Source organism: Bradyrhizobium tunisiense, assembly GCF_042263385.1.
Lineage (GTDB): Bacteria > Pseudomonadota > Alphaproteobacteria > Rhizobiales > Xanthobacteraceae > Bradyrhizobium > Bradyrhizobium tunisiense.
Genome location: NZ_JBHLEV010000004.1, coordinates 506,837 through 564,507, shown reverse-complemented (window position 1 = coordinate 564,507; position 57,671 = coordinate 506,837). Strand labels below are relative to the sequence as shown.

The window sequence follows — 57,671 nt, the reverse complement described above, 5'->3', positions numbered from 1 at the left end:
ATCTGCGCCCTTCTTGCCGGCATCCGGCACGATGGCATCGAGCAGCGCGCGCAGATCCTTCATATCGATGAGGGTCAGCCCGTTGTCGTCGGCGACACGGAAGGCGACGTTGAGCACGCCTTCCTGCACCTCGTTCAGATCGAGCATGCGTGCGAGCAGAAGCGGCCCCATTTCCGTGACGGTCGCCCGCACCGGATGACCCTGCTCGCCGAACACGTCCCAGAACACCGTCGAGAACTGGTCGGGCTGGAAATTCAGTCCCATCGCGGTGGCGCGCTTGAGGATGAAGTCCGCGGGCACGCCGATCTCGGAGATGCCGGAGAGGTCGCCCTTGATGTCGGCCGCGAAGACCGGAACACCGGCGCGTGCAAATCCTTCCGCCATCACTTGCAAAGTCACCGTCTTGCCGGTTCCGGTTGCGCCCGTGACGAGGCCGTGGCGATTGGCGAGCGCCAGCGTCAGCCAGGCCTGCTCGTCTCCCTTGCCGACGAAGAACTTGTCGTCGGTATCGCCGAGCTTGCTGTCCTGTGCGGTCATTGTTCTCTCTGATCTCTCTGCCGGGTTTCGCGTCTTGAAACTCAAAGGCGGTAGTTCCGTAGTTTAATGCATGTCGCACGTCGATTGAAACCGTTCAACGCGCCCGGCCTGCGACATTGTCGGATAGGTGGACGACATCAGCCGAAAGTAGGCACGAGCCGTTCGCAACGCGGCAATTTTTCGCCTATTCCATCTCCGCTCTTGCAGCGCTGCAACACCTTTCGCGCGTTCGAGATGAATCGCGACGACGACCGCGTTCATCGCTTGTATTTCACATCACACCGGCTCAAGATCATTTTTGAGAGCATACAACCGGCTGAGGGGCGGGCCTTATGGACGAGCTGATCGGGCGGCTGGCGACAAACGCCAGCATAGATGGTGCTGTCGCTGAAAAGACCGTCGGCATCATCCTGGGCTTCCTCCGCAGCGAGGGTCCTTCCGACAGCGTGCAGGCCCTGATCGATCAGATCCCCGGAGCGGAAGCCGCAATCGAGGCCTCCAGGAGCGGCGGCGGACTGTCACGGCTGATGGGCGGCGGCCTGATGGCGGTCGGCACGCGCCTGATGAGCCTGGGACTTGGCATGTCGGAGATTCAAAACATCGCTCGTGAACTTTTCCGCTTCGGTCGAGACAAAATCGGAGCAGATCAGATGGGCAAGATCGTTGCGGGGACGCCGGGCCTCAGCCAGTTCGCCTGAAGCCTTGGCATTTCATATCGAGTATCATGACATATCCGATCTCCGAGATTGAGGGCCTGTCGGTCTTTGCCGCCAACAAGCTGAAGGCGCTGGGCATCCGCACCACCGATGCGCTGCTCGAGGCGGCCGGCACGGTAAAGGGCCGCAAGGCGCTTTCCGCCCAGACCGGCATCAGCGAGCAGTTGCTGCTGGAATGGGCCAACGTCTCCGACTACATGCGCATCCCCGGCATGGGCCGCGCCAAGGTCGGCCTGGTCCGCGCCGCCGGCGTCACCACCGTGCGCGAGCTCGCCTATCGAAATCCGGCCAGGCTCGCCCAGAGCATGCGCGACGCCAACGAGAAGAAGAAGCTGCTCCGCATCCTGCCGTCCGAGAAGTCGGTCGGCGACATCATCGCCAAGGCGAAGAAGCTGCAGCCGAAGATCACGTATTGATACCAGCTTCTCCGTCATCCTGAGGTCCGAGACGTGCGACGCATAGCGTCGCACGGGGAGCCTCGAAGGATGGCCGGCCACCTTCACATCGGTACGGAGAAAGCCGGGCCGTCGCCCTTCGAGGGCCGCTGAAGAAGCGGCCACCTCAGGGTGACGGTTAGAGAGTGGCGTTCATTCAATCCCCTCCCCGCTTGACTCCCCCTCCCCGACCGCGCAAAGCCACGCGCATGAATGCCTCGCCCTCCCCATCCGTCCCGCCGGCCGGCTCGGCCGGGCTTGATCCGCTGCGGACGCTGCTGGAACGGCCCATTCCGGCGGTGATGGGCGTGCTCAATATCACCCCGGACTCCTTCTCCGATGGCGGCGAGTTCATCGCGCCCGAGCAGGCGCTCGCCCGGGCGCGGGCGATGATCGCCGATGGCGTCGACATCATCGATATCGGCGCCGAGTCCACCCGGCCCTACAAGGGCGCGAAGGCCGTCACGGCGGACGACGAGCTCGCCCGGCTGAAGCCGGTGCTGGCGGGCGTGGTCGCCCTCGGCGTGCCGGTCTCGATCGACAGCATGAAGGCGGAGGTGGTGGCCTTCGCGCTCGATCAGGGCGCGGCGATCGCCAACGACGTCTGGGGCCTGCAGCGCGACGCCGCGATGGCGCCCCTGGTGGCCGCGAAAGGCGTTCCGGTCATCGTCATGCACAACCGCGACGACGCCGATCCCGCCATCGACATCATCACGGACATGAAGACGTTCTTCCTGCGTTCGCTGGATATCGCCGCTAAGGCCGGCATCGCGCGCGACAAGATAGTGCTCGACCCCGGCATCGGCTTCGGCAAGACCGCCGAGCAGAGCATGACCGCGCTGGCGCGCTTGCGCGAATTCGAGATGTTCGGCCTGCCGATCCTCGTCGGTGCCTCGCGAAAACGCTTCATCGCCTCGGTGTCGCCGTCCGAGCCGAAGGAGCGGCTCGCCGGTTCGATCGCCGCGCACCTGATCGCCGCGCAGCGCGGCGCAAAGATCATCCGGACCCATGACATCGCCGAGACCCTGCAGGCCCTGCGGGTGGCGAACGCAATCGAGGGCAAGCAATGACCGATACGATCTTCGTCACCGGCCTGTCGATCCACGCCCGCCACGGCGTGATGGACCACGAGACCGAGGTCGGCCAGCGCTTCGTCATCGACCTCGAGCTCTACACCGATTTGTCGGAGCCCTCGCGCAGCGACAGGCTCGCCGACACCGTGTCCTACGCCGACGTCGTGGCGACGACGACGGCGGCGTTCAAGAACACCAATTACAGGCTGCTGGAGCGCGCAGCCGGCGCGGTGGCCGACGCCATCCTCTCGCACTTCCCGCGCATCCGCGCCGTGAAGATCACCGTGCACAAGCCGCATGCGCCGATTGCCGCGATCTTCGACGATGTCGGCATCATGCTGACGCGCTCGCGGCATCCATAAGATGGCAAGCGTGCTGATCGCGCTCGGCGGCAATGTCGGCGATGTCCGCGCGACATTCACCAAGGCGATCGCCCATATTTGCGGCGTGGCGCAGGGTGCGCTGATCGCGCGCTCCTCGGATTACGCGACGCCGCCCTGGGGCGACGAGGATCAGGCCCCCTTCATCAATGCCTGTATCGAGATCGAGACCAGTCTCGATCCGCACGCGCTGCTGTTCGTGCTGCAGAAGGTCGAGCAGAAGTTCGGCCGCACCCGGGACAAGGCGCGGCGTTGGGGACCGCGCACGCTCGATCTCGACATGATCGCCTACGACGATGTCTCCTTGCAGAAGCCCGATCTGACCCTGCCGCATCCGCGCCTGTTCGAGCGCGCCTTCGTGCTGGTGCCGCTGGCCGAAATCGCGCCCGACCGCGTGATCTCCGGCGTCCGTGTGCGCGACGGGCTCGCCAGCGTCTCGACGCAAGGCATTGAGCGGCTTCCGGATACCGGTTAACCAAAAACAACCGTTTGCAGGGACGGTCCGCCGTGGCAATTTCGCCTGCGAATAATGAGACGTTTGGGAGCCCCTCGCCGCATGACCTCCGTGACTGACGACCTGCCGCTGGCGGCGGATTTTCCCCAGGCAACCGTCGAAGACTGGCGCAAGCTGGTCGACGGCGTGCTGAAGGGCGCGCCGTTCGAGAAGCTGGTCGGCAAGACCTATGACGGGCTGAAGATCGAGCCGCTCTATCCGCGCGTGAAAGGCGTTGCCCCGGTGGTGGGGCGGCCGCTAGCGGCGCCCTGGCAGATCATCCAGCGGATCGACCATTCCGATGCGGCGCTCGCGAATGCGCAGGCGTTGCAGGATCTGGAGAACGGCGCGACCGGGCTCGCTCTGGTGTTCGCCGGCGGCAGCAGCGCTCATGGTTTCGGTCTGGAACCGTCGGCCGATGCGGTCGCAAAGGTTTTGAAGGACATCCATCTCGATGCCGGCATCGGCCTCGAGCTCCAGATCGGGCCACAGTCGCGGATGGCGGCGATCCATGTCGCGGAATATGTGAAGAGCCGGGGCCTCGACCCCGCCGCCTGCGACATCCGCTTCGGCCTCGATCCGCTCGCGGCCCTCGCGGTGTGGGGCCACAGCCCCTATACCTGGGAGGAAATCATTCCCGCCGTCGCCGGGGCCATCAAGGGCCTGGCCGGGCTCGGCTTCAAGGGCCCGTTCGTTTCTGCCGACGGCCGCGTGATCCACGATGCCGGTGGCTCCGAGGTGCAGGAGCTTGCCTTCGTGCTCTCCTGCGGCGTTGCTTATCTGCGCGCGATCGAAGGCGCCGGCATTCCTCTGGAACAGGCCCAAGGCATGGTCTATGCGCGGCTCGCCGCGGATGCCGACCAGTTCCTGACCATGGCGAAATTCCGCGCGCTGCGGCTGTTGTGGGCGCGTATCGAGACGGCCTGCGGACTGACGCCAAAGCCGCTGTTCATCGCCGCCGATACCGCCTGGCGCATGCTGACGCAGCGCGACCCCTATGTGAACATGCTGCGGGCGACCATCGCGACGTTTGCCGCCGGGCTCGCCGGCGCCAACGCGATCACCGTGCTGCCGCATACGCTGGCGCTTGGCCTGCCCGATCCGTTCGCGCGCCGCGTTGCGCGCAATACGCAAGCCCTGCTGCTGGAAGAAAGCAACCTCGGCAAGGTCAGCGATCCCGCGGCAGGCAGCGGCGGCATCGAGACGCTGACCGCGCAGCTTTGCGAGGCCGCGTGGGCGCTGTTCCAGGAAAGCGAGACAGCCGGTGGCGCGTTTGGCGCACTTCAGCAAGGCCTGTTCCAGAGCAAGGTCGCGGCTGCGCGGAAGGCGCGTGACGCCAATATCGCAAAGCGCCGCGACGTGCTGACCGGCGCCAGCGAGTTTCCGAACCTGCACGAGAGCGAAACGAACGTGCTCAAGGCGACGCCGGTCGCGCTGGCACCTTATGGCGAGCAGAAATACAAGTTCGACGCGCTGCCGCCGATCCGGCTTGCCCAACCGTTCGAGGCGCTGCGCGACAAATCCGATGCGGCGTTGAAGGCTCGCGGCGCTCGGCCAAAAGTGTTTCTGGCCAATCTCGGCACGCCCGCCGATTTCACGGCGCGTGCGACCTTTGCGAAAAGCTTCTTCGAGGCCGGCGGCATTCAAGCCGTCGACAGCGAGGGCTTTGCCGATCCGGCCAAGCTGGCCGCCGCCTTCAAGGCCTCCGGCGCCGAATTCGCCTGCCTTTGTTCCAGCGACAGGGTCTATGCGGAACACGCCGAAGCCGCGGCGAAGGCCCTGCAAACGGCCGGCGGGCGACATATCTATCTGGCAGGCCGCCCGACAGATGCCGAGGCCGCCCTGCGCGCGGCCGGCGTCACCGGTTTCGTCTTCGCCGGCGGCGATGCGCTTGCGACCCTGCAAGACGCCTATCGACGGATGGAGCAGGCATGACCGATATCAGCAAACCCGTTCTCACCGGCGGTTGCCAATGCGGGGCGGTGCGCTTCGGAGTCACGACGGCGCCGAACAGGGTCTCGATCTGTCACTGCCGGATGTGCCAGAAGGCGGCAGGTGCGCCGTTCGCCTCATTCGCCGACATCAACAAGACCGACTTTGCCTGGACCAGGGGACAGCCGTCGTTCTTCCGCTCCTCCACCATCGCCGAACGAGGCTTCTGCGCCGCCTGCGGCACGCCGCTGAGCTTCGGCCGCATTGACGGCGACCGGATCGAGATCATGACCGGCGCTTTCGACCGTCCCGACCGGGTGATCCCGACGCGGCAGTTCGGCACCGAATCCCGCCTCGGCTGGGTGGTCGGCATCGCCAATCTGCCGAGCCAGACCACGCAACAGAATTACGGACCGGAGAAGATGGCGACCATCGTCAGCCATCAGCATCCGGATCATGATTGAGGATATGGTTGAAGCCATGAGCCGCATTCCCAATTTCGCTGATGTTGCCTTCGAGCGAGCCGCCACCGCCGCACCATCAGGCAGTGCCGAACCGTGGCTGACGCCGGAGGGCATTCTGGTGCAGCCTGCTTATGGCGAGGCTGATCTTGCCGGGCTCGATTTCCTCGAGACCTATCCGGGCATCGCGCCTTACCTGCGCGGCCCCTACCCGACCATGTATGTCAACCAGCCCTGGACGGTCCGGCAATATGCCGGCTTCTCCACGGCGGAGGATTCCAACGCGTTCTACCGCCGCAACCTGGCGGCCGGACAGAAGGGCCTCTCGGTCGCCTTCGATCTCGCCACCCACCGCGGCTATGACTCAGACCATCCGCGTGTCGGCGGCGACGTCGGCATGGCCGGTGTTGCCATCGATTCCATCTACGACATGCGCACGCTTTTCGCGGGCATTCCGCTCGACCAGATGAGCGTGTCGATGACCATGAACGGCGCGGTGCTGCCGATCCTCGCGCTCTACGTCGCTGCCGCCGAGGAACAGGGCGTGCCGCCGGAAAAACTGTCGGGCACCATTCAGAACGACATTCTGAAAGAGTTCATGGTGCGCAACACCTACATCTATCCGCCCGCGCCCTCGATGCGGATCATCTCGGACATCTTTGCGTACACCTCGCAGAAGATGCCGAAATACAATTCGATCTCGATCTCCGGCTACCACATGCAGGAGGCCGGTGCGACGCAGGACCTCGAGCTCGCCTATACGCTCGCCGACGGCGTCGAATATCTGCGCGCCGGCCTTGCCGCAGGCCTCGACGTCGACCGCTTCGCGCCGCGCCTGTCGTTCTTCTGGGCGATCGGCATGAACTTCTTCATGGAAGTCGCCAAGCTGCGCGCCGCGCGCCTGCTGTGGGCGAAGCTGTTGAGGCCGTTCAACCCCAGGGATCCGCGTTCGCTCTCGCTGCGCACGCATTCCCAAACCTCTGGCTGGTCGCTCACGGCGCAGGACGTCTTCAACAACGTGATGCGCACCACCGTCGAGGCGATGGCGGCGACGCAAGGCCATACCCAATCGCTGCACACCAACGCGCTCGACGAAGCGCTGGCGCTGCCGACCGATTTCTCGGCGCGCATCGCCCGCAATACCCAGCTGTTCCTTCAGCAGGAGAGCGGCACCACCCGCATCATCGACCCCTGGGGCGGCTCATATTATGTCGAGCGGCTGACGCGCGACCTCGCGGCCAAGGCGTGGGGCCACATTCAGGAGGTCGAGGAGCTCGGCGGCATGGCCAAGGCGATCGAGGCCGGCCTGCCGAAGCTGCGTATCGAAGAGGCCTCGGCCAAGACGCAGGCCCGCATCGATGCCGGCAAGCAGGCGGTGATCGGCGTCAACAAGTACAAGCCGACCGACGAGGACAAGATCGAAATCCTCAAGGTCGACAACACCAACGTCCGCCGCTTGCAGATCGACAAGCTGACGCGGCTGAAGAGCGAGCGCAACCAGAAGGACGTCGATGCCGCGCTCGCCGCGATCACGCGGTCGGCCGGTGAAGGCAACGGCAATCTGCTGGCGCTCGCCATCGACGCGGCGCGCGCCAAGGCGACCGTCGGCGAAATTTCGGACGCGATGGAGAAGGTGTTCGGCCGTCACCGCGCCGAGATCAAATCCATCACCGGCGTCTACAAGCGGGAGGCGTCCAGCATGGGCAACCAGGTCGAGAAGGTTCAGGCGCTGATCGACGCGTTCGAGGAGGCGGAGGGCCGCCGCCCACGCATCCTGGTCGCCAAGATCGGCCAGGACGGCCACGACCGCGGCCAGAAGGTGATCGCGTCCGCGTTTGCCGATATCGGCTTCGACGTCGACATCGGGCCGCTGTTCGCGACCGCGGATGAGGCCGCGCGGCAGGCGGTCGAGAACGACGTGCACATCCTCGGCGTCTCCTCGCTCGCCGCCGCCCATCTCACCGCCGTGCCGGAGCTGAAGGCCGCGCTGAAGAAGCAGGGCCGCGACGACATCATGATCATCGTCGGCGGCGTGGTGCCGCCGCAGGATTACGACGCGCTCTACGCCGCCGGCGCCGAGGCGATCTTCCCGCCGGGCACGGTGATCGCAGAAGCCGCCGAGGAGCTGATCCGCAAGCTCAACGCGCGGCTGGGGCATAGCGAGGCGGCGGAGTAGCTTCGCCGTCGATCTTCCGATAAGAAGGATCCTGCGTGATGTTTTTCGCGCCAATGTTCATGCGCGCGCTCGCTGTCGTCACGGTTTGTAGCGCGCTGTTCGGTCCCGCCCTCGCCGCCGACCCCAAGCCCGACGCCGTCATCAACAACAAAAGTATCGAGGCGCGCGTGTTCCTCGACGATAGGATCAAGGCTGATGCGGCACTCGCGGCCGATTGCCTGGCCGAGGGCAAGAAATGGCTCGACAAGAACGCGGCCGAAGCTGCCGCCTCACGCAAAGCCGATCCGCAGTTCTTTAAAGAAGGCGGTTGGGATTTTGAGCGCAAATATGAAACGCGCTCCGTCGTCGCCGATCGCTATGTCAGCGTCCTCCGCAACGACTACATGAACACTCGCGGCGCGCATCCCAATTCGGACGTGAACACGATCCTGTGGGACAAGACCGACAACAAGCGCATCTCGATTCGGCCGTTCTTCACCGAGACCGCCGACAACGGCGCGACCATGAAGGCGATGGTGAAGGCCATCATCACCTCGCTGAAAGCCGAGAAGAAGAAGCGCGACGCCAGCGAGACCGCAACCGACGAATGGTTCAAGGAGTCGAAACCGACCCTGCTCAAGATCGGCGCGGTGACGCTCGCGCCGTCAACTGAAGCCGGAAAGAGCTCCGGCCTCACCTTCCACTACCCACCCTACGCCGTCGGTCCCTATGCCGAGGGCGAGTACGTCGCCTTCGTGTCCTGGGAGACGCTGAAGCCTTACCTTACAGCGGAAGGCAACCGCATCTTCGGCGGCGCGCGGCCCAAGGGCGATGCGGACGAGCCGTGAGCGATCGCTAACCGGCCCGAGCCAGCGTCCGCGCAAGCGAATCCGTCCAACTGGGAATCCAGGACGCAAACAACGCTTGCCAGCGATCGGCGTCCGCGGGCTCTGTTTCGAGGTCGACCGACCATTCGATGAGCGTGCGGTCGCCCTCGGTGATCGGGCGCAGATGCATGGTGCCTTGATAACGCGTCGGCGCCGGCATCCGGCTTCCGTCGTCTTCCGGGTACGGTAGCGCTTCAAGACCGGCATAGGTCAGGCTGTGCTGATGGTCCGAGTGATCGACCAGGCTCTGGCGAATCCAATTGCCGAGATAGCAGAAGCGCCTGATGGCGCCGACTTCGTCGCCGCGCTTGTCGTCTTCGATCACGCTCTCGCTGACGCCGTCGATATAAGCGGGATAATTGTTGAAATCGCGGATCAGCGACCAGACTTCGTCCAGCGGGCGGTCCAGCACCGCGCTGTAATAGGCTTGGGTCATGGATGGCTTGCCTTTGGCTTTCGTTGCGCGCTCAGATTGACGGCGCATGCGGGCAAAACCCACCCGATTTCCGACTGCCCATCCGATGGGCATGCCATTTTCACACAGCATGTCGATCTCGTTGGTAGCGCTACCTTGCGGCGGCGCTGCAAAGCCGACTAGAATGCCGCCATTGACAAGAGCGCCCGGCGTCACGGGCGCCGCTGGGAGGCATTCAATGTCCAAGATTTCGCGCCGCACCTTTGCGGCTTCGACGGCCGCAGTCGCCGCATCCGCCGCTTTCGGATTCAAGCCTGCACTCGCACAAGCCTATCCGGCCCGACCGGTCACAGTGATCGTGCCCTGGGGCGCCGGCGGCGGAACCGATGCGACCGCGCGCATCGTCGCGGCGCTGCTGGAAAAGGATCTCGGCCAGCCCTTCAACGTGGTCAACCGCACCGGCGGCTCCGGCGTCGTCGGCCACAGTGCGATCGCAACCGCACAGCCCGACGGCTACACCATCGGCATGCTCACCGTCGAAATCTCGATGATGCACTGGCAGGGCCTCACCGAGCTGACGCCGAAGAGCTACACGCCGCTGGCCCTGATGAACGAGGATCCCCCGGGCATCCAGGTCTCCTCGTCCTCGCCCTACAAGACAGTCAAGGAACTCGCCGACGCGATCAAGGCGGCGCCTCCCGGCAAGTTCAAGGCCTCGGGCACCGGCCAGGGCGGCATCTGGCATCTGGCGCTGGTCGGCTGGATGCAGGCGATGGGCCTGCCCGCCAACCAGGTCGCCTGGGTGCCCTCGAACGGCGCGGCGCCGGCGATGCAGGATCTCGCCGCCGGCGGTCTCGACCTCACTACCTGCTCGGTGCCGGAGGCGCGCGCCATCATCGAGGCGGGCAAGGCCAGGAGCCTCGCCATCATGGCGCCGGCGCGCAACCCGATCTTCAAGGACGTGCCGACGCTGAAGGAGGCGATGGGCATCGACTACGCGACCGGCGCCTGGCGCGGCATCGGCGCACCGAAGAACCTGCCGCCGGAGATCGCAACGAAGCTCACCGCGGCCCTGAAGAAGGTCTACGACTCCGCCGAGTTCAAGGACTTCATGAGCAACCGCGGCTTCGGCACCGTGTGGGGCGATGCGGCCCATTTCGCCGGCTTCATGGACAAGGGAGACGCCCAGATGGGCGAGGCGATGAAGGCGGCGGGCCTGAGCAAGGCGTGATGTTTCACCTCGCTCCGCGCTTGTCCGCCCAGGCCTTGGCGAAGGCGGATGCAGCCAGAGGCGTAATCAAGCTCAGCTTGAATTCCGGGTGAGAGGAGCTCTCCACGAGTCCGCCTCTCACCGCCCCCGCGGAGATTCCCCCTCACCCTGACCCTCTCCCCGCAAGCGGGGCGAGGGAGAAGAACACTGACAGGACTTGCTCTCATGCGTCTTCCCGACTCCGTCACGGGATCGTTTCTCGTCGCGCTCGGTGCGGCGGCTGCCTATGGGGGCTGGATCTTGCCGCCAGTGCCGGGGCAACCGGTCGGCCCCAACGTATTTCCGCTGGTGATCGGCTGCGGCCTTGCATTGTGCGGGCTCGCGATCGTGTTCGGCATCGGCCACTCCTTCGAGGAGGAGGAAGAGCTCGTCCCGTTCGAGAACGGCCAGGCCGCCGCGCCGCCGCCGCAAAGCAAGCTCTACGGCCTGCGTGCGCTGCTGCCGCCGGCGCTGCTGCTGTTCTACGTCTTCGCGGCGGACCGGCTCGGCTTCATCATCACCGCGGCGATCATGGTCTACGTCACCTCGACCGCATTAGGGGCCAGGTGGAAGCTGGCGCTGCCGCTCGCGGCGCTTTCGCCGTTCGCCATCCACCTCATCTTCGGCAAGCTGCTCCGCGTGCCGCTGCCCGCCGGCCTGTTGCCGGCGCCCTGGTGATCCCATGCTGAAAACCCTGATTGATGCTTTCGCGCTGATCTCCACCTGGGAGGTCATCATCTCGATGTTCGCTGCGTCCGTGTATGGCCTCGTGATCGGCTCGCTGCCGGGCCTGTCGGCGACGATGGCGACCGCCCTGCTCGTGCCCGTCACTTTCTACCTGTCCCCGATCGCGGCGATCGCGACCATCGTCGCGGCCTCCTCGATGGCGATCTTCTCCGGTGACATTCCCGGCGCGCTGCTGCGCATTCCCGGCACGCCGGCGTCTGCCGCCTATGCCGACGAGGCCTACGCCATGACGCGCAAGGGTCAGGCCGAGCTCGCGCTCGGTGCCGGCGTGTGGTTCTCCGCAATCGGCGGCATCGCCGGGGTGCTGTCGCTGATGATCCTGGCGCCGCCGCTGGCCGAAATCGCGCTGTCGTTCTCGACCTTCGAATATTTCTGGCTGGCGCTGCTCGGCCTGATGTGCGCCACTTTGGTCGCGCGTTCCTCGCCGGTGAAGGCGATCGCGGGCATGTTCATCGGCCTCCTGGTGGCCTGCATCGGTATCGAGAATCCCGGCGGGGTGCCGCGCTTCACCTTCGGCCTCACCGATCTGTTCGGCGGCATCGAGCCGATTCCGGCGCTGGTCGGCGTGTTCGCGGTGGCGCAGGTGATGCGCGCGATGCTCACGCCCGAGCCGCCGCCGCTGCCGCGGCGCAAATTCGGAAGCATCCTGGCCGGCCAGTGGAAGCTGACCAAGCTGTATCGCTGGCAGATGACGCGCGGGAACATCGTCGGCATCATCATCGGCGTGCTGCCCGGCGCCGGCGCCGACATGGCCGCCTGGGTCTCCTATGCGATGTCGAAACGCTTCTCGAAGGAGCCGGAGAAGTTCGGCACGGGTCACGTCGAGGGCCTGGTCGAGGCCGGCGCCAGCAACAATGCCAGCATTGCCTCCGGCTGGGTGCCTTCGCTGCTGTTCGGCATCCCCGGCGACACCATCGCCGCGATCGCGATCGGCGTGCTCTACATGAAGGGACTCAATCCCGGGCCGACGCTGTTCACCGAAAAGGCGTCGAGCATGTACGCGATCTATCTGATGTTCATCATCGCGAACATCATGATGATTCCGCTCGGCATCGCCATGATCCGCGTCGCGGCCTACATCCTGCTGGCGCCGCGCTCCGCCATCATGCCTATCATCATGCTGTGCTGTGCGGTCGGCTCGTTCGCGATCGGCAACAACATGTTCGGCGTCGTCACCGTCGCCGCCTTCGGCGTGATCGGCTACGTCATGGAAGCGAACGGCTATCCCGTCGCCGCCATGGTGCTCGGCATCGTCATGGGCACCATGGTCGAGCAGGCCTTCGTCACCTCGCTGATCAAGTCCGACGGCAGCATCTTGCCGTTCTTCGAACGCCCGGTCGCCGCGATCCTCGCCGCCATGGCCATCGGCGCCCTGCTGTGGCCGGTGATGGTGTGGGTGTGGCGTAAGGTGAAACAGCCGCAGACGGCGGCGGCAGCATCCCGGTGATATCGGGCGGGCGGGCCTCGCCTGCCTCGCCTCGGCGTTGTAAAGCAGGGCATGATCGAGAAGAAAGCCCCGCCGGACATCAAGACCATCGCCAGGGAGCTGCGCGCCGGTAGCCGCGCCGCCCTTGCGCGCGCCATCACGCTGGTGGAGAGCCGGCGCCCTGACCACCAGGCGCTGGCGCGCGAGCTTGTGCAGATGCTGCTGCCCGACACCGGCAAGGCGTTCCGCGTCGGCATCACGGGATCGCCGGGCGTCGGAAAATCCACCACCATCGATACGCTCGGCACCTATCTCATCGAGCAGGGCCACAAGGTCGCGGTGCTCGCGGTCGATCCGTCCTCGGCGCGCAGCGGCGGCTCGATCCTCGGCGACAAGACGCGGATGGCGCGGCTGTCCGCCTCGGACGATGCGTTCATCCGGCCTTCGCCGTCCTCGGGCACGCTCGGCGGCGTTGCGGCCAAGACGCGCGAGGCCATGCTCTTGTGCGAGGCGGCGGGCTTCGGTGTCGTGCTGGTCGAGACCGTCGGCATCGGCCAGTCCGAGACCGCCGTTTGCGACATGACCGACTTCTTTCTCGCGCTGATGCTGCCGGGCGGCGGCGACGAGTTGCAGGGCATCAAGAAGGGCCTGGTCGAGCTCGCCGACATGATCGCCATCAACAAGGCCGACGGCGACAATCTCAAGCGTGCCAGGATCACGGCGGCCGACTACCGCGGCGCGCTTCATATTCTCAGCCCGCGGTCCGAGCATTGGCATCCGCCGGTCGAGACCTATTCGGCGCTCACCGGCGATGGCATCGCAGAAATCTGGCAGAAAATCCTGGATCATCGCAAGGCGATGAACGCATCCGGCGATTTCGCCGCGCGGCGGCGCGACCAGCAGGTGAAATGGATGTGGTCGATGCTGGAGCAGCGGATGCTGGCGCGGCTGCGCAGCGAGGCCTCGGTGCGGACCAAGGTGAAGAAGATCGAAGCTGAGGTCGCCGAGGGCCATCTCACGCCGGCACTCGCCGCCGAGCGTATCCTGGAGTTGCTGAAATGAGCGAAAGGCTTCGCATTCTCCTCACCGGCTTCGGGCCGTTTCCTGGAGCGCCCTATAATCCGACCAAGCCGCTAGTGACGAGGCTGACGCAATTGCGCCGGCCGGCGCTCGACGATGTCGAGCTCTCGAGCCACATTTTTCCGGTGACTTATGCGGCAGTCGACCGCCAATTGCCCGAGGTGCTTGCAAAGCAGAAGCCGGACGCGCTGTTGATGTTCGGCCTCGCTGCACGCACACCTTACCTGCGCATCGAGACCCGCGCGCGCAATGCCGTCACCATGCTCTGGCCCGATGCCGCCAACACCCGGTCGAGCAAACGTGGCATCGCAGGCCACGCGGACGCGATGAATTTCGGCCCGCACACGGCAAGACTGCTGCGCGCCGCACGCCTCACCGGCATCGATGCACGGCCCTCGCGCGATGCCGGCGCCTATCTCTGCAATTACTTGAGCTGGCGCGCGATCGAGCGCGTCAGGGCCGGCGGGCCGAGGCTCGCCGCGTTCATCCACATTCCGCTGCTCGCGCGCAGCGGCGCGGTACGCCGCAAGGGCGCGCCGCGCATCACGCTGGAGGAGCTTGTGGATGCGGGAGAAGCCATGCTGATGGAGATGGTGGGGCTGGCAAGGAAGACGCGGAACACGCAGGTTTCGTAGGGCGGGCAAAGGCGCGCTTGCGCCGTGCCCACCATCTCGCCCTGATCTGCCGCGAAATCGTGGGCACGCTTGGCTTTGTCTACCCTACGGCATCGTCGCCGCGGTAAACATTTAACCCTACCGCGAACAATCCTCACGGCCCCTGCCGGGCTGCGCTACCTACGTCGCGCGGACGCCCGCGTCCGCCGGAGGACGCGTCATGGACCTCAATCGCCGTCATCTCATCGGGGCTTCGACGGCCGGCATCGCCGGTGCCCTCGCCATGCCCGCCGACGCGGCGCGGGCGGCGCCGCTGACGTCCCTGCTCGGCCGCGACGCCACGCAATACGGCGTGCGGCCAGGGAGCAGCGAAGATCAGACCCGAGCCCTTCAACGCGCCATCGACGAGTCCGCGCGGGCGCAAATGCCGCTCGCCCTGCCGCCCGGCATCTACCGGACCGGCCTGCTGCGACTGCCGAACGGCGCACAACTCATTGGCGTCCGCGGCGCGACCAAGCTCCTCTTCACGGGCGGAGCGTCGGCAATTCAGAGCGACGGTTCCGATGCGATCGGGCTGACCGGCATCACCTTTGACGGCGGCAAGTTTCCGCTGCCAACCCGGCGCGGCCTGATCCACATCCTGGGCGGACGCGACGTCCGCATCACCGATTGCGAGGTCACCGGTTCCGGCGGCAGCGGCATCTGGCTCGAACAGGTGTCGGGCGACATCTCCGGCAATATCCTCACAAGTATCGCGCTGACGGCGGTGGTCTCGTTCGACGCCAAGGGTCTCAGCGTGTGCCGCAACACCATCACCGGCACCAACGACAACGGCATCGAGATCCTGCGCACCGCCATTGGCGACGACGGCACGCTGGTCGCGGATAACCGCATCGAGGACATCAAGGCCGGCCCGGGCGGCTCCGGGCAGTACGGCAATGCCATCAACGCCTTCCGCGCCGGCAACGTGATCGTGCGCGGCAACCGCATCAAGAATTGCGACTATTCGGCCGTGCGCGGCAACTCCGCCTCGAACATCCACATATCAGGCAATAGCGTCAGCGACGTGCGCGAGGTCGCGCTTTATTCCGAGTTCGCGTTCGAGGCCGCGGTGATTGCCAACAACACCGTGGATGGCGCCGCCGTCGGCGTCTCCGTCTGCAATTTCAACGAGGGCGGCCGCATCGCGGTGGTCCAGGGCAACATCATCCGCAATCTGATCCCGAAGCGCCCGATCGGCACCGCGCCGGACGACGACGCCGGCGTCGGCATCTACATCGAGGCTGATTCATCGGTGACCGGCAACGTGATTGAGAATGCGCCGTCCTATGGCATCGTCGCCGGCTGGGGCAAATATCTGCGCGACGTCGCGATCACCGGCAACGTGATTCGCAAGGCCCTCGCGGGTGTCGGCGTCTCCGTGGTGCCGGGAGCCGGCACCGCGCTCGTCAACAACAACATGATCTCGGAGACCCCGCGTGGCGCCGTGGTCGGCCTCGATCACGCGCGCGCGGTGACCTCGGATCTGTCAGCGGACGGCGCGCAGCGGTTTGCGCAGGTGGTGCTCGGCGGGAATGCAGTGCGAAAGTAGGCCTCTCGAGTCGGCGGACGGGCCGTGCATCCTTCGAGGCTCCCGATGGGGCGCGACGCGCCCCATCGCTCGCGCCTCAGGATGACGGGGCAAGAGGTGCAGTTGCATCCCCTTTGCCCATATTCAGAACCTTAGAACGCGTTCCGCAGTAGCGGGTACTTGGCTTCCAGGCCGTCGAGGCTGAGGGTGAATTCGACGACGCGCTCGGGGGCTGCGACGATCTCGGCCGCGGGCGGAGTGAACTGCGGCAGGAGCGCTGCCATTGCAGCAGGCGCGGCGACCGGCGGCCTCACGACTGGCGCGGTGAGTGGCGCCATCGTGGCGGGCGAGGCGAGCGGCGACCTCACGGCAGGTGCGGTGAACGGTGCCTTCGCTGCTGGGGCTCTCAGCGGTGGCATCTCGGCAGGCGCGGTGAACGAGGCCATCGCGGCAGGCGCCGCAAGCGGTGCGGGCGTTGCGAGCGGTGCAATCGGGGTTTCGGCGATCTCGGCCAGAGCGTCCGGCTTCGGATCGAGCCTGACCGGCACCGCGGTCTCGGGGACGATGAGGACGGCCTTCGGCTGCACGGTCTGCGCCGGCTGCTCGCGCGGAAACACGCGGGGCATCGTCGCCGGCGACCAGCCGAATGCAGGCGTCACGCTCGCAGCCGCCTCGGCGACGTCTCCGCCGGTCGCCAGCGCGCGCCAGGTCTCGACTGCACGCTTGGCCTCCTGGATGTTTTCGAGGAATGCGATTTCGGAATGATAACGGCGCCAGCGCCCGGTCTCGAACATTTCGGAGAGATGCTGCAACCGCTGCTCGGCAAGAGCGCACCAGCGTGCCGCGATGTCGCGGCCAACGGCTACGGCGCGAACAGACGCGCCGTTGGATTCTTGGCGATGTGTCATAGTCCAGCCCGTCAGGAGAAAAACACGGACGCGAAGACGCAACGCACACGAATCAATTTAGACGCGACATGAATATTTTGTGGAAAAGTTTTGTCTTGTCCAGCAACGACACCGCGCTCGTCGCCGATCACCGTAGTCGTGCGGAGATTTGCCATGTTTTCGAGTCAAGCTTCACACAAGCATAAGGGGCTTGCGGCGCCCCGAACGACCGATTGCGACGAACACAGGTGCGCCCTTCAACCGCAAGCTGAGTGCGCACGAGGCTTCAAAAAATCGGATGTCCAAAAAGAAAAGACCCGTCCGGGGGGACAACCGGACGGGTCGAGCCATATGGGCGCTTGGGGTGGATGGGCGCTCGCGCCTAATATGACTGATGGGGAGGGATGACCGCTCCCACATAATTTGGTCGTGGCAGCTTGGCTGAACGTTCAACGCGACGTTTGCTTTTTTGACCTCCGGTCCGCGCGCATCTTTGTCGCAGCCGGCATCGCGCCGCCGGCCTATCCGCCTGAGAAATCGTGGATTTATCGGTCAGCGCTCGACAGCGAGGGCTGTTCGATCGCGCGGCTGCCGGGCGCGTCACGGCGCGTCCCGCCATCTTCACGTTTTGTTGTACCGGACGCCGCCGCAACCGGCGTCGCGCTCTCGACGGGAACAGCCATGACCGCAGCGAACGCATCGGTCTGGCCGTCACCGAAAAGCTCGTCACGTCCGGGGGAGCCGAGATCGCGCGCGGTCTTCACCAGCGTCATGCGCAGCGCCTCCGGTTTCAAGGCGTAATTGCGCTCCAGCAGCAACGCCGCGACGCCGGAAACATAGGCGGCCGAGAACGAAGTTCCCGACGTTATCTGGTACTTGCCGTCCGGCGCCGGCAGGAAGATGTCGACCCCGGGCGCCGCGACGGCAATGTAGTTGCCGCGGTTGGACGCGGTGAACAGCCTGTCCTGCTGGTCGGTCGCGCTGACCGCGATAACGTTGGGATTGGCGGCCGGGTAGAGCGGCGGCGATTTCGCGCCGGCATTGCCGGCGGCCGCAATCAGCACGAGGCCGCGCGCGGCGGTCGCCGCGATGGCGCGCTCGATCACCGCGTCCTTCGGACCGGCAAAGCTCATATTGACGATCTGCGCACCGTGCTCGGCGGCGTAATTCAGCGAGCGCAGAATGATGTAGGACGAGCTCTCGGCGCCGCCGTTGGTGCCGCCGAAGGCACGGATCGCGATGATGCGCGCCTCGGGCGCGCTGCCCATCAGCCGGGCATGCGCCACGATCGCACCGGCGATGCCGGTGCCGTGGATGTGCGGTCCCTCGGTGCTGCCGAGCGCGTCGAAATTGTCGGAGACGGAATTGGCAAGCTCGGGATGCTTGGCGTCGATGCCGGAGTCGATCACCGCAACCGTGACGTTGGCACCGTGCGCGAGCGTATGCGCCTGCGGCAGGCGGAGCTTGGCCAATGCATATTGCGCGGGATCGCCCTCGCGCGGGGGCGCCGATTTCTGGTCCTGGAGCACGTAACGGAAGTTTGGCTGGACCGAGCGCACGCTGCCGTCGGCCGCGAATTCGCGCCGCACCGTCTCGTAGGGCCGGCCATCGGCGATGCGGAACAGACCGAACGTGGCCCCGATCAGCGGGAAGCTCTCCGAAGCGATGCGCGTCAAGCCGTGGCGGCGGGCAAGCTCGTCGGCATCGCCGGGCGACAGCGCCCCATCGATCTCCGCCACGAATTCGTTGGCGAAGCTGCGCGAGGCGACCGCAACCGGCGTGTTGTTGCCAGGCGCCTTGCCGGCGGTTTTCTTGCCTGATTTTCCGGTGCCCTGGCCACCTGCGTTCGGCTGCCCCGTGCACTCGCCGTCAGCATCACGGTAGGGTGCGGAGCAGGCCGGATAGAGGTTCGGCGAATAGCGCGCATGGGGTAGCACCGGCGTCGTCGGCCGGATGCGCGACGTCGTGGTGTGGGGAATGGTCGCCATCGTCCGCGGCGCACGGTCGACGCTGACCGCTCGGGCGGCAATGCCGGGGGTGACGCGGGGGGCGATGTTCGGAGAGATGGTCGGCGTTCGCGAGGGCACGCTGATCGTGGGCGTGCGCATGATCGCCTGCGCCTGTGCAACCTGGACGCCGAAACAGGCGGCGATCAGAAGCACGGCGCCGACCGATGAAGCGTAGACCCCGGCGCGCAATCTGCTTTCGGACTTGCCCGTCATCGGTTCAGCGGCGCGCCTAGGGCGCCGCGACGGCGAGGTTGACGAACTTCTCGCGCTGCATCTTGCCGAGCAGCGAAGCGAGCTCGTCCTGGCTCATGGCCCTGTCGAACTGGAGGCGGAACATGCCGCCCTTGGCCCCGTCGACGATCGAGGCGTGGTAGCTGTCGAGCAGCCCGGTGATGTCGGCGATGCGCGCCTCGGGCGTGAAGCGCACCAGCGCGCGCGCCGGCGCAGCTGCACTGCCAAGCTCGCGTGTGATCGGAGCGCTGGTCGAGAGCGAAGCGGTCTGGAAGGTCGCCGGCTGGTTCTTCATCAGCACGGCGCCGATCACACCGGCCTGCAGCACGAGCGCGACGGCGCCAAGGCTCGCCGACCAGGCCAGCGTGCGCGGCGACAGGCTCGCGAAGAAGGTCGAGAGCCGCGCCGACAGCGGCAGCGAACCGCTCGCCCGCGCCGGCTCGGTGTCGATCGCGGCGAACAGCTTCTGCATCGCGCGCGTCGACGGAGCCCCTAAGCTCTCGTTCAGATGAATGGTCTCTTCGTACTCGCCGCGGATCACGGCATATTGCCTGGCAAGCTCGGGATCGCGCGCCAGCGCCTCTTCGACACGGCGCGCATCGCGCGCGTTCAGCGTGCCGGCGGCGTGCCACGGCAGCAGCAGTTCAATTTCACTGGGCTCTTGCTCCAGCATCTTCTTGCTCAAAGCCATCATGGCCAGCCTCGCTCAATGCCGGCTGCCTTCAGCAGTTCGGCCAGTTTCTTGCGCGCGTAGAACAAGCGCGTCTTCACGGTGTTCTCCGGTATCCCGACGATTTCGGCCACCTCTTCCACGGACTTCTCGTGGTAGTAGACGAGATCGACGATTTCCCGATGGTCGGGCGAGAGGCCCGTCAGACACTCCCGCAACGCCTCACTGGTATCCTTTTTCTGCACCACCGTTTCCGGATCGTCGGATGTATCCTCGATCGCGTTGGCGGCCTCTTCGTCGAGCTCGAAATCCTTCCTGCGCCGGAGCGCAGACAGGGCCTTGAATCGGGTGATCGCCAGCAGCCAGGTGGAAACGGCGGATCGACCCTCGAACTTGCCGGCTTGACGCCAGACGTCCAGAAACACCTCGCTGATGAGGTCTTCCGCCGCCTGCTCGTTCCGCACGAGCCTGAGACCGAACCTGTAAACCCTGACATGATGCCGCCCGTACAGCACCTGCATGGCGAGCCGGTCACCCTGAGCGATCCTGGCGATCAGGACCTCGTCCGAAGCCGCCTGTGTCACGCTCAAAGGCCGTCTCGCAAAGTTGGTCGGGTCGATGCAACGGAGGGTTCGACGCGTGGGGCAAAATTGTTCAATTTACCGCAGTCGTACGGATGCCTGTGTGATCCGCCCCACATACGCGCCTTTTTCTTGTCCCACCCGCGGCCGTCGGCCGCCACGATCCAGATCGGTAACATAATACTGAGATACTTCCCTGCGGAATGCCTGTCCGGCACAGGCGGCCCGGCCTTGTCCGGTTCCATAGCAGCCCTGCACGACGTATGTCTCGCCAGGCCGGCCTTTGGCTCGATTGCACAGCAAACGGATGCCTGGTCACCGGTAAATTTCTTCCGCCGGCCTATCACCTTGTTCCGCGCTGCACCGTTCGGATTCGGTTACCGAGGATACCAAACCTAAAGGCTTGCCACGTAGATTTTTACGCTGACATCCACCATTGGCGGGACCATGAGCACGGCCGCGACGTCCTTTCCCGAGAGGAGTGCCGCTGAGGTCGCGGAGCTCGCCCTCACGCCGGAGGCGGCGGCCCCCGACGTCCTGGCGCGCCGGGTCCGCCAACGCCGCCAGATGTATGTCGGCCAGGTGGCGAGCTATTCGCTGGGCGCCTCGGTCCTGCTGCTCTACGCCTATGGCGGGACGGTCTCCATGGCCGTCCCATCGTTGTTCTGGCTCGGCGGCCTCCTGATCATCGGCACCTTCACCGTGCTGTCGGAAGCCGGCTTCGGCGACCGGTTCGAGGATCATTATCTCACCGTCTTCCAGATCTCGGCGCATATGGCGCTCCAACTGGTGTTCCTGCTCGCAGTGCCGACGGTCGGGGTCGCGTTTCTCGCCGTGCTGTTTCTGATCTTCGCGTTTGGCTCGCTGCGGATGACTTCGAACCAGGCGATGGTCACCTGGGGCCTTGCCACCTGCGGGCTTGGCTTGGTCTTCCTGGGCTCGGACCTGCCCATCGGACTGCCGGTTGCGACCCGTCTGGAGCGAGCCGCCTCGATGCTCTGCTTCGTGCTGGTGATCGGCCAGTGCGCCTTCCTCGGCCTGTTCGGCGCCACCCTGCGCAAGATTCTGTACCGGCGCAGCATCGAACTGAAGGCCGCCTATCAGCGCATCGAGGAACTGGCCGAGCTCGACGAACTCACCGGCTCTTACAACCGCCGCTGCATCATGCGCCTTCTCGACGTCGAGATCGAAAAGTCGCGGCAGACGTCGGCGCCTTGCGCGATCGCGCTGATCGATCTCGACTGGTTCAAGCGGATCAACGACGCCCACGGCCATCCCGTCGGTGACGAGGTGCTGCGCACCTTCGCGATCACCATTTTCGCCAATATCCGCCCGGCCGACTGCTTCGGCCGCTACGGCGGAGAGGAATTCCTGCTCCTGCTGCCGGAGACCACGGGCGACGCCGCGCAGCGCATGCTCGAGCGCTTGCGCAGCATCGTCGCCGATCTCGACTGGAGCGCGTTCTCCCCAGGCATGCACGTGACCATTTCAGCGGGCGTCGTGACGCTGCGCGACCTTGATACTGCCGACACATTTCTCGCGCGCGCCGACCGAGCGCTCTATTCTGCCAAGGCGCAAGGGCGCAATCGCATTGCAACGAGCTGACCAATCCATTTCCTCCCGGTGCGGCAGAAGCCGACGCCGGGCCAAACGCTTCAGGACCGCCCAATGAGATCCAAATCCGCGAGATCATCCGAGAATTTGCTCAATGAGTTGCAGGCTGCGCTCTCGCACGGCACCGTCGCGCGCCGGGTCGAGACACTGCGCCGCGTGACCGATCTCTTCGTAGGCAACGCGGTGAATTATTCCGACGACCACATCCGCGTGTTCGACGACGTGTTCCAGTGCCTGATCGAGCAAATCGAGAGTTCGGCCAGGGCGTTGCTCGCCGACCGCCTCGCACCGATCGCGGTCGCGCCGCCGAACATCATCCGCACGCTCGCGCTCGACGAGGTCATCGAGGTCTCCGGCCCCGTGCTGTCGAAATCGGAACGGCTGGACGAGACGACCTTGATCGAGATCGCGCGCACGAGAGGCCAGGCGCATCTCAAGGCGATCTCGCTTCGGCGCGTGCTGTCGGAGGCTCTGACCGACGTGCTGGTGACGCGCGGCAACGGGGATGTGGTGCAGTCAACCGTCAGCAATCCGGGAGCGCGGCTCTCCGAGGGATGCCTCACCGACCTCATCACCCGCGCCGAACGCGACGACGACCTCGCCACCTGCATCGGCCTGCGGCCGGACTTGCCGCGTCATCACTATTTGAACCTGGTCGCCAAGGCGTCCTCGAGCGTGCGGAAAAAACTCGAGGCCGCGCATCCGGAGCTTGTGGAAGAGGTGTCGAGCGTGGTCCAGGAAGTGGCCCAGCGGATTCGCGCCGCCGCCATGACGAGGCAAACCGAGATGGCCCGAGCGCTGGTGAAATCGCTGCACGAAGACGGCCGTCTCAACGAATTGCAGGTCACCACCTTCGCCGAGCAGGGCAAGTTCGACGAAACCAATGCGGGGCTCGCCGCGCTGGCGGGCGTTGCGGTCGAGACTGCCGAGACCATGATGATCGAAAGCCGGACCGAGGGCGTGATGATCCTCGCCAAGGTCGCGGGCATGTCCTGGCCGAGCGTGCGGGCCATCATCGCCATGCGCGAGAAGCTTTCAGGCGGATCGCCGACCGACATGCTGATGCTGCGCGACGCTTACGAGGCGCTCCGCAGCTCGACCGCGCAGCAGGTGCTGCGCTTCCACCGCATGCAGCAGAGCACGATTCCGGCTGCGTGATGGCGGCTCGCTAGTAGCGCAGGACTTTGGATCCCACCACTGCGCCGATCACGGTCACCACCGCGGTCGCGATCGTGTACCAGGTCGCGACGAACAGCGGGGAATCGTCGGTGCAGTGCGAGGCGTAGAGCGTCGCGGCAAGGCCGGCCGATACCAGGCCAGCGAGCGCGCCGGCCAGCGCGGGATGCGAGGGCGCACCGTGGCGCAGGCCAAATAGCGCGCCCGCGAGCAGCGGTAGCGACATCGCGGGGATCGCGACCAGGCACACCCTGGAGTTCTTGCCCATCAAGCGCATCGTCATCGGCATGGCCGGCGCCATCATCGCCTCGCTGCCGATCCCAACCGCAAGCAGCCCGACCGGAAGCAGCAACAGCCAGCCCCAGCCGCGCATCAAGGCTTCGGGACGCGACAGATGCAGGCTGATGATGATCGCAGGGATCGCAAGCGACAGCGTGACCGCGAACTTCATGTCGAAGAACGGGTTGCGCATCGCGCTCATCACGTCGTGACGCACACCGAAGAACGTCGCGAAGATCAGGATCGACAAGGGCGCGGCCACCAGCAGGGCCATGGTCAGCATGGCGCCGACGCGCGGCGCGCGATGGGCGTTGTCGGCCGCGAGCGAGCGAATGAGTTGATCGGTGTCCATGACTAGTGGTCCCGCAGTTTGGCAGTCAGTGCTGCAAGTCCGCGATGCAGTGCGACCCGCACGGCGCCTTCGCTCATCGAAAACTTCGCCGCCGTATCCTTGATCGAGGCGCTCTCGACCGCGATCGACTGCAGCACGTCGCGCTGGCGCTGCGGCAGCGCATTGAGCTGGGCTGCGACCTCGCCCGCGGAGGCCGTCTCCTGCAGTGCCTCGCCCGGCAGCGTCTCGGCAAAATCGTCGATGTTGACGAAGACGCGCCTGCCGCGCCGCCGCAAGGCATCGATCAGCTTGTTGCGGGCGATCGCGAACAGCCAGGGCGCGAAGGGGGCCTCGCTGTCCCAAGTGTGCCGCTTCAGATGCACCGCCAACAGAATCTCCTGCACGATATCCTCGGCCTGGTCCGGAGGTTGCCCGGCCCGCGCCAAGCCGCGCCTCGCCGCGGCGCGCAGCACTGGCGTGACCACCCTCAACAGGCGATGATACGCCGCATCATCTCCTGCCATGGCCGACCGCATCAGGCCGGTCCATTCGTCCTCACGTCCGCGCACGCGCGCCCCTCACCATGCAATTCGGCCGTTCGTTCAATTTGTTACGCGCGATGCCCACGATCACGAATTCGTGATCGCAACCAGGACCCCACGCTCGATACGGCCGGAAACGTCTGCGACGGCTCATAACACCGATCGGCTCGCCCCGCACCCGGCGCCGGCGACATCGCCCGGCTGCCCCGTTTTCGCCCGCTGTGGCCCGAAGATTCCCATTTTCTGCCCCGCTGTCGTCACGCCCCAGGGTCTCTGTTCGTTCCGGGACGGGCGGAATTGGGGAGATCGTCAACATGATCAAAGCCAGCGGGCGCGCGGCCCTGATCCTTGTGGCCGGCATTTTCTTGCTGTGGGGCGGCATGGCACAGGCCGCGCCGGACCAGGCCACAGGCGGCAAATCGGACAGCGCGGGCAAACAGGCTGACGCGGCAAAGCCGACCAAGCACCGGCGCCAGGAGTCGCGCCGCACCAACAGCGGCAAGACGGCACAAAAAACCGACGAAAAAGCCGACAAGAACGACACCTCGGCAAAGGCCGAGGAGCCGAAGGCCGATAACAAGGCCGACAATGACATGCCGGCTTCGAGCCAGATGCCGCCGGCGGTCGCCAATGCCAATGCGCAGCTCGCCGCCGATGCACCGACCGCGGCTGCGGCCTCCGCGATGACGGATCGCGCCAACGACAATGTCCAGGCAGCGGCCGATAATGCCAACGCCGCGGCTGCGGAGGGCCAGGTTGTCGCGCCCGATCAGCTCAACGACATCGATCGCGCCGTGCAACAGGACAGCCCGCCGCCGCAGAAAACGGTGATCGCCGCAACCGAGGCGCAGCCGCGGCCGGCACCGGTGATGGCGAGCAGCCAGCAGAGCTCGGCCTGGGACCAGAGCTCCCTGATCGGCAAGATCTTCATCGGCGTCGGCACGCTGCTGACGCTGGCCTCGGCCGCGCGCATGTTCATGGCCTGATGCCGGTTCCGCCGGGACGCGCGGACCGCGCGTCCTGCGTCCCGGCCCCCTTGAAGCCCACCGCGCCAGCGGGCACATTGCCCGCCCAATCAAAAGCGTGGGTGGAGCATGAGCACGTTCGAACACATCATCGTCGAAAGCAGAGGCGCGGTCGGCATCATCAAGCTGAACCGGCCGAAGATGCTCAACGCGCTCTCCTTCGGCGTCTTCCGCGAAATCGCAGCCGCCGTCGACGATCTCGAGGCCGATGAGGCCATCGGCTGCATCGTCGTGACCGGCAGCGAGAAGGCCTTTGCCGCCGGCGCCGACATCAAGGAGATGCAGCCGAAAGGCTTCATCGACATGTTCTCCGAGGATTTTGCCGCGATCGGCGGCGATCGCGTCGCGCGCTGCCGCAAGCCGACCATCGCGGCGGTCGCGGGTTATGCGCTCGGCGGCGGCTGCGAACTCGCCATGATGTGCGATGTCATCATCGCCGCCGACACCGCAAAGTTCGGCCAGCCCGAGATCACCCTCGGCACCATTCCCGGCATCGGCGGCACCCAGCGCCTGACGCGCGCGATCGGCAAGTCCAAGGCGATGGACCTGTGCCTCACCGGTCGCATGATGGATGCGGCGGAAGCCGAGCGTTCAGGCCTCGTCAGCCGCATCGTACCCGCTGACAAGCTAATGGACGAAGTGATGACGGCGGCCGAGAAGATCGCCGCGATGTCGCGCCCCGCGGTCGCGATGGCCAAGGAAGCGGTGAACCGCGCCTTCGAGACCACGCTCGCCGAGGGCATGAGCGTCGAGCGCAACCTGTTCCACTCGACCTTCGCGCTGGAGGACCGCTCCGAGGGCATGGCGGCGTTCATCGAAAAGCGCAAGCCGGTGAACAAGAACCGGTAAGGCCAGATAGCGGTCAGGCTGGTGTCAGGCTCTGCCGCGTTCCCGCGGCCCCCTGTGACGAAGCTGCAACAAGCACGGATTACATGGGGGTTTTCCCCGCGGCAGTTTGCCTGCGGGACCTCGGCTGGTTAAACAGTTAAGAGGCCACCGTCGGCGGGGGCGGACAGCCGGGTTAAGCGGGATTACATGATTGGACTTACCGCCAGAGCTGGTCGCGTGATGACGCGGCATCAATCGGGCGTGGGTCTTGCGCTTGCGACATGGACCACGCTGGCGCTCTGTTGCGCCCTGCCCTCCGCTGCCTGGGCCGAAGCCTTGCCGGAAGCGCTGGCCAAGGCCTACCAGACCAATCCGCAGCTCAATGCCGAACGCGCGCGACAACGCGCCACGGACGAGAACGTGCCGCAGGCTCTCGCCGGTTACCGGCCGCAGATCGTGGCAAGCCTCAGCGCCGGCCTGCAATCGGTACGCAATCTGCTGCCCGACAACACGGTCCAGACCGGCAACTTGAAGCCATGGATCATCGGCGTCACCGTGACGCAGACCCTATTCAACGGCTTCCGCACCGCCAACAACGTCCGTGCCGCCGAACTGCAGGTCCAGTCGGGCCGCGAGGCGCTGCGCAATGTCGGCCAGGGCGTCCTGCTCGACGCGGTCACCGCCTACACCAACGTGCTCGCCAACCAGTCGCTGGTCGAAGCGCAGCGTTCCAACGTCGCCTTCCTGCGCGAGACGCTTTCGGTCACCCAGCGCCGCCTCAACGCCGGCGACGTCACGCCGACCGACAGTGCGCAGGCCGAAGCGCGCCTCAATCGCGGCCTTGCCGATCTCAACGCCGCCGAGGTCGCGCTCGCCATCAGCCAGGCGACCTATGCGCAGGTGATCGGCAATTCACCGTCCCAGCTTCGGCCCGCCGAGGTCGTCGACCGTTATCTGCCGAAGAACCGCGAAGACGCCATGACGATGGCGATCCGCCAGCATCCGGCGGTGATGGCCGCCAGCTTCGACGTCGATGTCGCCTCCACCAACATCCGCATCGCCGAAGGCGTGCTGCTGCCGAGCGCCACCATCCAGGGCAGCGCGAGCAAGAGCCGCAACAACGACCCGACGCTCGGCACCTTCGCCGAGGACCAGGCCTCGATCGTCGCCAACGTCACCGCGCCGATCTATGACGGCGGCCAGGCCGCCGCGCAGACCCGGCAGGCCAAGGAGATCACGGCGCAGAGCCGGCTCGTGCTCGACCAGGTGCGCAACCAGGCGCGCACGGCGGCAATCAGCGCCTGGGTTGCCAATGAGGGCGCCAAGATCGCCGTCTCGGCCTCCGAGTCCGAGGTGAAGGCCGCGACCGTCGCGCTCCAGGGTGTGCAGCGCGAGGCCGCCGGCGGTCAGCGCACGACGGTGGACGTCTTAAACTCGCAGGCCGATCTGATCCAGGCCAAGGCCCGCCTGATCGGCGCCAACCGCGACCGCGTCATAGCCTCCTACACGCTGCTCAGCGCCGTCGGCCATCTCGACGTCAAGACGCTCAGCCTGAACACGCCGGACTATCTGCCCGAGGTGCATTACCATCAGGTCCGCGACGCCTGGCACGGCCTGCGCACGCCGTCGGGGCAGTAGCTTCAATCATCTGGGCGGAGCCGATGAAAAGCCGCCGCATCCACCTGACCGGCGCTTCGGGCGCCGGCGTCACGACGCTCGGTCGGGCGCTCGCGGGCCGGCTTGCACTGCCGCATCACGACAGCGACGATTATTTCTGGCTGCCGACCGTGCCGCCCTACCAGACGACGCGCCCGCCATCCGAGCGCCTGCGCCTGATGCGCGAGATGTTCCTGCCGCGTCGCGACTGGGTGCTCAGCGGGTCCGTCACCGGCTGGGGCGAGGAGCTTGTCTCCTATTTCGATCTCGTCATCTTCGTGACCACACCGCGCGAGATCCGGATGAAGCGATTGCGTGCCCGCGAGACCACCCATTTTGGCGCCGACGCCGTCGCGCCGGGAGGCTGGCGCCACGATGAGACCGAGTCTTTTCTCGATTGGGCCTCCCACTACGAAGCCGGGGATCGCGAAGGGCGCAATCTCGCCAAGCATGAGGCGTGGCTCGCGAGCCTGTCCTGCCCGGTCGCGCGCGCCGACGGCTCACGCCTGCTTGCGGACCTTGTCGAGCAGCTATGCAACGAGGCACAGCGGCTGCCGGGCTGATGTGATACTCTCGCGGCTCCACTGCAAAACAACAAGAACAGGGAGTGAAACCGTGCTCAACCGACGCAGCGTCCTGCTTGCCTCCCTCGCCGCCGGAGTAGCCATGACGAACAGAGCCCGCGCCCGGGCCGCACAGCCTGCGACGCCGGTCAATTTCGACGTTCCACCGCACGCCTGCGACTGCCACACCCATATCCACGGCGATGTCGAAAAGTTTCCGTTCTTCGCCGGACGCGTCTACACGCCCGAGCCGGCCTCTCCGGAGGAGATGGCCGCTTTGCACAAGGCGCTGCATGTCGAACGCGTGGTGATCGTCACCCCCAGCGTCTGCGGCACCGACAATTCGTCGACCCTGTTCGGCATGAAAGCCCGGGGCGCGACTGCACGCGGTGTCGCCGTGATCGACGACAAGACGCCGGAGAGCGCGCTCGATGCGATGCATCAGGACGGCTTCCGCGGCATCCGCCTCAATCTCGCGACCGGCGGCGTCAGCGATCCCAATGTCGGACGACCGCGTTTCACCGCCGCAACCGAGCGCATGAAGGCGCGCGGCTGGCACGTGCAGCTCTACACCACGCTTGCCATGATCTCGGCGATCAAGGACCTCGTCGAGACCGCGCCGGTGCCCGTCGTGTTCGACCATTTCGGCGGCCTCGAAGCTTCAAAGGGCGTGGAGCAGCCGGGCTTCTCCGATCTCGTCGCCCTGGTGAAGTCCGGCAAGGCCTATGTCAAGATTTCGGGCGCCTACCGGTCGTCGAAGCTCGCGCCGGACTATCAGGACATGGTGCCGTTCGCGCAGGCCCTGATCGCGGCCAACCCGGATCGCATCGTCTGGGGCACCGACTGGCCGCATCCGGATTCGAGCCGCGTCGAGGGACGCAAGGCAACCGACATCGCGCCGCTCTACCAGATCGACGACGGGCGACTGCTCAATCAGCTTCCGGTATGGGCTCCGGATGCGGGTGTGCGCAAGAAGATCCTGGTCGACAATCCGGCGCGGCTCTACGGATTTTGATTCGCGACGTAGCAATCGCGTCATCGCAGCTCATTGCAGGTGGAACTCGACTCCACATCGCGCGGCGGAACCGCCGTAGCGAGAGCACGACATTGCAATGAGCGCAAAGCCGCCGTCGCATCACACGAACGTGTCTGCATTCAAATTCCGTTTTCACCCTTTCGGTTGAGGCGACGATTTCGGTTCGCCGGTACGTACACGCACAGATTCATTTGTTTGTGCGGACGCATGTCTTTATCGCATTATCTTGCCGCGCTCGTCTCCGGCATTGCAATCGGGTTCACCGTCGCCGCTCCCATCGGGCCGATGGGCATGTTGTGCATTCAGCGCACCCTGACATCGGGGATGGCAACAGGGCTCGCAACCGGCTTCGGTGCGGCGACCGTCCATCTCACCTACAGCGCCTTTGCGGTATTGGGACTTGGTTCGCTTGCGCGGCCTTGGGTCGAGGCCAACGCGGCGGGATTCGGAATCGTCTCGGCGCTCACGCTGCTATGGTTCGCGATCCGGACACATCGATGTTCGATCGTGCCCCAGGATGTCGGTGAGATCGACAGAGTACATCTGACGCGTGCCTATCTCAGCGCGGTCGCGCTCGGACTGACCAATCCCCTGACGGTCATCCTGTTCCTGGCGGCGCTGCATGCGTTCTCCACGCAGGCCGCGGCGGCGCCGCTGATCGCAGGCGTCTTCGTGGGCTCGGCAATCTGGTGGATGATGCTCAGCACGATCGTTGCAACCGCGCGGTCGCGGCTCACGCCTCGGATGCTGTCGCTGAGCAGCCGATTCGCCAGCCTGATGTTGCTCGCGCTCGGCACCGCGATGCTGCTGCGGACCGCGCAAAGGATGCTGTAGCGGGCGGCACTCAGCGCACGCGGCGCGAGAAGAATGAAATGAGGACCGGCAAGGTCACGAGGATCACGACGGGCGCCAGCATCATGCCGGTGACGACCACGACCGCGAGCGGCTTCTGGACCTGGGAGCCGATGCCCTCCGACAGCGCCGCCGGCAGAAGGCCGACCCCGGCGACGACGCACGTCATCAGGACCGGACGGAGCTGCAACTCACCGGTACGTACAACCGCACTCATGCGCTCCATACCCTCTTCGATGAGCTGGTTGAACTGCGACAGGATGATGATGCCGTCCATCACGGCGATGCCGAACAGTGCGATGAAGCCGATCGCCGCGGAGACGCTGAACGGGGTGCCCGTGATCAAGAGGCCCAGCACGCCGCCGAAGATCGCCATCGGGATCACGCTCATGGCCAGCAGCGTGTCGGTCAGCGTGCCGAAATTGAACCAGAGCAGCACGCCGATCAGCGCCAGCGAGATCGGCACCACGATCGACAGCCGACGAATCGCATCCTGGAGGTTGCCGAACTCGCCGACCCAGTCCATGTGCGAGCCGGGCGGCAGCTGCACCTGCTCGGCGATCTTCTGCTGCGCCTCGCGGATCGCACTGCCGAGGTCGCGCTCGCGCACCGAAAACTTGATCGGCAGATAGCGCTCCTGCTGCTCGCGATAGATGTAGGCGGCGCCGGAGACGAGACTGATGTCCGCGACCTCGCTCAGGGGAATCTGCGTGACGGTGCCGTTCGGCCCGGGCGCGCCGATCCGCAAATTGTGGATCGCCTCCGCGCTCCTGCGGTATTCCGGCGCGAGGCGAACGATGATCGGGAAGTGGCGGTCGCTGCCCGGCTCATAGAGATCGCCCGCGGTGTCGCCGCCAACCGCGACCTTGATCGTGGCGTTGATGTCGCCCGGCGCAAGGCCATAGCGCGCGGCCCTGGCGCGGTCGATGTCGATCTGGACGGTCGGCTGCCCGAGCGAGGTGAACACGGCAAGGTCGGTGACGCCCTGCACGGTCGACAGCACCTGCTTGATCTTGTTGGCGGTATCGGTCAGGGCCTGAAGATCGCTGCCGAACAGCTTGATCGAATTCTCGCCCTTCACGCCGGAGACGGCCTCGGAGACGTTGTCCTGGAGATATTGCGAGAAGTTGAACTCGACGCCGGGGAAGCGGTCGTCGAGCTGCTTCAGCAGCTCCGCGGTCAGCACTTCCTTGTCGCGCGTACCGGGCCACTGGCCCACGGGCTTCAGCGGCGCGAAGAACTCGGCATTGAAGAAGCCGGCGGCATCCGTACCATCGTCGGGACGGCCGTGCTGCGACACCACGGATTCCACCTCGGGCCGGGCGCCGATCAGCTTGCGCATCTCGTTGACGTAGGAATTGCCCTCCTGGAGCGAGATGGTTGGCGGCAGCGTGGCGCGGATCCAGAGATTGCCCTCTTCCAGCTTCGGCAGGAATTCGAGGCCTAGCAGCCGGGCGAGCGCGACCGTCATCATCACCAGGCCGACCGCGGCGCCGAGAACGATCCCGCGGTTGGCCACCGCCCAATTCAGCACAGGCATGTAGAGCCGGTGCAGGATCAGCATCACCTTGGTCTCCGTCTCATGGACATGCGCCGGCAGGACGATCGCGGACAGCGCCGGGGTTACGGTGAACGTCGCCAGCAGGCCGCCGGCCAGCGCATAGGCATAGGTGCGGGCCATCGGCCCGAAAATGTTGCCCTCGACACCCGACAGCGTGAACAGCGGCAGGAAGGCCGCGATGATGATCGCCGCGGCAAAGAAGATCGAGCGCGAGACGTCGGCAGCCGCGCTGAGGATGGCGTGGCTCTTCATGCCGAACATCGTCTCGGGCGACATATGCCCGGTTTCCGACGGCGGCGTCGTCTGCGTCAGGCGGCGGAAGATCGCTTCCACCATGATGACGGTGGCGTCGACGATCAAGCCGAAATCGATCGCACCGACCGACAGCAGATTGGCCGATTCCCCACGCAGCACCAGGATGATGACGGCAAAGAACAGCGCGAACGGAATGGTCGCGCCGACGATCAGCGCACTGCGCAGATCGCCGAGGAAGATCCACTGCAACAGCACGATCAGCAGAATGCCGACCACCATGTTGTGAAGCACGGTGTGGGTGGTGAGATCGATCAAATCCTTGCGGTCGTAGATTCGCTCGATGCGTACGCCCGGCGGCAGGATGGTCGAATTGTTGATCTGCTGGACGAGTTGCTCGACGCGTTTGATGGTCGGCGTGCTCTGCTCGCCACGTCGCATCAGGACGATGCCCTGCACGATGTCGTCGGCCTCGTCGAGGCCGGCAATGCCGAGACGGGGCCGCTGCCCGACGGTGACAGTGGCGACATCCTTGACCAACACCGGATTGCCGCCTGTCTGCGCCACCATGGTATTGGCGAGATCGTCGATCGAGCGGATCAGGCCGACGCCGCGCACGACGGCCGATTGCTGGCCGATGTCGACGGTGTTGCCGCCGACATTGACGTTGGAATTGCCGACCGCCTGGAGCAATTGCGGCAGCGTCAGACCGTTGGCGACGAGCTTGTTGAAGTCGACCTGAATCTCATAGGTCTTGCTCTTGCCGCCCCACCCGGTGACGTCGATGACCCCGGGCACGGCGCGAAAGCGTCGCTGCAGAATCCAGTCCTGAATGGTCTTGAGATCGAGCACGCTGTAATTCGGCGGCCCCACGAGACGGTAGCGGAAGATCTCGCCGATCGGGCTGAGCGGCGAGATCTGCGGCTGCACGTTGCCGGGCAGCGGTGCGAGCTGCGCCAGGCGGTTCAACACCTGCTGCAGCGCCTCGTCATAGGTATAGGCGAAGGAGAACTGAATCTTGACGTCGGAGAGACCGTAGAGCGAAATGGTGCGGATGGTCGTGATGTTCTTCAGGCCCGCAACCTGGGTCTCGATCGGGATCGTGATATAGCGCTCGATCTCCTCCGCCGACAGCCCCGGGCTCTGCGTCACGATGTCGACCATCGGCGGGGTCGGATCGGGATAAGCCTCGATGTTGAGCCGGTCGAACGCAATCAGGCCGCCGATCAGGACGGCGACGAACATGCCGACCATCAGGAAACGCCGGTTGACGGCAAGAGCGACGAGACGATCCATTCAGGTCTTCAATTTTCTTGGGTCGTCGATCAGCTGCCGGACGCCGCGCGGTCGATGAACAGGCTGCCTTTGGTGACGATCTGCTCGCCGGGCTTCAGATTGCTGGTGACCTCGACGAGATTGCCGTTGATGAGTCCGGTCTTGATCTGTCGCAGCTCGACCGACTTGTCCTCGCGCGCGACCCAGATGCGAACCTTGTCGGCTTCGTAGATCAACGCCTGTTTCGGCACCGCCGGCGCGGCGCGGTCGCCGGCCGAGTAGATCGTGACGTTGGCGAACATCTCCGGCTTGAGCAGGCCGTCCTTGTTGTCGATGGTGGCACGAACCAGCAGGCGGCGGGTGCCGGGATCGATCGCGGCGGCGACGTAGTTGATCCTGGCGGTCAGCGGCCGCCCCGGCAGCGCCATCACGTTCACGGTGATGTCCTGGCCGGTGCACACCGCAGCCGCGTCGGTCTCGCGCACGAAGGCGGTGAGCCAGACGGTGGAGAGGTCGCCGATCACGAAGACCGGATCGCTGGCGCCGGAATTGACGTATTGGCCGGGGCCGATCTTGCGTTGCACGACGGTGCCCGCGATCGGCGAATAGATCGTGATTTCCCGGTTGATGACGCCTTTCTCCTGGAACGCAGAGATGGTCTCGTCGGTGAACCCGAGGATGCGCAGCTTGTTGCGCGCGGCTTCCAGCGCCGTTCCTGAAGAGCGCATGTCGTTTCGCGCCTGGACCTGGGTCGCTTCCGCCTGCTGATAGTCCTTCAGCGGAATGGCATGGCCCTCATAGAGATCCTTGGCGCGCTTGAACTGGATGTCGGCGAGCTCCAGCGCCGACCTCGCCTTGTTCTGCGAGGTCATCGCCACGATGAAATCGTTCTGGGCCTGCACGGTGTCGGCGGCCTCGATCGTGAACAGCGGTTGTCCCTGTTTCAGCATCTCGCCCGGCTTGGCAAGCAGCTTGGTGACTCGCCCTGCATAGGGGGAGAACACCGGCGTCGAACGGTCCTCGTCGACCGCGACCTTGCCTTCGGTGACATACTCGGCCCGGAAGCTCTTGGCCTTGACCGGCTCGATCATCAGCGTCGCCCATTCGGACGGTGTCGGCGTGAAGGTCTGCGCATTCTTGCGCGACTGGCTCGAGATCTCGGAGTGTTTCTTTTGCTTAGGCGCCGAATAGGAGAAGCCGTAGCCCCCGGCACCGGCGAGAGCTAGCAAAACCACGAATGTGACCACCCGTCGTTTTGTAAGAACCTGCGATCGCTTGGTATCTTCAACCACCATGGAGCCCGGTCGTGTCTGCGACGATCTCGGCAAATGATTGCCTCATCGTCGCGCTAATAGTGCCGAATTCTGATCTCAGACAACCTAAAAAGCGCAGAACATCTCGCGGTCGACGTTAAAATCTTGCGGCATGTCAGCTTCGTGTCAGCTTCGCACCGGCCACCGTGCCGGATGGCCGCCGAGCGGCATCGCCGGACGGCGCCATTGCGCCGGCGTTTTCGACAGCAATGCCGAATGACGCACGGCCTTCAACATACCGAAGCCGGATGGCATGCTCTCGATGAACCCAGCATGTACAGCCTCGCCCGTAAGATCCCGGGTGCTCAGTCCGCCGTCGAGCCGGCCGAGATCTCTTAGCCACCGCCCGGTCTGCGCCAGCGACACGCGCACGTGCCAGCTACCACCGTCGTGGGCCTGACGCGCCCTGGCCATCATTGCGCCGAACGCCATCAGATGCGGCGGGGCTTTGCATGGCCGCTTCTCTCCCCTTAGTTTTCAGGACGATCCCACTTTCACAGAAAGGATTGCAATGACCGCCATCGATCCCCTCACTGCGGGCGCCGTGTTCGTCGCAACGGCGGCCACCGACGCGGTCTATGTGATGTTCACCTCGGCCGTGATCGCGCGCAAGCGAATGTCAGCGGCGAACTGGAGCGCGGTCTGGTACATGCTCTCTTCCTACGCCGTGATCAGCTACACCGAGAACGCCTTATACGTCGCCTTCGCCGCGATCGGCTCCTGGGCCGGCGCCTACGCCTCGCTGACCTTCCTGCACCGACCGCCCGGCGGCCCGCCGGTGGGCGCGGCGCCGGAGTGAGGAGGCGGCGGCTCTCTCCACGTCATTGCGGGCACAGCGCAGCAATCCAGGCTGTCTCCGCGGATGCGTTTCTGGCTTGGCTGCGCTCGCAACGACGAATTGGATAGTTCAGCATGTCTGCCGAAGCAGCTACATTCTCGGCACCAACAAGAAGGAGTTAAACAATGGATCTCGGTCTCAATGGAAAGAACGCCATCGTCCTCGGCGGCACACGCGGCATCGGGCGGGCGATTGCGGCAACGTTGGCCGGTGAAGGTACCAATGTCGCGGTGTGTGCGCGCAATGCGGAGCAGGTTGCGGCAACGGTCGCGGAGTTGAAGGCGGGCGGAGTTAACGCCACCGGCAGCCCGGTCGACGTCACCGACGGCGCGGCGCTGAAATCCTGGATCGAGGGCGCAGCGAAGGAACTCGGCGGCATCGACATGCTGTTCTCCAATGCCGGCGCGATGGCGCAGGGCCACGATCCCGCATCGTGGGAGCAGAACTTCCGGCTCGACCTGCTCGGCGCCGTGCATGCGTTCGATGCCGCGCGGCCGTTCCTCGAAGCGAGCGGCGACAGAAGCGGCGATGCCGCCTTCGTCATCATCTCGTCGATCTCGGCAGCGCAGGCGGACACGGCCAGCTCCTACGGTCCGATCAAGGCGGCGCTGATCCACATGGCCAAGGGACTGGCGCGGCAATATGCGAAGAAGAAGATCCGCGTCAACGTGGTGTCGCCCGGCACCGTCTATTTCAAGGGCGGCGTCTGGGAGATGATCGAGAAGAACATGCCCGAACGTTACAAGGACGCGATGAAGCGTAACCCAACCGGCCGCATGGCGACGCCGCAGGAAATCGCGAGCGCGGCGGTGTTCTTGGCGAGCCCTGTGTCGGGGTTCACCACGGGATCGAATCTCGTCGTGGACGGCGCGATCTCGAACCGGGTGAATTTCTAGACACGGCCGGCTCCCGCCAGCTCCCTCATCCTGAGGTGCGAGTGGCGCGACGCAACAGCATGGCGCCGGGAGCCTCGAAGGATGAACGGCCAGGCTGGCAGCCGGGCCGTCGCCCTTCGAGGGCCGCTGAACAAGCGGCCGGGGTGACGGTCAAAGATAGACTGCCGCCACGTCCCTCAATGAAAATCCCGCGACGGCGGCAGGATGCGGACGTTGCGGGGATGGCGGATCTTTTGAGCCGGCATATCCGCGAGCGCGCGCGGGTCTTCGTTGAGCGGCTCGACCACGGTCGCGCCTGCCGGCACCGGGTGATTGCGGCTCAGCGCATCGTTGGCGAGGCCGACCAGATCGTGCGAACGGTCGACCATGCGCTGGGCGATGAGATGGGTCACCTTCTCGGGGCTGCTCTGGATATAGCCTTCGACCAGAATGAGGCGCGCGCCCATCACTTCTTTCCGGTACTGCTCCATGATCTTGGGCCACACCATGACATTGGCGATGCCGGTCTCGTCCTCCAGCGTCATGAACACGACGCCGCTGGCGCTGCCCGGTCGTTGCCGCACCAGAACCACACCGGCACAGCGGACGCGGCGCCGCTCGTTCTCATGGCTGATGGCCTTGCAGGCCACCACCCGCTCGCGCGAAAACATCTCGCGCAAGAATTCCATCGGATGGCCCTTGAGCGATAGCCGGATGGTCTGGTAATCGGCGACCACCTGTTCGGAACGCGGCATCAGCGGCAGCGGCTTTGCATGCTCGTCCGGCTGCTCGCGGGCGGTCGCCGCCTCGAACAGCGGCAGCGGCACGTCGTCGGGCAGCCGCCGCACCTGCCACAGCGCCTCGCGGCGATCGAGCCCGAGTGAGCGGAACGCGTCGGCATCCGCCAGCAGGATCAGCGCGCGCTTGGGCAGGCCGGTATCGCGGGCAAAATCCTCGAGCGAGGTGAAGGGTCGCCGGCTGCGCGCGGCAACGATGCGGTCGGCCCAGTCCAGCACTTTCTCCACATTGTCATTCCGGGGCGACGCGTCAGCGTCGAACTCTGATGCGCAATTGCGCATCTGAGAATCCATTCCTCCAGACGTATGCGGCCCGATGGATTCCGGGCTCGCGCCAAGTGGCGCGCCCCGGAATGACAGCTGAGAGCGCTTCAGTCTCTCCTCATCCTCGTCCAGCCAGTGAAATCCGTCGATCTGACGGAAGCCGAGACGCACCGCGCAATATTTGCCGCTTCCCTCCTCCAGCGTGTTTTGCGCGAAACTATAGGACACGTCGATGTCGCGGACCTCGACACCGTTCTTGCGAGCATCGCCGACGATCTGCGCCGGGGCGTAAAAGCCCATGGGCTGCGAGTTAAGGAGCCCGCAGCAGAATGCGTCGGGGTGATGATATTTCAGCCACGACGAGATGTAGACGAGCTGCGCGAAGCTCGCGGCATGGCTCTCGGGGAAACCATAGGAGCCGAAACCCTTGATCTGGTCGAAGCAGCTTTTGGCAAAGTTGGCATCGTAGCCGCGCGCCACCATGTTGCCGATCAGCTTCTCCTCGTATTGGCCGATGGTGCCGACATTGCGGAAGGTCGCCATCGAACGGCGCAGGCCGTTGGCTTCCTCCGAAGTGAATTTGGCTGCCTCGATCGCGATGCGCATCGCCTGCTCCTGGAACAGAGGCACGCCCTTGGTCTTGTGCAACACTTTGTAGAGCTCGTCCGCAGGGCCATGCTCGGGCGCTGGCGAGGGGTAGGTCACCTTCTCCTCACCGTTCCGCCGCCGCAAGTAGGGGTGCACCATATCGCCCTGGATGGGACCTGGCCGCACGATCGCAACCTCGATGACGAGATCGTAGAAGGTCCGCGGCTTCAGACGCGGCAGCATGTTCATCTGCGCGCGGCTCTCGACCTGGAACACGCCGAGTGACTCTCCATCGCACAGCATGTCATAGACCTCAGGATCGTCCTGCGGAACGCTCGCCAGCACCCAACGCTTACCCTTGTGCTGATCGATCAAGTCGAAACATTTCCTGATGCAGGTCAGCATGCCCAGCGCGAGCACATCGACCTTCATCATGCTGAGCGCATCGACGTCGTCCTTGTCCCATTCGATGAAGGTGCGGTCATCCATCGCAGCGTTGCCGATCGGCACATAGGTGTCGAGCCGGTCCTGCGTCAGCACATAGCCGCCGACATGCTGGGAGAGATGGCGCGGGAAATCGATCAGCTCGGTCGCAAGCTCGACCGCGAGATTGATCATGGGATTTTGCGGATCGAGGCCGGCCTGCCTGACCTGCATGTCGTTGAGGCCCTTGCCCCAGCTGCCCCAGACGGTGTCGGCAAGCGCGGCGGTGACGTCCTCGGTCAGGCCCAGCGCCTTGCCGACGTCGCGAATGGCGCTGCGCGGGCGATAATGGATGACGGTGGCGATGATCGCGGCGCGGTGGCGGCCGTAGCGACGATAGACATATTGCATCACCTCCTCGCGGCGCGAATGTTCGAAATCGACGTCGATGTCGGGCGGCTCCAGCCGCTCCTTGGAGATGAAGCGCTCGAACAACAGATCGACCTTGGTCGGATCGACCGAGGTGATGCCGAGCACGTAGCACACGGCCGAATTCGCCGCCGATCCCCGCCCCTGGCACAGAATGTTCTGGCTGCGCGCATAATGCACGATGTCATGCACGGTGAGGAAATAATGCGCGTATTTCAGCTCGGCGATCAGCGCGAGCTCCTTCTTCAGGGTCGCGCGCAACTTGTCGTCGATCTTACCGCCGAAATATTTGTCGACACCGGCCCAGGTCAGATCCTCCAGATGCCCTTGGGCGGTCTTTCCCGGCGGCACCGGCTCATCAGGATATTGGTATTTGAGCTGGTCGAGCGAGAAATCGATCCTGTCCGCAAAGCGCATGGTCTCCGCGATCGCATCAGGGAAATCGCGGAACAGCCGCGCCATCTCCCGCGGCGTCTTCAAGAACCGCTCGGCATTGGCTTCTAGCTTCCGCCCGACCGCCTCGATCGTGGTCTTTTCCCGGATACAGGTCAGCACGTCCTGAAGAGGACGGCGTGCGGGATCGTGATAAAGCACCTCGTTGGTCGCGAGCAGCGTAACCTTTGCCCTCGTGGCGAGATCATCGAGCCGCGACAGCCGGCGCCGGTCATCGCCGCGATAGACCAGGCTCGCCGCCAGCCACACGCCCTCGGCGCGGCTGTCCCTGAGCTTTGCGAGAACATCCAGCGCCGGAGCCGGCTCGAAGCGATGCGGCAGCGTCAGGACCAGGAGCTGGCCTTCCGAAAACTCCAGCAGATCAGCAAAGGTAAGACGGCATTCCCCCTTCTCGATCCGCGTGATGTCGTCGCCGCGCTTACCCCTGGTAAGCAGCTGGCACAGCCGACCATAGGCGGCGCGGTCGCGCGGATAGACAAGAATGTCGGGCGTGCCGTCGACGAAGACGATGCGCGCGCCGATCAGGAGCTTCGGCTTGTGCAGCACTTTGTCGTTGTCGAGCTCCTTGTAGGCCCGCACCACGCCGGCAAGCGTGTTGTGGTCGGCGATGCCGATCACAGGAATTCCCAAAGCGCTGGCCTGATGCACATAGGATCGCGGGTCCGAACCGCCGCGCAGGAAAGAAAAATTCGTGGTGATGCCGATCTCGGCATAAGCAGGCGCATTCATGCGAAGAGACCGTGCACATACCATTTCGCAGGAATGGACTTGCCTTCCTTGTTAATCAACTCGTCGTAGAGACCGTCGCGAAAGATCCAGAAGCGCAAGCCTTCGGCATTCTCGATACGGAAATAATCCCGCGTCAGCTGCTTGCCGCCCCGCCACCATTCCATGGCGATGCGCTCGGGCCCTTCCACCCGCACCACGGCATGCTGGGCGCGCCGCCAGGTGAATCGATGCGGCGGGCCGTCAGGCACGGTTGCGAACGGCACCGTGACCAGTTCCGGCTTGTCGAACAGCCGCAAGGGGCGCAGCGGCGGTTCGCTCTCGACCCGTACAGGCCATTCGGCTTGCATGGCCGCGGCGAGATGATGCTGTGCCGGCGCGGCCAGCGCCGCACATTCGGGGATATGCGTATCCTGCGGCAGGTGCACGACGACACGCTTTCCGCCGATGCGGGCGGCGATGCGATCGATCAGCGCGGCGAGCTCGTCATTGTCGTGGACATGGGCGTCGAGATCGCGCTGCTCCTGCACCACGATCTCGGTGCGGCTCGCCGACAGCCGCACCATGTCGAAGCCGAAGCCGGGATCGAGGGGATCGGCGAGCGCATCAAGGCGCTCGCGAAACAGACGGTCGATGACGGCGCTTTTCGTCACCGGACGGCCGGTCTCGACCGTGATCGCGCGCACCACGCCGTCGGTGCGGAAGAACGCCGCCTCCAGGCGCCGCGCGCCCTTGCCCTGCTTCTCCATGGAGGCGATCAACGTGTCCGCAAGCCGCGACAGCGTCATCGCGATCATGGTGTCGGTCGCGATCGGCTCGGCAAAGCGCTTCTCCACGATGTAATCGGGCAGCGGTTTGCGCGGACTGATCGGCGCATCGCCCTGCCCCAGCGCATGCGCGAGCAGCGTGGAGAACCGCGCGCCGAACCGTGCCGTGATTTCGCCCGGCGCGCGCGCGGCGACGTCGCCGATGGTCTTCAGGCCGGCGCGGCGCAGGCCGGTGGTGACGGCCTCGCCCGCCCCGAGCGCGGACACCGGAAACCGATCGATCGCCGCCGCCTCTCCGCCATCGGGAACGACGCTGCCCGATGCCTGCCGCGTCAGCGTACGCGCACAGACCGACGTGCCGGCGATCGCCGCACCGACGGCAAAGCCCTGGCGGGCAAGCGCACGGACCAGCGTCGTTAGCAGCGCAGCCTCGCCGCCGAACAGATGGGCGCAGCCCGTAATATCCAGGAACAGCCCGTGCGGCGGATCGAGCGCGACCAACGGCGTGAAGCGGTCGCACCAGTCGGCGATGTCGCTGAGCGTCTTCGCATCGGCGGCAGTATCGGCGTCGAACACACGCAAATCCGGGCACATCGCCCGCGCATTGGCCAGCGGCTGGCCGATATACAAGCCGAGGCGCTCGGCGGCCTCGTCCAGCGCATGGATCACCAGCGCGTTGTTGTCCTTGATGACGACGATGCTGGGTTCATCCGGCGCGCCGTTGCTCAACTGCAAAAACCGCTGGATCCGGTCGATGGGCAGGCGCGGCAGCCACAGGCTGAGAATACGTCGACGGCTCACTGAACTGGCACTCATCACATTTCCATTCCATGATCCACCGGCCGCACGGGCCATGACGATTGCGTAACAACTCGGCATCGAAGCGCGGCGCGCCCCAGGCACTCCACACCGAGCCCGGCGGCGAATGCGCCGCGCGCAGCATCCATCGCGTCTCCGCGGTCGACGGCAAAGGCTGCGCGGCCATGCGCAGCATCAGGCCGGTGACGCCGGAAGATTGCGCCGCCAGCGTCAGCTTGCGGCTCGCCACCAGATCGAACTGCCTGATATCGCCCCAGAGCTCGAGCACGACGGCGCCCAGCGCATCGCAGGCGAGCGCGTCGGCCGAGGTGCGCAGCGCGCTCTCGACATCGGCGGCGCGCACCATCACCATGCGGCGCGGATCAAGGCCGAGCTCGGCGAGGCCGCTCATCGACAGCGCGCCTGTCTCGATGTCCGAAAAATCCTGCCGCACCCACAGCAGCGGCTTACGCGCCGTCACGCGGCCCGCGAGCCCGGTGACAAAACCCGTCGCGGCAGCGCCCTGACGCCCCTCGCAAAACACCTCATGGATCGCCGCGCGCGCCAGCCCGCCCTTCAGCGCGCCGTCGGCCTCGTGATGGCCGAGCGCGACGCGGTCATGCTGATGCACGACCTCCGCCGTCTCGATGCGCTCGATCTGGCCACGCAAGATCGCAAGCGCGCTGCTACGTGCGCCGCTCATGCTCGCCGCTCCTCGGAAATTTGGTGCCGTGGTCTTCAAAAGAAGAACCAGCGGCTGGCTCATTTGTTCATGATATGTTCTAATATAAAGCTAACGGCGCCCGAAGAGTCAATCGAATTGGCGCGCCTAGGGATTCATGAGCGGAATCAAAGGGATTCTTGATGGACGTACAACGCAAGCTGGAAATCCTGGCGGATGCCGCCAAGTACGACGCGTCCTGTGCCTCCAGCGGCACCGAGAAGCGGGATTCCCGCGACGGCAAGGGCATGGGCTCGACCGCGCCCGGCATGGGCATCTGTCATTCCTACGCGCCGGACGGACGCTGCATCTCCCTGCTCAAGGTGCTGCTGACCAATGCCTGCAATTTCGATTGCCTCTATTGCGTCAACCGCGCCTCCTCCAACGTGGCGCGCGCCCGCTTCACCATCGACGAACTGGTCAAACTCACACTCGACTTCTACCGGCGCAATTACATCGAAGGGCTGTTCCTCTCCTCCGGCATCATCCGCAGCCCCGACTACACCATGGAGCAGGTGGTCAGCGTCGCGCGCAAATTGCGCGAGGAGCATCACTTCCGCGGCTACATTCATCTGAAGACCATCCCCGAAGCCGACGACGCGCTGATTGCGGAAGCCGGCAAATATGCCGACCGCCTCTCCATCAATATCGAGATGCCTCAGGAAACCAGCCTGCAGCAATTCGCGCCGGAGAAGGACGTGCGCGCGATCCGTCGCACCATGGGCCGGCTGCGGCTGAAGCTCGACGAAGCCGAGGAAGCTCGCAGCGCGAAGACAAAAGCCAAGCCGCAGCGTTTCGCGCCCGCCGGGCAAAGCACGCAGATGATCGTCGGCGCCGACGCGGCCTCCGATCACACCATTCTCCACACCAGCGCTAATCTCTACGGCGCCTACCGGCTGCGGCGCGTCTACTATTCCGCGTTCAGCCCGATCCCCGACGCCAGCCGCGCGCTGCCCCTGCGCGCGCCGCCCTTGCTGCGCGAGCACCGGCTCTACCAAGCCGACTGGCTGATGCGATTTTACGGCTTCGACGTTGCGGAGATCGTCGACGAGAGCGCGATGCTGCCGCTCGACATCGATCCAAAGCTCGCCTGGGCGTTGCGCCATCGCGACCATTTTCCACTCGACGTCAACCGCGCCAGCCGCGAGGAGCTTTTGCGCGTGCCGGGCTTCGGCACCAGGACGGTTGAACGCATCATCGCGACACGCCGCACCACCACGATCCGCCTCACCGATCTCGCGCGGCTTCACGTGCCCAAGCACAAGGCGCTGCCGTTCATCGTCCTCAGCGATCACCGCCCCTCACCGCATCGTCTCGACGAGGCGCGACTGATCGAGCGGTTCAAGCCGAAGGCAACGCAACTGGGGTTTGGCTTCTGATGCAGTACATCACCCTCGACACCGAAACCGATTTCGACGGCTGGCGCAAAGCCGCGCGGACGCTCGTGCTTCATCTTGTGAAGCCCACCGATGTCACCTGGGCCGTGCAGGGCGGCGAAGCGGAGCTGTTCGCGCCGCTCTCGCCGTCTCCGATCCTCGAGGTGAATGACGGCACCTTCAGCGTATCAGCAAAATTCGTCGAGCTCGCCAAGGCCGCGATCCTGCACCGTGATCCCGAGCGATTTGCGATTCTCTATCGCCTGCTGTGGCGGCTGAAGGACCATCACGATCTCATCGAAATCGCGACCGATCCCGATGTCGCGCAGGTCACCGCCATGGCGAAAGCGGTCTATCGCGACGAGCACAAGATGCACGCCTTCGTGCGCTTCCGCGAGATCGGCCGGGAACGCGCGGCGCATTACGTCGCCTGGTTCGAACCGGAGCACCACATCGTCGAGCTCGCCGCGCCGTTCTTCGCCCGGCGCTTTGCCGACATGCTCTGGTCGATCCTGACGCCCGATTTGTGCGCGCATTGGGACGGCCACGCGCTCTCGTTCACACCGGGTGTCAGCAGGAGCGAAGCACCAAGCGAGGACCGGCTGGAGGAAACCTGGCGGCGCTACTATGCCAGCATCTTCAATCCGGCCCGGCTCAAGGTGAAGGCGATGCAGGCCGAGATGCCGAAGAAATACTGGAGGAACCTGCCCGAGGCTTCGATCATTAAGCCTCTGATCGAGGACGCCGAGCGCATGACCGGTGCCATGATCGCCAATGCCGCAACCGATCCGCACAAGCCTCAGAGGCGGCCGGAGGCTCCGATGAAGCGCAAGACCACAGTCGACAATCTCGAAGCTCTGCGCGAGGAAGCCGCGCATTGCCGCGCCTGCCATCTCTACAAGGACGCGACCCAGACCGTGTTCGGCGAAGGCCCGAGATCGGCAAACATCATGCTGGTCGGCGAGCAGCCCGGCGACAAGGAAGACCTCGCCGGCCATCCCTTCGTCGGTCCGGCCGGCCAGATGCTCGACCGTGCACTCGCGGAGGCCGGTGTCGACCGCAAGAAGGTCTATGTCACCAACGCGGTCAAACACTTCAAGTTCGTGCCGCGTGGAAAGATCCGCCTGCACCAGAAGCCGAATACGCCTGAGATCCGGGCGTGCCGGCAATGGTATGAGCGGGAAGTTTCAGCAATTCAGCCCGATCTGATCGTGGCGATGGGGGCCACGGCTGCGCAAAGCGTGTTCGGCAAGATCACCCCGATCGGCAAGACCCGCGGTCGCCTCATCGAGCTTCCTGATGGGCGCAAGGCTTTGGTGACGGTGCACCCCTCCTATCTGCTGCGGCTACCCGATCCGGAAGCGAAGCTGCTGGAATATCAGCGCTTTGTCGAAGATTTGAAGATTGCTGCCAGCTTGCAGAAGAAGGCGGCGCGGGCCGCCTGAATATAACTGGAAGGAACGGCTTTGCGCGAACGGCTTTGCGCCGTTGTTGGCGAGCCGATCCGTCAAGAAGAACGAGCCCGCGCAATTCGCGGGCCATTGCATCTCTGCTTCGGCTCCAGCGTTACGACGCCGCGAGCGACTCCTCGACCAGCTTGACCCAGTAGGACGTGCCGAACACGATCGCCTCGTCGTTGAAATTGTAGGCGGGGTGATGCAGGCCGGCGCTGTCGCCGTTGCCGCAGAAGATGAAGGCGCCGGGCCGCGCCTCCAGCATATAGGCGAAATCCTCGCCGCCCATCAGCGGCGGCATCTCGTGCACGTTGGCTTCTCCGGCGACCTGCCCGGCGATGCGCCGCGCCACCTCGGTCTCCGCGGCATGATTGTTCACCACGGGATAATTGCGCTTGTAGTGCAGGTCGATCTTCGCACCCGTGATCTGCGCCACGCCCGCGACCACCTCGTGCACGCGCTTCTCTACGAGCTTGCGCACTTCCGGCGACAGGGTGCGGATGGTGCCCCTCAGCGTTGCCGTTTGCGGAATGACGTTGCGGGCATTGCCGGCGTGGAATTCGCAGATCGAGATCACCGCCGATTCCAGCGGATCGACGCTGCGCGCGACGATCGATTGCAAGGCGGTGATCACCTGCGCGCCGACCAATACGGAGTCCACGCACTTGTGCGGACGCGCGGCATGGCCGCCGAGGCCCTCGATCATGATGTCGACCTCGTCCGTCGCCGCCATGATCGGACCCGGCCGGATCGCGAACGAGCCGATCGGGATGCCGGGGCCGTTGTGCATGCCGTAGACCTGCTCGATGCCGAAGCGCTCCATCAGGCCGTCCTTGACCATGGCCTCCCCGCCGGCGCCGCCCTCCTCGGCCGGCTGGAAGATCACCACCGCATCGCCGGCGAAGTTGCGGGTCTCCGCGAGGTAGCGCGCTGCCCCGAGCAGCATCGCGGTGTGGCCGTCATGGCCGCAGGCGTGCATCTTGCCCGGAATCTTCGAGGCGTAAGGCAGGTTGGTCTGCTCGTCGACGGGTAGCGCATCCATGTCGGCACGCATGCCGATCACCTTGAGCCCCTCGCCCGCGGGCTTGCTGCCCTTGATCACGCCGACCACGCCGGTCTGGCCGAGCCCGGTCACGACCTCATCGCAGCCGAACTCGCGCAGACGGTCCGCGACGAATGCTGCGGTGCGATGAACGTCGTACAGCAGCTCCGGATGCTCATGGATGTCCCGGCGCCAGGCCTGAATATCGGGTTGAAGGTCGGCGACGCGGTTCACGATGGGCATGGAGGGTCTCGAACTTTGTTTGGATGAAGGACTGTCTAGCATGCAAGCGTCGGTCCACCTAACTCCTGCCGATCGAGGAGTAGCCCTGTGCTCTCGTCATGGCCGGGCTTGTCCCAGTCGGCTGCGTCTGCCTATTAGAACAGAACGCTGAGTGACCATCCGGGTGGAAGCAGAATGCCAAGGCGGCTCGAAGGTGAGTTTGACTACATTGTCGTCGGAGCCGGTACGGCCGGCTGCATCGTCGCGAACCGGCTATCGGCCGATCGCAACAACCGCGTCCTCATTCTCGAAGCCGGCGGCGACGACAATTGGATCTGGTTCCACATCCCCGTCGGCTATCTCTTCGCCATCGGCAATCCGCGCTCGGACTGGATGTTCAAGACCGAGGCCGAGCCGGGCCTGAACGGCCGCGCGCTCGCCTATCCCCGTGGCAAGGTGATCGGCGGCTGCTCGGCGATCAACGCCATGATCTCGATGCGCGGACAGGCCGCGGACTACGATCACTGGCGCCAGCTCGGCATGACCGGCTGGGGCTATGACGACGTGCTGCCGCTGTTCAAGCGGCTGGAAGACCATTTTCTCGGCGCGAGCGAGCATCACGGCGCGGGCGGCGGCTGGCGCATCGAGGCGCCACGGCTCGCGTGGGACGTCCTCGACGCAGTTGGCGACGCCGCCGAGGAGATGGGCATCAAGCGCATTCCGGATTTCAACACCGGCGACAACGAAGGCACCAGCTATTTCCACGTCAACCAGAAGCGCGGCCGGCGCTGGTCGTCGGCGCGCGGCTTCCTCAAGCCCGCGCTGACCCGGCCCAATCTGCGGCTCGAGAAGCACGTGCTGGTCGACCGTCTGATCATCGAGCGGGGCCGCGCCGTCGGCGTGCGCTTCTTCCAGAACGGCGAGATCATCGAGGCGAGGGCGAAGCGCGAGGTGATCCTCTCGGCTGGCTCGATCGGCTCGGTGCAGGTGCTGCATCGCTCCGGCATCGGCCCCGCCGACTGGCTGTCACCGCTCGGCATCGACATCGTCATGGACAAGCCCGGCGTGGGGCGCAATCTCCAGGACCATCTCCAGCAGCGCGCGATCTACAAGGTCGAAGGCGTGCGCACGCTGAACGAAACCTATTACAACCTGTTCCGCCGCGGACTGATGGGGCTCGACTACGCCTTCCGCCGCCGCGGTCCGCTGACCATGGCGCCGTCGCAGCTCGGCATCTTCACGCGCTCGGATGCGACGCGCGCACGCGCCAACATCCAGTTCCACGTGCAGCCATTGTCGCTCGACAAGTTCGGCGATCCCCTGCACCGCTTCCCCGCCATCACGGTGAGCGCCTGCAATCTCCAGCCGACCTCGCGCGGCACCGTGCGACTGCGTTCGGCGAGCCCGGACGAGAAGCCGATCATCTCACCGAACTACCTGTCGACCGACGACGACCGCCAGGTCGGCGCCGATGCCATCCGCACCACGCGACGCCTGATGCAGCAGAAGGCGCTGGCCAAATATCGTCCGAGCGAATACCTGCCCGGTCCCTCCGTCGGCGACGACGATGCCTCGCTCGCGAAGGCCGCCGGCGACATCGGCACCACGATCTTCCATCCCGTCGGCACCGCGAAGATGGGCGCGGTGAATGATCCGATGGCCGTGGTGGACGAACGGTTGCGCTTCTACGGCCTCGATGGCCTGCGCATCGTCGATGCCTCGATCATGCCGACGATCACGTCGGGCAATACCAATACGCCGACCGCGATGATCGCCGAGAAGGGCGCGACGATGATTCTGGAGGATGCGAAGCGACCTGCGTAGCCCGGATTGCGCCGCGCTCCATCGTCTCCGCGGAGGGATATGGATTGCTTCGCTTCGCTCGTAATGACGATCGCCGAGATAGATCGGCGAACTACGCCGACCGTCTCACCGCGTTGTCCACCAGGGTCTTGCCGAGCGACCAGATCGCGCCGGGGACCTTGTGGCTGCCGGCAATAACGTCGTCGAAGGCGCGCTCGATCCAACCGCAGTCTTCCTCGGTGATGGTGAGCGGCGGCAGCAGCTTGATGGTGTGGCTGCCGTGGCCGGCGACCTGGGTCAGGATCTTGTGATCCTTGAACAGCGGCACGGTGATGAGCTGGCAGAACAGGCCCTTGTTGGCCGCCTCCAGCACATTCCAGGAGGCGCGCAGCCGCAGCGACTTCGGCGGGCCGAACTCGACGCCGATCATCAGGCCCTTGCCGCGCACTTCCTTCATCAACTCATAGCCGGGCACCATGCGCGTCAGCGCGAGGCGCAGCTCGGCACCGCGCTTGGCGGCGGACTCGATCAGCTTCTCGGACTCCATGACGTCGAGCGTGGCGATGCCCGCGGCCATGGCAAGGTCGTTCTTGGAGAAGGTGGAGCCGTGCACCACCGCGCGGTCCATCTGGTTGAAGATCTTGTCGAAGATGCTCTTGCGCGTCAGCACCGCGCCGACCGGCACGTGGCCGCCCGACAGCGACTTCGACAGCAGCACCATGTCGGGCTCGACGTTCCAGTGCTCGACCGCGAGGAAGCGGCCGGTGCGGCCCATGCCGGTCTGGATCTCGTCGGCGACGAACAGCGTGCCGTATTTCTTGCAGAGCGCGGCCGCGCCCGGCAGGAACTCGTCGGTGGGCATGTTGACGCCCTTGCCCTGGATCGGCTCGACGACGAACGCCGCGACCTCGCGCGAGGCCAGCGCCTTTTCGAGCGCTGCCAGATCGTTGAACGGGACCGGGGTGCAGCCCGGCAGCAGCGGCTCGAAGCCGGTGCGGAAGTTCGAATCGCCCGTGAGCGACAGCGCGCCATAGGTCAGGCCGTGATAGCCATGGGCGCAATAGACGATGCCGGGACGCCCCGTCGCGCCGCGCGCGAACTTGATCGCGGCTTCGACGCATTCGGCGCCGGAATTGGCGAAGAACGCCTTGTCGAGATAGGGAACGTATTTCAGAAGGCGTTCGGCGAGCACGCCGGCGAGCACCGAAACGTCGAACTGGACGAGATTGGGCAGATCGGCGTCGAGCACGCTCTTGAGCGCCTCGCGCATGACAGGATGATTGCGCCCGATCGCAAACACACCAAAGCCGGACAACAGGTCGAGATAGCGCGCGCCCTCTCGGTCGAAGAGATACTGCCCCTGCCCCTTCTGAAAGCCGACATCGTAGCCGATGGTCTTGAGGACCCGAACGAACTGCTCGTTCAGATACCGATTATGCAGGGCGCTGCGCTGGGCCTGACGGTCCGCGAAGAGCTCAGACATGTCTGGATTTGGACTGTGCATCCGCTACATACTTCGATTGAGGGCCGTTTCGTCAACTGAAAACGGACCGTTACTGAAAACGGTTTGTGCGGCCTTTTGCCCTTTTTCGGACCATCTTCGCAAGCACAGCTTTAGACCATGTTGCACTGCCGAGGAACACTCATGCGTTTGGCCCTTTACACCGGAATAATACTGGCTGGTGGTTACACCTGCCTGACCCCCGCGCTCGCCGCCGATCCCACCGGCGATTGGCGGGTTGCCGACGGCGTCGCCAACATTCGTGTCGCCCAATGCAATGGCAGCATGTGGGGCGCGGTTTCCTGGGAAAAACAGCCCGGCGGCCGCGACGAGAACAACCCGGATGCCTCGAAAAAGACCAGGCCGACGCTGGGCATGGCGACGCTGATCGACATGAAGAAGAAGCCCGCCGCCGATCAATGGGAAGGACAAGTCTACAACGCCAAGGACGGCCAGCTGTACAGCGCGACCATCACGCCTGTCGGCAGCGACCAGCTCGAGATCAAAGGTTGCGTGATGGGCTTCCTCTGCGGTGGCGAAACCTGGACCCGGGTCGGCCCGCCGATCCCCCCGAGCCCAGCCAACGCAATGGCCAAGGGCGCACCGAAGTCCGCCGGCGCGGCGCCGAAGCCCACCGGAGCCACGGCAGCAGCCGCGCCTGCACCTGCAGTTCCGAAGTCCGCCGGCGCAGCCAAGCCCGGTCAGAAGGGCGCCGCCGATCCGGTCGGCGACATCTGCCTACTCCCTGAGATTGCGGGGTTTGCCCATTAGGGCCGGCTGGAACAGCAGCACGGCCGCGAGCGTCGTCACCAGCGAGAGAGCGAGCAGCTTGCCCATGCTGGACGTGCCGGGATGGCTCGACAGCCACAGGCTACCGAACGCGGTCGCCGTCGTCAGCGCGCTGAAGAAGATCGCGCGTGTCAGGCTGGTCTGAAGCAGATTCGTTCTGCCGGAGCGCCAGGCCACGACATAATAGATCTTGAAGGCGACGCCGACGCCGAGCAGCAGCGGGAATGCGACGATGTTGGCGAAGTTGAGCGGCAGACCGATCAGCACGCAGATCTCTAGCGTCACGGCACCGGCAACCAGGAGCGGCACCAGCGTCATCAGCACGTCGACGAACCGGCGCAGCGTGATCCACAGCAAGAGGCCGATCACCACCAGCGCGTAGATGCCGGCATGGATGAACGCCCTTACCACGGTATCGCCGGATTTCAGGATCGAGACCGGCCCGCCGATGGCGGTCGGCTCGGCAGCGAGTACCGCCGCCGCAAATTTGCGCAGCGTGTCGTTGTCGTTGGGATCGCCCTTGGGCAGCGCCTCGACCCGGATGATGCCGTCCTTGCTCTTCCAGGCGCTGACGAGTTCGGGCGGCAGTGACTTCAGCGTGACGGGCTCGGCCTGCATCGCGCTTCTGAGCTGGTCGAACACGATCTTCATCGGCGTGACGAACACGTCCTGCGCCTTGTTGCGCGTGGCCTCGTCGCCATTGGCGAGCTTTTCGAGTGCGTCCGCCAGACGGCGCGAGGCAACCGCACCGGGGCCCTTCGCCTCGCCCGCGGTCCGGCGCAGATTGTCGACCGAGGACTTCAGCGCCTCGACGTTTTCCCGATCCGAGGGCGCCGCGTCGATCTGCTCGGGATTGAGCGCGGGGTTCAGCACCCCGGCTCCCTGCGCGAGCAGCTTCAGCTTCGGCGGCTGGTCCTGCGGCACGAAGCTGTTGAGCGACATCACCCTGAGCACCTCAGGCACCTTCTCGAGCTTCGCCTCGACCGCCCTCGCCTGCTCTTCCGAATTGGCCATCACGTTGATGGCATTGGCGCCGGTGTTGGGGTCCTTGCGCAAATCGAGGAAGGTCGCGATCGATTCAGCGTGCGGATTGCGCAGATTCATCGGGTTGAAGTCGAACTTCATGAAGTAGAGCAGCGGCAGGCCTGCGAGCGCGAGCAGCAGCGTGCCGCCCACGACGAGCACGCGGTGCTTCTCCAGGAAGTGATCGAGCGGTGCCAGGAAGGCATAACCGACCGGCTCCTTCTCGCCGGGCGGGTTCAGCAGCTTCAGCATGGCCGGCAGAATGGTGATCGACGAGATGAACGCCACCAGCATGCCGACGCCGGCGATCTGGCCGAGCTCGGCGATGCCCTGATAATCGGTCGGCATGAAGCAGAGGAAGCCGGCGGCCGTCGCCATCGCCGCGAGCGACAGCGGCACCGCCGAGCGCTTGGCCGCCAGCACCAGCGCGCCCGGGAGATCGTTGTGCTTGAAGCGCTCCGAGCGATAGCGGACGCTGTACTGGATGCCGAAATCGACGCCGAGGCCGACGAACAGCACCGCGAACGCGATCGACAACAGATTGAACGACCCGACCATCATCAGGCCGGCCGCGGTCGTGATCGCAAGGCCCACGAAGAGATTGACGAAGACCGCGAAGATGATTTTCGCCGAATGCAGCGCGAGCCACAGGATGACCAGCACGACGAGAACCGTGCCGACGCCGTTGACTACGGCGCCTTCCTGAACGGTGGCGTATTCCTCGTTGGCGATCGGAATCGGGCCGGTCAGCCGAACGCGGGCCTGGTACTTGGTCGAAAAATCGAGATCCGCGGCGGCCTTGCGGATCGCGTCGGTGGCGTCCTTGCCGGGCTCCAACGCATTGTAGTCGAGGATCGGCTTGAACTCGATGAAAGCACGCTTGTCGGAATCCTTCAGCGGCTCGTCGCTGACGAGCTCGCGCCAAGAGAAGCTGGCATTTCCCTTGTTGAGCACGGTCTCGACGGTCTGTGCGATCAGGTTGAAGGGCCGCTCGGTGTTGTCGAGCTTGACCTGGCCGCGCTTGACCCCCGCAAGTCCGGTCTCCAGCGCTCCGGTCAGGCCGCGGATCGAGGGATCTCCGGCCATGATCTCGATCAGGGGCGCGGCGGATTCGAACTGGCCGGTGATCTTGCCGACCTCTTCGGTCGGCAGAAACAACAAGCCGTTCTTCTCGAAGAACTCGCCGCCGCCGAGCTGCTGCATCGACTGGAAGTTGGTCTTGTCGCCCTTCAGCCTGGCATAGAGCGCGTCTGCCGCAGCGCTCGCCATCTCCGGCGTGCGGGCTTCGACTACAGCGAGGATTAATTCGTTTTGATCGAACGCCTTGTCGAATTGCTGGTCACGCTTGCGCCAGTCCAGATTCTTGGCAATCAGCGAGTTGATGTCGGTGTTGATGGCGAAGTGCTGGGACGCGTAATAGCCCGCGGCTACTGCCAGCAGGAGCCCGAGAACGACGACGAGGGAGGCAAACCGGGTGCAGGCCCTGACAATGGCGACGACGACGCTTTGCAGCACTTCTTTTCTTTCTGCGGTTAACAGCTTGCCGGAAACGCCCGCTGTTTATCGGAGTTCCCGGGCGAAACCTATTGCTGTTTTGGGCGGTTCTCGTCGCACTGAGTTTGAGGGTAAACGGCGGGAGACCGGGCAAAATCGTGTGGGGCGTCGGTATAACCGGGGAGTTGAGGCGGGAAAGTGACGAAGCACTGGGCACAGACATTGCCCATCTTGCAAGCAACAACGACCCTACTATATTACCTCTAACGTGATCAGCCGGGGCTCTGAGGTTTCATTCGACCTTTCCTTATTGCCGATTTTTTGACACAAAGACTTGCGCCTCCATGCGCCGAGCCTTGACGAGGGTGGGTGGCTACCGCGCGCGCGAACCAATGGTGCGGATATTGCAACTCATTGGTCAGGATCGGGGTGCCGTAGGGGACTTACGAAGCGGATTGGTGCAACTTGCGTGATGGGCGTCCAATGGAAGTTTATCTGGCGCAACCGCGCGGCTTTTGCGCGGGCGTGGTGCGTGCAATCGAGATCGTGGAACGGGCGCTGGAGAAGTACGGCCCGCCCGTCTACGTGCGCCACGAGATCGTGCACAACAAATACGTGGTCGAGAGCCTCAAGAACAAAGGAGCAATCTTCGTCGAGGAGCTGTCCGAGGTTCCGCCGAAGGCGGTGACCGTCTTCAGCGCCCATGGCGTTGCCCGCAGCGTCGAGGAAGAGGCCGCCGCGCGCGACCTTCCGGTGCTCAACGCCACCTGCCCCCTGGTCACGAAAGTTCACAATCAGGGGAAGCGCTACACCAGCAAGGGCCGCACGCTGATCCTGATCGGCCATGCCGGGCACCCCGAGGTCGAAGGCACGATGGGTCAGGTTCCCGGTCCCGTGCTGCTTGTCCAAAGCGTTCAAGAGGTTAAGGCCTTGAGCCTGCCCGCAGATACGCCAGTGGCCTACATCACCCAGACCACCCTGTCGGTCGATGACACCAGGGACATCATCGCGGCCCTGCAAGCCCGCTTTACAGACATTCAAGGCCCGGATATCCGGGATATCTGCTATGCGACACAGAACCGCCAATCTGCGGTAAGGGACTTGAGCAAGCTGGTCGACGTGATCTTGGTGGTGGGCGCTGCCAACAGCTCGAACTCGAACCGGCTTCGCGAAATCGGCACCGAGGCCGGCGTCGCGAGTTATCTGATTGCCGACGGCAGCGCGCTCAATCCGGAGTGGTTGAAAAATGCCAGGACCGTCGGCATCACGGCCGGCGCTTCGGCGCCTGAGGTACTCGTGGATGACGTGATCGAAGCGATGCGGCGGATCGGACCGGTCAAGGTCCAGGTGCTGCCGGGCCGCGAGGAAAACATCGAATTCCGGCTTCCGGCCCAACTGGCTGCGAGCTGACCCACCCGAATTGAAAAGCCCAGAAAGAAACTTGTAATGGCCATCCCCTTCTTCAAGGAAATGCGTATCGGCGGCTATTTGCTCAAGCAGAAACTGCTTGGCCGCAAACGCTATCCGCTCGTGCTGATGCTGGAGCCGCTGTTTCGCTGCAACCTCGCCTGCGTCGGCTGCGGCAAGATCGATTACCCGGACGCGATCCTCAACCGCCGCATGACCGCACAGGAGTGCTGGGACGCGGCCGACGAGTGCGGCGCCCCGATGGTCGCCATTCCCGGCGGCGAACCGCTGATCCACAAGGAGATCGGCGAGATCGTGCGCGGCCTCGTCGCGCGCAAGAAGTTCGTCTCGCTCTGCACCAACGCGCTGCTGCTCGAGAAGAAGCTCGATCTGTTCGAGCCCTCCCCGTATTTGTTCTTCTCCGTGCATCTCGACGGCCTGAAGGACCATCACGACAAGGCCGTCTCGCAGAAGGGCGTGTTCGACCGCGCCGTCTCCGCCATCAAGGCGGCCAAGGCGCGCGGCTTCACCGTCAACGTCAACGCGACCATCTTCGACGGCCACCCGGCCGAGGAGATCGCGAAGTTCCTCGACCTCACCGTCGAGCTCGGCGTCGGCGTCTCGATGTCGCCGGGCTACGCCTATGAGCGCGCGCCGGACCAGGAGCACTTCCTCAACCGCACCAAGACCAAGAAGCTGTTCCGCGACGTCTTCGCGATGGGCAAGGGCAAGAAGTGGAACTTCATGCATTCCGGCCTGTTCCTGGACTTCCTCGCCGGCAACCAGGAATACGAATGCACGCCGTGGGGCATGCCCGCGCGCAATATCTTCGGCTGGCAGAAGCCCTGCTACCTGCTCGGTGAAGGCTACGCGAAAACCTTCAAGGAGCTGATGGAGACCACCGACTGGGAGACCTACGGCACCGGCAAGTACGAGAAGTGCGCCGACTGTATGGCCCATTGCGGCTACGAGCCGACCGCGGCGACCGCAGCCCTCAACAACCCGCTGAAGGCGATGTGGGTGTCGCTGCGCGGCATCAGGACCACGGGTCCGATGGCGCCGGAGATCGACATGAGCAAGCAGCGCCCGGCGCAGTACATCTTCTCGGCGGAAGTGCAGAAGCGCCTGTCGGAGATCCGCAAGGACGAAGCCGCCGCCGCGCAGGCGAAGGCCGCGCAGAAGGCTTCGACTGCCGCGTAAGCGGACGCGACGCGTCACAAACAAAAAGCCCGGTCGCCAGCGCGACCGGGCTTTTTTGATTGGGGATTGAGCCACGCTATCCGCTCCGTCGTCATTGCGAGCGCAGCGAAGCAATCCAGAATCGTTCCGCGGAGACATTCTGGATTGCTTCGCTGCGCTCGCAATGACGGAGTGTACGGCACCAGCTTGCTCTTACCATGCGCTCTCTTCCCCGCTGACACGCCTGCGCGTTCTCGCGGCTTCTTTCGCCCGAGTTTTGCTGTTCGTTTCGCCCTCGAAAGACCAGAGGACGCAGGGAAGGCCGGGCGCCGCCGGCACCCGCAATCCGTGCGCGACAGGAATGCACACGGGGTGGATCACAGGTGATGCCGGTCGCCCGGCCTTCCCTGCGCGGATGGTTTTAACGGTGTCCTTCGTGCTCTCCTCGGGGAGCGTTGCACTATTGCCCCCGTCGCCTCGCCGCTGTTCGATGTGCGCACCCGGTCGGGCCGCCGCATCACCGCAAAGCTTGACGCCAGAACCCCGGGCGTCAGGACCACACGACTTCTCCGTCCGCGGACGGTTCGACCTGATCGCCGGGAGCTCGCGTGTGCTCACCTCCGACGACGACCGAAACCGCTGTGACCGCGCCGTGTCGTATCGCGATGCGCATGACTCAACGGTCGCCCGTCCCTGTCACCGCCTTCGCGCCGGCGCTACCGCGTCCACCGCACCCCGGCCCGCATCTCGTGACGATCGCGAAGCGCCCCTCTGGCAGGGCCGAGATGAACGCTCTATGCCACAAATCCGAATTTCGGGAAAGTGGAATATTTTTGCAGGGAGGGATTGACGGGTTTTGGGGTGTTTTGCCCGACGCTTCGTCCCTCCCCACAGGTCGACGTCGCACAAACCCAAGGACCACATCGCATTGATGGCCCAATCTCGCAGGCCAAAAGAAAAGGCCCGGTCAGAGACCGGGCCTTTTCTTTGTCGCTTGAAGACGCCGCTCAGGCGGCCTTCGACACCAGCGGTTCGCTCTCGACCAACTCAGTGCCGATCAGGTAATCCCGGCAGCCGCGAAGCGAGCGCAGCGCGCGGTTGAAGTCGAGGCCGGTCGAGACCAGCGCATGCAGCGTCGCCGGATTGCGCACGATGCCGCGCAGCACGGCGGCGAGGTCGATCTGGCCGTTTGGCTTGATGGCGGCACGGGCGAGCGCCGGCAGCGCGCGATGGGCGGGATCGCTGATGACGCGGACCGCGGCGAACGGCAATCCGGCTTCGGCGGCGTAGGCGGCGGCGATGTGGCTTTCCATGTCGACGGCGGCGGCGCCCGTCTCGGAATGCAGCGCCGCCTTGCAGGCGCGCTTGGTGACCACTTCCTCGGCGCCGGCGAGGCTGCCGCGCACCACGCGGCGGCGGCCCGAGGTCAGGCGTTCGATCAGATCGTCGCCGAGCGAGAGGCCGGCGGCCCAGCGGGTGTCGCCGGACAGCACTTCGGTCGCCAGCACGACATCGCCGGAGCGCAGCGTCGGGTCGAGCCCCCCGGCCACACCGAAGGAGATCACGCCGCGAATCGTGTCAGGATCCACCACCGTCAGAAGCGCCCGCAACTGGGTCGGGCTGCTCGATGAACAGATGACCGCCATTCCAGGCCCGGCCGCGATTCGGGCCTCCTGAACCAATCCGGTCACGATCAGTATTGGCCGCGGGTCGATGGTCGTACCCACGGTAAAACAGTCCCCCGTCCCCAAAGTCACATTCCGACCCCTACCACCCTGCTGTTGGTGTTCCGCAAGTTCCGATACCGCGCCAACGCCCACAGCGGAAAGAACTTTGGGTAACCATGATACCG

The 57,671-nt window shown here is 65.0% G+C and carries 48 protein-coding genes and 2 pseudogenes (2 of these 50 running past the window's edge); 31 read left to right on the top strand and 19 right to left on the bottom strand.

Features of this window, described 5'->3' with window-relative positions; genetic code table 11:
- On the bottom strand, positions 1-537 hold the beginning of the coding sequence (locus ACFDR6_RS21385; protein WP_375859402.1) for a helicase HerA-like domain-containing protein. Its footprint begins 1,086 nt before the window's first position; the window shows 537 of its 1,623 coding nt (coding positions 1-537); it begins with the start codon at positions 535-537; the stop codon falls past the left edge of the window.
- Between the two features lie 332 nt (positions 538-869).
- On the opposite strand from ACFDR6_RS21385, the gene ACFDR6_RS21380 reads away from it, so the two are divergent.
- The 9 genes from ACFDR6_RS21380 to ACFDR6_RS21340 all read left to right on the top strand — a co-directional run bounded on the left by ACFDR6_RS21380 (position 870) and on the right by ACFDR6_RS21340 (position 9,029).
- The gene (locus ACFDR6_RS21380) at positions 870-1,235 is read left to right on the top strand and encodes a DUF2267 domain-containing protein (protein ID WP_375859401.1); all 366 of its coding nucleotides are present in this window, start codon (positions 870-872) and stop codon (positions 1,233-1,235) included.
- 26 nt (positions 1,236-1,261) lie between these two features.
- Positions 1,262-1,669: a DUF4332 domain-containing protein gene (locus tag ACFDR6_RS21375; RefSeq protein WP_317240379.1), complete on the top strand. Its 408-nt coding sequence runs from the start codon at positions 1,262-1,264 to the stop codon at positions 1,667-1,669.
- Between the two features lie 227 nt (positions 1,670-1,896).
- Complete coding sequence (folP, locus tag ACFDR6_RS21370) at positions 1,897-2,757, top strand: dihydropteroate synthase (protein ID WP_375859400.1); 861 nt, start codon at positions 1,897-1,899, stop codon at positions 2,755-2,757.
- Positions 2,754-3,122, top strand: a complete 369-nt coding sequence (gene folB / locus ACFDR6_RS21365; RefSeq protein WP_212081297.1) for a dihydroneopterin aldolase — start codon at positions 2,754-2,756, stop codon at positions 3,120-3,122. The genes folP and folB overlap by 4 nt, the downstream gene beginning before the upstream one ends.
- Before the next feature lies 1 nt (position 3,123).
- Positions 3,124-3,615, top strand: a complete 492-nt coding sequence (gene folK / locus ACFDR6_RS21360; protein WP_212081296.1) for a 2-amino-4-hydroxy-6-hydroxymethyldihydropteridine diphosphokinase — start codon at positions 3,124-3,126, stop codon at positions 3,613-3,615.
- An 81-nt stretch (positions 3,616-3,696) separates the two neighbouring features.
- On the top strand, positions 3,697-5,568 hold the full coding sequence (locus tag ACFDR6_RS21355) for a methylmalonyl-CoA mutase family protein (RefSeq protein WP_375859399.1): 1,872 nt from the start codon (positions 3,697-3,699) through the stop codon (positions 5,566-5,568).
- Positions 5,565-6,029: a GFA family protein gene (locus ACFDR6_RS21350; protein ID WP_212081294.1), complete on the top strand. Its 465-nt coding sequence runs from the start codon at positions 5,565-5,567 to the stop codon at positions 6,027-6,029. Before ACFDR6_RS21355 ends, ACFDR6_RS21350 begins: the two co-directional genes overlap by 4 nt.
- A gap of 16 nt (positions 6,030-6,045) precedes the next feature.
- Complete coding sequence (scpA, locus tag ACFDR6_RS21345; protein ID WP_212081293.1) at positions 6,046-8,202, top strand: methylmalonyl-CoA mutase; 2,157 nt, start codon at positions 6,046-6,048, stop codon at positions 8,200-8,202.
- A gap of 53 nt (positions 8,203-8,255) precedes the next feature.
- Positions 8,256-9,029, top strand: coding sequence for an RsiV family protein (locus ACFDR6_RS21340; protein WP_249153144.1), 774 nt, complete (start codon positions 8,256-8,258; stop codon positions 9,027-9,029).
- A 7-nt stretch (positions 9,030-9,036) separates the two neighbouring features.
- On the opposite strand, the gene ACFDR6_RS21335 is transcribed toward ACFDR6_RS21340, so the two are convergent.
- Positions 9,037-9,729, bottom strand: coding sequence for an SRPBCC family protein (locus tag ACFDR6_RS21335; RefSeq protein WP_375859398.1), 693 nt, complete (start codon positions 9,727-9,729; stop codon positions 9,037-9,039).
- Between ACFDR6_RS21335 and ACFDR6_RS21330 the strand changes: the two genes are divergently transcribed.
- From ACFDR6_RS21330 to ACFDR6_RS21305, 6 genes are all read left to right on the top strand, one after another.
- Positions 9,722-10,714, top strand: coding sequence for a tripartite tricarboxylate transporter substrate binding protein (locus ACFDR6_RS21330; protein WP_212081291.1), 993 nt, complete (start codon positions 9,722-9,724; stop codon positions 10,712-10,714). The two genes, ACFDR6_RS21335 and ACFDR6_RS21330, sit on opposite strands and share 8 nt — an antisense overlap.
- Positions 10,715-10,918: 204 nt before the next feature.
- Positions 10,919-11,410 carry a tripartite tricarboxylate transporter TctB family protein gene (locus tag ACFDR6_RS21325; RefSeq protein ID WP_212081290.1) on the top strand — a complete coding sequence of 164 codons (492 nt, stop codon included), beginning with the start codon at positions 10,919-10,921 and terminating at the stop codon, positions 11,408-11,410.
- 4 nt (positions 11,411-11,414) lie between these two features.
- A complete protein-coding gene (locus ACFDR6_RS21320; RefSeq protein ID WP_212081289.1) occupies positions 11,415-12,926 on the top strand; it encodes a tripartite tricarboxylate transporter permease in 1,512 nt (503 codons plus the stop codon).
- 51 nt (positions 12,927-12,977) lie between these two features.
- A complete protein-coding gene (meaB, locus tag ACFDR6_RS21315) occupies positions 12,978-13,967 on the top strand; it encodes a methylmalonyl Co-A mutase-associated GTPase MeaB (RefSeq protein WP_375859397.1) in 990 nt (329 codons plus the stop codon).
- Positions 13,964-14,620 (top strand): pyroglutamyl-peptidase I, encoded by a 657-nt coding sequence (locus ACFDR6_RS21310; protein WP_212081287.1) that lies wholly within the window; start codon positions 13,964-13,966, stop codon positions 14,618-14,620. The genes meaB and ACFDR6_RS21310 overlap by 4 nt, the downstream gene beginning before the upstream one ends.
- Positions 14,621-14,819: 199 nt before the next feature.
- The gene (locus tag ACFDR6_RS21305) at positions 14,820-16,190 is read left to right on the top strand and encodes a TIGR03808 family TAT-translocated repetitive protein (protein WP_375859396.1); all 1,371 of its coding nucleotides are present in this window, start codon (positions 14,820-14,822) and stop codon (positions 16,188-16,190) included.
- Between the two features lie 131 nt (positions 16,191-16,321).
- On the opposite strand, the gene ACFDR6_RS21300 is transcribed toward ACFDR6_RS21305, so the two are convergent.
- The 4 genes and pseudogenes from ACFDR6_RS21300 to ACFDR6_RS21285 form a co-directional block, all read right to left on the bottom strand.
- Complete coding sequence (locus tag ACFDR6_RS21300; RefSeq protein WP_375859395.1) at positions 16,322-17,077, bottom strand: TIGR03809 family protein; 756 nt, start codon at positions 17,075-17,077, stop codon at positions 16,322-16,324.
- A 487-nt stretch (positions 17,078-17,564) separates the two neighbouring features.
- Positions 17,565-19,278: pseudogene (locus tag ACFDR6_RS21295) on the bottom strand (S8 family serine peptidase); the annotation flags it as partial.
- Between the two features lie 16 nt (positions 19,279-19,294).
- On the bottom strand, positions 19,295-19,990 hold the full coding sequence (locus ACFDR6_RS21290) for a hypothetical protein (protein WP_317240387.1): 696 nt from the start codon (positions 19,988-19,990) through the stop codon (positions 19,295-19,297).
- A complete protein-coding gene (locus tag ACFDR6_RS21285; protein WP_212081283.1) occupies positions 19,987-20,556 on the bottom strand; it encodes a sigma-70 family RNA polymerase sigma factor in 570 nt (189 codons plus the stop codon). The genes ACFDR6_RS21290 and ACFDR6_RS21285 overlap by 4 nt, the downstream gene beginning before the upstream one ends.
- Before the next feature lie 438 nt (positions 20,557-20,994).
- Between ACFDR6_RS21285 and ACFDR6_RS21280 the strand changes: the two genes are divergently transcribed.
- Together ACFDR6_RS21280 and ACFDR6_RS21275 are read left to right on the top strand one after the other, a co-directional pair.
- Positions 20,995-22,152, top strand: coding sequence for a GGDEF domain-containing protein (locus ACFDR6_RS21280; protein ID WP_375847618.1), 1,158 nt, complete (start codon positions 20,995-20,997; stop codon positions 22,150-22,152).
- A gap of 63 nt (positions 22,153-22,215) precedes the next feature.
- Complete coding sequence (locus ACFDR6_RS21275; protein ID WP_212081281.1) at positions 22,216-23,319, top strand: DUF2336 domain-containing protein; 1,104 nt, start codon at positions 22,216-22,218, stop codon at positions 23,317-23,319.
- A gap of 10 nt (positions 23,320-23,329) precedes the next feature.
- On the opposite strand, the gene ACFDR6_RS21270 is transcribed toward ACFDR6_RS21275, so the two are convergent.
- Positions 23,330-23,968 carry an NrsF family protein gene (locus ACFDR6_RS21270; RefSeq protein ID WP_212081280.1) on the bottom strand — a complete coding sequence of 213 codons (639 nt, stop codon included), beginning with the start codon at positions 23,966-23,968 and terminating at the stop codon, positions 23,330-23,332.
- A 2-nt stretch (positions 23,969-23,970) separates the two neighbouring features.
- On the bottom strand, positions 23,971-24,516 hold the full coding sequence (locus ACFDR6_RS21265; RefSeq protein WP_212081279.1) for a sigma-70 family RNA polymerase sigma factor: 546 nt from the start codon (positions 24,514-24,516) through the stop codon (positions 23,971-23,973).
- 287 nt (positions 24,517-24,803) lie between these two features.
- Between ACFDR6_RS21265 and ACFDR6_RS21260 the strand changes: the two genes are divergently transcribed.
- The 6 genes from ACFDR6_RS21260 (at position 24,804) to ACFDR6_RS21235 (ending at position 30,431) form a co-directional block, all read left to right on the top strand.
- Complete coding sequence (locus ACFDR6_RS21260) at positions 24,804-25,475, top strand: hypothetical protein (RefSeq protein WP_212081278.1); 672 nt, start codon at positions 24,804-24,806, stop codon at positions 25,473-25,475.
- A gap of 108 nt (positions 25,476-25,583) precedes the next feature.
- Positions 25,584-26,363: an enoyl-CoA hydratase gene (locus tag ACFDR6_RS21255; protein WP_317240389.1), complete on the top strand. Its 780-nt coding sequence runs from the start codon at positions 25,584-25,586 to the stop codon at positions 26,361-26,363.
- Positions 26,364-26,549: 186 nt separating this feature from the next.
- Positions 26,550-27,980 (top strand): TolC family outer membrane protein, encoded by a 1,431-nt coding sequence (locus ACFDR6_RS21250; RefSeq protein WP_375859394.1) that lies wholly within the window; start codon positions 26,550-26,552, stop codon positions 27,978-27,980.
- Between the two features lie 23 nt (positions 27,981-28,003).
- Complete coding sequence (locus tag ACFDR6_RS21245) at positions 28,004-28,561, top strand: P-loop NTPase family protein (RefSeq protein ID WP_375859393.1); 558 nt, start codon at positions 28,004-28,006, stop codon at positions 28,559-28,561.
- Between the two features lie 52 nt (positions 28,562-28,613).
- Positions 28,614-29,576 (top strand): amidohydrolase family protein, encoded by a 963-nt coding sequence (locus tag ACFDR6_RS21240; RefSeq protein ID WP_375859392.1) that lies wholly within the window; start codon positions 28,614-28,616, stop codon positions 29,574-29,576.
- Positions 29,577-29,804: 228 nt separating this feature from the next.
- A complete protein-coding gene (locus tag ACFDR6_RS21235; protein ID WP_375859391.1) occupies positions 29,805-30,431 on the top strand; it encodes a LysE family translocator in 627 nt (208 codons plus the stop codon).
- A 10-nt stretch (positions 30,432-30,441) separates the two neighbouring features.
- On the opposite strand, the gene ACFDR6_RS21230 is transcribed toward ACFDR6_RS21235, so the two are convergent.
- The 3 genes and pseudogenes from ACFDR6_RS21230 to ACFDR6_RS21220 form a co-directional block, all read right to left on the bottom strand.
- Entirely contained in the window at positions 30,442-33,558 is a 3,117-nt protein-coding gene (locus ACFDR6_RS21230; protein ID WP_375859390.1) for an efflux RND transporter permease subunit, read from the bottom strand.
- A gap of 29 nt (positions 33,559-33,587) precedes the next feature.
- A complete protein-coding gene (locus ACFDR6_RS21225; RefSeq protein WP_375859389.1) occupies positions 33,588-34,832 on the bottom strand; it encodes an efflux RND transporter periplasmic adaptor subunit in 1,245 nt (414 codons plus the stop codon).
- A gap of 144 nt (positions 34,833-34,976) precedes the next feature.
- Positions 34,977-35,297: pseudogene (locus tag ACFDR6_RS21220) on the bottom strand (CoA transferase); the annotation flags it as partial.
- Positions 35,298-35,361: 64 nt separating this feature from the next.
- Between ACFDR6_RS21220 and ACFDR6_RS21215 the strand changes: the two are divergent.
- Positions 35,362-35,649 (top strand): hypothetical protein, encoded by a 288-nt coding sequence (locus ACFDR6_RS21215; protein WP_375859388.1) that lies wholly within the window; start codon positions 35,362-35,364, stop codon positions 35,647-35,649.
- Positions 35,650-35,813: 164 nt separating this feature from the next.
- Positions 35,814-36,584, top strand: coding sequence for an SDR family NAD(P)-dependent oxidoreductase (locus tag ACFDR6_RS21210; protein WP_375859387.1), 771 nt, complete (start codon positions 35,814-35,816; stop codon positions 36,582-36,584).
- 176 nt (positions 36,585-36,760) lie between these two features.
- Here the strand turns inward: ACFDR6_RS21210 and ACFDR6_RS21205 are convergent, their stop codons facing one another.
- Genes ACFDR6_RS21205 through ACFDR6_RS21195 form a run of 3 tightly spaced genes read right to left on the bottom strand, consistent with a single transcriptional unit; the run spans position 36,761 to position 42,511 of the window.
- Entirely contained in the window at positions 36,761-40,246 is a 3,486-nt protein-coding gene (locus ACFDR6_RS21205) for an error-prone DNA polymerase (RefSeq protein ID WP_375859385.1), read from the bottom strand.
- Positions 40,243-41,826, bottom strand: coding sequence for a Y-family DNA polymerase (locus ACFDR6_RS21200; protein ID WP_375859383.1), 1,584 nt, complete (start codon positions 41,824-41,826; stop codon positions 40,243-40,245). The genes ACFDR6_RS21205 and ACFDR6_RS21200 overlap by 4 nt, the downstream gene beginning before the upstream one ends.
- The gene (locus ACFDR6_RS21195) at positions 41,717-42,511 is read right to left on the bottom strand and encodes an ImuA family protein (RefSeq protein WP_317240397.1); all 795 of its coding nucleotides are present in this window, start codon (positions 42,509-42,511) and stop codon (positions 41,717-41,719) included. Before ACFDR6_RS21195 ends, ACFDR6_RS21200 begins: the two co-directional genes overlap by 110 nt.
- Before the next feature lie 161 nt (positions 42,512-42,672).
- Here ACFDR6_RS21195 and ACFDR6_RS21190 point away from each other — a divergent pair, with 161 nt between their 5' ends.
- Together ACFDR6_RS21190 and ACFDR6_RS21185 are read left to right on the top strand one after the other, a co-directional pair.
- Positions 42,673-43,908, top strand: a complete 1,236-nt coding sequence (locus ACFDR6_RS21190) for a putative DNA modification/repair radical SAM protein (protein WP_317240398.1) — start codon at positions 42,673-42,675, stop codon at positions 43,906-43,908.
- On the top strand, positions 43,908-45,350 hold the full coding sequence (locus tag ACFDR6_RS21185) for a UdgX family uracil-DNA binding protein (protein WP_375859382.1): 1,443 nt from the start codon (positions 43,908-43,910) through the stop codon (positions 45,348-45,350). The genes ACFDR6_RS21190 and ACFDR6_RS21185 overlap by 1 nt, the downstream gene beginning before the upstream one ends.
- Before the next feature lie 121 nt (positions 45,351-45,471).
- Here ACFDR6_RS21185 and ACFDR6_RS21180 read toward each other — a convergent pair whose 3' ends face one another.
- Positions 45,472-46,644 (bottom strand): M20 aminoacylase family protein, encoded by a 1,173-nt coding sequence (locus ACFDR6_RS21180; RefSeq protein ID WP_375859381.1) that lies wholly within the window; start codon positions 46,642-46,644, stop codon positions 45,472-45,474.
- 174 nt (positions 46,645-46,818) lie between these two features.
- On the opposite strand from ACFDR6_RS21180, the gene ACFDR6_RS21175 reads away from it, so the two are divergent.
- A complete protein-coding gene (locus ACFDR6_RS21175; RefSeq protein ID WP_375859379.1) occupies positions 46,819-48,447 on the top strand; it encodes a GMC family oxidoreductase in 1,629 nt (542 codons plus the stop codon).
- A gap of 91 nt (positions 48,448-48,538) precedes the next feature.
- On the opposite strand, the gene hpnO is transcribed toward ACFDR6_RS21175, so the two are convergent.
- Entirely contained in the window at positions 48,539-49,930 is a 1,392-nt protein-coding gene (hpnO, locus tag ACFDR6_RS21170) for an aminobacteriohopanetriol synthase HpnO (protein WP_375859378.1), read from the bottom strand.
- A 141-nt stretch (positions 49,931-50,071) separates the two neighbouring features.
- Between hpnO and ACFDR6_RS21165 the strand changes: the two genes are divergently transcribed.
- Positions 50,072-50,698, top strand: a complete 627-nt coding sequence (locus ACFDR6_RS21165; protein WP_375859377.1) for a DUF2147 domain-containing protein — start codon at positions 50,072-50,074, stop codon at positions 50,696-50,698.
- Here the strand turns inward: ACFDR6_RS21165 and hpnN are convergent.
- A complete protein-coding gene (gene hpnN, locus ACFDR6_RS21160) occupies positions 50,666-53,254 on the bottom strand; it encodes a hopanoid transporter HpnN (RefSeq protein WP_375859376.1) in 2,589 nt (862 codons plus the stop codon). The genes ACFDR6_RS21165 and hpnN overlap by 33 nt on opposite strands.
- 462 nt (positions 53,255-53,716) lie before the next feature.
- On the opposite strand from hpnN, the gene ispH reads away from it, so the two are divergent.
- Complete coding sequence (gene ispH / locus ACFDR6_RS21155; protein WP_375847657.1) at positions 53,717-54,643, top strand: 4-hydroxy-3-methylbut-2-enyl diphosphate reductase; 927 nt, start codon at positions 53,717-53,719, stop codon at positions 54,641-54,643.
- A 36-nt stretch (positions 54,644-54,679) separates the two neighbouring features.
- Positions 54,680-55,840, top strand: coding sequence for an adenosyl-hopene transferase HpnH (gene hpnH, locus ACFDR6_RS21150; RefSeq protein ID WP_212081259.1), 1,161 nt, complete (start codon positions 54,680-54,682; stop codon positions 55,838-55,840).
- 986 nt (positions 55,841-56,826) lie between these two features.
- On the opposite strand, the gene ACFDR6_RS21145 is transcribed toward hpnH, so the two are convergent.
- Positions 56,827-57,639: a phosphorylase gene (locus tag ACFDR6_RS21145; protein WP_349643029.1), complete on the bottom strand. Its 813-nt coding sequence runs from the start codon at positions 57,637-57,639 to the stop codon at positions 56,827-56,829.
- Positions 57,573-57,671: the 3' end of a squalene--hopene cyclase gene (gene shc, locus ACFDR6_RS21140; protein WP_317240408.1), read on the bottom strand. 1,854 nt of this gene lie beyond the right edge of the window; the window shows 99 of its 1,953 coding nt (coding positions 1,855-1,953); its start codon lies off the right edge, out of view; it ends in the stop codon at positions 57,573-57,575. Before shc ends, ACFDR6_RS21145 begins: the two co-directional genes overlap by 67 nt.

Excerpts from the sequence above, each read along its gene's own strand:
- ACFDR6_RS21185 (WP_375859382.1), top strand. The coding sequence starts at position 43,908 with ATGCAGTACATCACCCTCGACACCGAAACCGATTTCGACGGCTGGCGC.
- ACFDR6_RS21195 (WP_317240397.1), bottom strand. The coding sequence starts at position 42,511 with ATGAGCGGCGCACGTAGCAGCGCGCTTGCGATCTTGCGTGGCCAGATC.
- meaB (WP_375859397.1), top strand. The coding sequence starts at position 12,978 with ATGATCGAGAAGAAAGCCCCGCCGGACATCAAGACCATCGCCAGGGAG.
- ispH (WP_375847657.1), top strand. The coding sequence starts at position 53,717 with ATGGAAGTTTATCTGGCGCAACCGCGCGGCTTTTGCGCGGGCGTGGTG.
- ACFDR6_RS21200 (WP_375859383.1), bottom strand. The coding sequence starts at position 41,826 with ATGAGTGCCAGTTCAGTGAGCCGTCGACGTATTCTCAGCCTGTGGCTG.
- ACFDR6_RS21330 (WP_212081291.1), top strand. The coding sequence starts at position 9,722 with ATGTCCAAGATTTCGCGCCGCACCTTTGCGGCTTCGACGGCCGCAGTC.
- ACFDR6_RS21375 (WP_317240379.1), top strand. The coding sequence starts at position 1,262 with ATGACATATCCGATCTCCGAGATTGAGGGCCTGTCGGTCTTTGCCGCC.
- ACFDR6_RS21210 (WP_375859387.1), top strand. The coding sequence starts at position 35,814 with ATGGATCTCGGTCTCAATGGAAAGAACGCCATCGTCCTCGGCGGCACA.
- ACFDR6_RS21270 (WP_212081280.1), bottom strand. The coding sequence starts at position 23,968 with ATGGACACCGATCAACTCATTCGCTCGCTCGCGGCCGACAACGCCCAT.
- ACFDR6_RS21260 (WP_212081278.1), top strand. The coding sequence starts at position 24,804 with ATGATCAAAGCCAGCGGGCGCGCGGCCCTGATCCTTGTGGCCGGCATT.
- hpnH (WP_212081259.1), top strand. The coding sequence starts at position 54,680 with ATGGCCATCCCCTTCTTCAAGGAAATGCGTATCGGCGGCTATTTGCTC.
- hpnO (WP_375859378.1), bottom strand. The coding sequence starts at position 49,930 with ATGCACAGTCCAAATCCAGACATGTCTGAGCTCTTCGCGGACCGTCAG.
- folK (WP_212081296.1), top strand. The coding sequence starts at position 3,124 with ATGGCAAGCGTGCTGATCGCGCTCGGCGGCAATGTCGGCGATGTCCGC.
- ACFDR6_RS21280 (WP_375847618.1), top strand. The coding sequence starts at position 20,995 with ATGAGCACGGCCGCGACGTCCTTTCCCGAGAGGAGTGCCGCTGAGGTC.
- ACFDR6_RS21230 (WP_375859390.1), bottom strand. The coding sequence starts at position 33,558 with ATGGATCGTCTCGTCGCTCTTGCCGTCAACCGGCGTTTCCTGATGGTC.
- ACFDR6_RS21225 (WP_375859389.1), bottom strand. The coding sequence starts at position 34,832 with ATGGTGGTTGAAGATACCAAGCGATCGCAGGTTCTTACAAAACGACGG.
- ACFDR6_RS21180 (WP_375859381.1), bottom strand. The coding sequence starts at position 46,644 with ATGCCCATCGTGAACCGCGTCGCCGACCTTCAACCCGATATTCAGGCC.
- ACFDR6_RS21325 (WP_212081290.1), top strand. The coding sequence starts at position 10,919 with ATGCGTCTTCCCGACTCCGTCACGGGATCGTTTCTCGTCGCGCTCGGT.
- ACFDR6_RS21340 (WP_249153144.1), top strand. The coding sequence starts at position 8,256 with ATGTTCATGCGCGCGCTCGCTGTCGTCACGGTTTGTAGCGCGCTGTTC.
- ACFDR6_RS21305 (WP_375859396.1), top strand. The coding sequence starts at position 14,820 with ATGGACCTCAATCGCCGTCATCTCATCGGGGCTTCGACGGCCGGCATC.
- ACFDR6_RS21275 (WP_212081281.1), top strand. The coding sequence starts at position 22,216 with ATGAGATCCAAATCCGCGAGATCATCCGAGAATTTGCTCAATGAGTTG.
- ACFDR6_RS21250 (WP_375859394.1), top strand. The coding sequence starts at position 26,550 with ATGATTGGACTTACCGCCAGAGCTGGTCGCGTGATGACGCGGCATCAA.
- ACFDR6_RS21320 (WP_212081289.1), top strand. The coding sequence starts at position 11,415 with ATGCTGAAAACCCTGATTGATGCTTTCGCGCTGATCTCCACCTGGGAG.
- scpA (WP_212081293.1), top strand. The coding sequence starts at position 6,046 with ATGAGCCGCATTCCCAATTTCGCTGATGTTGCCTTCGAGCGAGCCGCC.
- folP (WP_375859400.1), top strand. The coding sequence starts at position 1,897 with ATGAATGCCTCGCCCTCCCCATCCGTCCCGCCGGCCGGCTCGGCCGGG.
- ACFDR6_RS21175 (WP_375859379.1), top strand. The coding sequence starts at position 46,819 with ATGCCAAGGCGGCTCGAAGGTGAGTTTGACTACATTGTCGTCGGAGCC.
- ACFDR6_RS21235 (WP_375859391.1), top strand. The coding sequence starts at position 29,805 with ATGTCTTTATCGCATTATCTTGCCGCGCTCGTCTCCGGCATTGCAATC.
- ACFDR6_RS21165 (WP_375859377.1), top strand. The coding sequence starts at position 50,072 with ATGCGTTTGGCCCTTTACACCGGAATAATACTGGCTGGTGGTTACACC.
- ACFDR6_RS21190 (WP_317240398.1), top strand. The coding sequence starts at position 42,673 with ATGGACGTACAACGCAAGCTGGAAATCCTGGCGGATGCCGCCAAGTAC.
- ACFDR6_RS21300 (WP_375859395.1), bottom strand. The coding sequence starts at position 17,077 with ATGACACATCGCCAAGAATCCAACGGCGCGTCTGTTCGCGCCGTAGCC.
- ACFDR6_RS21355 (WP_375859399.1), top strand. The coding sequence starts at position 3,697 with ATGACCTCCGTGACTGACGACCTGCCGCTGGCGGCGGATTTTCCCCAG.
- ACFDR6_RS21350 (WP_212081294.1), top strand. The coding sequence starts at position 5,565 with ATGACCGATATCAGCAAACCCGTTCTCACCGGCGGTTGCCAATGCGGG.
- ACFDR6_RS21255 (WP_317240389.1), top strand. The coding sequence starts at position 25,584 with ATGAGCACGTTCGAACACATCATCGTCGAAAGCAGAGGCGCGGTCGGC.
- ACFDR6_RS21290 (WP_317240387.1), bottom strand. The coding sequence starts at position 19,990 with ATGATGGCTTTGAGCAAGAAGATGCTGGAGCAAGAGCCCAGTGAAATT.
- ACFDR6_RS21245 (WP_375859393.1), top strand. The coding sequence starts at position 28,004 with ATGAAAAGCCGCCGCATCCACCTGACCGGCGCTTCGGGCGCCGGCGTC.
- ACFDR6_RS21215 (WP_375859388.1), top strand. The coding sequence starts at position 35,362 with ATGACCGCCATCGATCCCCTCACTGCGGGCGCCGTGTTCGTCGCAACG.
- ACFDR6_RS21380 (WP_375859401.1), top strand. The coding sequence starts at position 870 with ATGGACGAGCTGATCGGGCGGCTGGCGACAAACGCCAGCATAGATGGT.
- folB (WP_212081297.1), top strand. The coding sequence starts at position 2,754 with ATGACCGATACGATCTTCGTCACCGGCCTGTCGATCCACGCCCGCCAC.
- ACFDR6_RS21310 (WP_212081287.1), top strand. The coding sequence starts at position 13,964 with ATGAGCGAAAGGCTTCGCATTCTCCTCACCGGCTTCGGGCCGTTTCCT.
- ACFDR6_RS21205 (WP_375859385.1), bottom strand. The coding sequence starts at position 40,246 with ATGAATGCGCCTGCTTATGCCGAGATCGGCATCACCACGAATTTTTCT.